General features: G+C 52.6%; 46 protein-coding genes (1 of these 46 running past the window's edge). 33 read left to right on the top strand and 13 right to left on the bottom strand.

Features of this window, described 5'->3' with window-relative positions:
* Positions 1–666, bottom strand: the 5' portion of a protein-coding gene (locus NQZ67_RS10295) for a helix-turn-helix domain-containing protein (protein ID WP_257445176.1). The gene continues 447 nt to the left of window position 1, outside the view; the window shows 666 of its 1,113 coding nt (coding positions 1–666); its start codon is at positions 664–666; its stop codon lies off the left edge, out of view.
* A 188-nt stretch (positions 667–854) separates the two neighbouring features.
* On the opposite strand from NQZ67_RS10295, the gene NQZ67_RS10290 reads away from it, so the two are divergent.
* The 7 genes from NQZ67_RS10290 (at position 855) to NQZ67_RS10260 (ending at position 5,004) form a co-directional block, all read left to right on the top strand.
* Positions 855–1,448, top strand: coding sequence for a hypothetical protein (locus tag NQZ67_RS10290; RefSeq protein WP_257445174.1), 594 nt, complete (start codon positions 855–857; stop codon positions 1,446–1,448).
* 228 nt (positions 1,449–1,676) lie between these two features.
* Positions 1,677–1,934, top strand: coding sequence for a hypothetical protein (locus NQZ67_RS10285; RefSeq protein ID WP_257445172.1), 258 nt, complete (start codon positions 1,677–1,679; stop codon positions 1,932–1,934).
* A 272-nt stretch (positions 1,935–2,206) separates the two neighbouring features.
* The gene (locus tag NQZ67_RS10280; RefSeq protein WP_371825288.1) at positions 2,207–2,491 is read left to right on the top strand and encodes a hypothetical protein; all 285 of its coding nucleotides are present in this window, start codon (positions 2,207–2,209) and stop codon (positions 2,489–2,491) included.
* Positions 2,492–2,586: 95 nt separating this feature from the next.
* Positions 2,587–2,928, top strand: a complete 342-nt coding sequence (locus NQZ67_RS10275) for a hypothetical protein (protein ID WP_257445463.1) — start codon at positions 2,587–2,589, stop codon at positions 2,926–2,928.
* Between the two features lie 96 nt (positions 2,929–3,024).
* Positions 3,025–3,384: a DUF7674 family protein gene (locus tag NQZ67_RS10270; protein ID WP_257445168.1), complete on the top strand. Its 360-nt coding sequence runs from the start codon at positions 3,025–3,027 to the stop codon at positions 3,382–3,384.
* Positions 3,385–3,632: 248 nt separating this feature from the next.
* A complete protein-coding gene (locus NQZ67_RS10265) occupies positions 3,633–4,106 on the top strand; it encodes a hypothetical protein (protein WP_257445166.1) in 474 nt (157 codons plus the stop codon).
* Positions 4,107–4,329: 223 nt separating this feature from the next.
* On the top strand, positions 4,330–5,004 hold the full coding sequence (locus tag NQZ67_RS10260) for a Type 1 glutamine amidotransferase-like domain-containing protein (RefSeq protein WP_257445164.1): 675 nt from the start codon (positions 4,330–4,332) through the stop codon (positions 5,002–5,004).
* Positions 5,005–5,202: 198 nt separating this feature from the next.
* On the opposite strand, the gene NQZ67_RS10255 is transcribed toward NQZ67_RS10260, so the two are convergent.
* Together NQZ67_RS10255 and NQZ67_RS10250 are read right to left on the bottom strand one after the other, a co-directional pair.
* Positions 5,203–5,517 (bottom strand): hypothetical protein, encoded by a 315-nt coding sequence (locus NQZ67_RS10255; protein ID WP_257445163.1) that lies wholly within the window; start codon positions 5,515–5,517, stop codon positions 5,203–5,205.
* Positions 5,510–5,878, bottom strand: coding sequence for a DUF6864 domain-containing function (locus NQZ67_RS10250; protein WP_257445162.1), 369 nt, complete (start codon positions 5,876–5,878; stop codon positions 5,510–5,512). Before NQZ67_RS10250 ends, NQZ67_RS10255 begins: the two co-directional genes overlap by 8 nt.
* Before the next feature lie 567 nt (positions 5,879–6,445).
* Here NQZ67_RS10250 and NQZ67_RS10245 point away from each other — a divergent pair.
* The 3 genes from NQZ67_RS10245 to NQZ67_RS10235 all read left to right on the top strand — a co-directional run bounded on the left by NQZ67_RS10245 (position 6,446) and on the right by NQZ67_RS10235 (position 9,956).
* Positions 6,446–8,083, top strand: coding sequence for an extracellular solute-binding protein (locus NQZ67_RS10245; protein ID WP_257445160.1), 1,638 nt, complete (start codon positions 6,446–6,448; stop codon positions 8,081–8,083).
* 78 nt (positions 8,084–8,161) lie between these two features.
* On the top strand, positions 8,162–9,052 hold the full coding sequence (locus NQZ67_RS10240; protein ID WP_257445158.1) for an ABC transporter permease: 891 nt from the start codon (positions 8,162–8,164) through the stop codon (positions 9,050–9,052).
* Between the two features lie 13 nt (positions 9,053–9,065).
* Entirely contained in the window at positions 9,066–9,956 is an 891-nt protein-coding gene (locus tag NQZ67_RS10235) for a carbohydrate ABC transporter permease (protein ID WP_257445156.1), read from the top strand.
* An 88-nt stretch (positions 9,957–10,044) separates the two neighbouring features.
* Here the strand turns inward: NQZ67_RS10235 and NQZ67_RS10230 are convergent, their stop codons facing one another.
* Positions 10,045–11,220, bottom strand: coding sequence for an MFS transporter (locus NQZ67_RS10230; RefSeq protein WP_257445461.1), 1,176 nt, complete (start codon positions 11,218–11,220; stop codon positions 10,045–10,047).
* Between the two features lie 216 nt (positions 11,221–11,436).
* Here NQZ67_RS10230 and NQZ67_RS10225 point away from each other — a divergent pair, with 216 nt between their 5' ends.
* Complete coding sequence (locus NQZ67_RS10225) at positions 11,437–12,015, top strand: TetR/AcrR family transcriptional regulator (protein ID WP_257445154.1); 579 nt, start codon at positions 11,437–11,439, stop codon at positions 12,013–12,015.
* Positions 12,016–12,532: 517 nt separating this feature from the next.
* On the opposite strand, the gene NQZ67_RS10220 is transcribed toward NQZ67_RS10225, so the two are convergent.
* Positions 12,533–13,411 (bottom strand): NAD(P)-dependent oxidoreductase, encoded by an 879-nt coding sequence (locus NQZ67_RS10220; RefSeq protein WP_257445152.1) that lies wholly within the window; start codon positions 13,409–13,411, stop codon positions 12,533–12,535.
* A gap of 89 nt (positions 13,412–13,500) precedes the next feature.
* On the opposite strand from NQZ67_RS10220, the gene NQZ67_RS10215 reads away from it, so the two are divergent.
* On the top strand, positions 13,501–13,878 hold the full coding sequence (locus tag NQZ67_RS10215) for a MerR family transcriptional regulator (RefSeq protein ID WP_257445150.1): 378 nt from the start codon (positions 13,501–13,503) through the stop codon (positions 13,876–13,878).
* Between the two features lie 23 nt (positions 13,879–13,901).
* Here the strand turns inward: NQZ67_RS10215 and NQZ67_RS10210 are convergent, their stop codons facing one another.
* Positions 13,902–14,660, bottom strand: a complete 759-nt coding sequence (locus tag NQZ67_RS10210) for an SDR family oxidoreductase (protein WP_257445149.1) — start codon at positions 14,658–14,660, stop codon at positions 13,902–13,904.
* A gap of 168 nt (positions 14,661–14,828) precedes the next feature.
* Here NQZ67_RS10210 and NQZ67_RS10205 point away from each other — a divergent pair, with 168 nt between their 5' ends.
* The 3 genes from NQZ67_RS10205 (at position 14,829) to NQZ67_RS10195 (ending at position 17,321) form a co-directional block, all read left to right on the top strand.
* Positions 14,829–15,764: a helix-turn-helix transcriptional regulator gene (locus NQZ67_RS10205; RefSeq protein WP_257445147.1), complete on the top strand. Its 936-nt coding sequence runs from the start codon at positions 14,829–14,831 to the stop codon at positions 15,762–15,764.
* A 107-nt stretch (positions 15,765–15,871) separates the two neighbouring features.
* The gene (locus NQZ67_RS10200; RefSeq protein ID WP_257445145.1) at positions 15,872–16,375 is read left to right on the top strand and encodes a DinB family protein; all 504 of its coding nucleotides are present in this window, start codon (positions 15,872–15,874) and stop codon (positions 16,373–16,375) included.
* A 58-nt stretch (positions 16,376–16,433) separates the two neighbouring features.
* Positions 16,434–17,321: an NAD(P)-dependent alcohol dehydrogenase gene (locus NQZ67_RS10195; RefSeq protein WP_257445459.1), complete on the top strand. Its 888-nt coding sequence runs from the start codon at positions 16,434–16,436 to the stop codon at positions 17,319–17,321.
* A gap of 98 nt (positions 17,322–17,419) precedes the next feature.
* Here NQZ67_RS10195 and NQZ67_RS10190 read toward each other — a convergent pair whose 3' ends face one another.
* Positions 17,420–19,678 carry a sensor histidine kinase gene (locus tag NQZ67_RS10190; protein ID WP_257445143.1) on the bottom strand — a complete coding sequence of 753 codons (2,259 nt, stop codon included), beginning with the start codon at positions 19,676–19,678 and terminating at the stop codon, positions 17,420–17,422.
* On the bottom strand, positions 19,656–20,348 hold the full coding sequence (locus tag NQZ67_RS10185) for a response regulator transcription factor (RefSeq protein ID WP_257445141.1): 693 nt from the start codon (positions 20,346–20,348) through the stop codon (positions 19,656–19,658). The genes NQZ67_RS10190 and NQZ67_RS10185 overlap by 23 nt, the downstream gene beginning before the upstream one ends.
* A 630-nt stretch (positions 20,349–20,978) precedes the next feature.
* Here NQZ67_RS10185 and NQZ67_RS10180 point away from each other — a divergent pair.
* Positions 20,979–24,686: an S-layer homology domain-containing protein gene (locus tag NQZ67_RS10180; RefSeq protein ID WP_257445139.1), complete on the top strand. Its 3,708-nt coding sequence runs from the start codon at positions 20,979–20,981 to the stop codon at positions 24,684–24,686.
* A gap of 65 nt (positions 24,687–24,751) precedes the next feature.
* On the opposite strand, the gene NQZ67_RS10175 is transcribed toward NQZ67_RS10180, so the two are convergent.
* Positions 24,752–27,196: a DsrE/DsrF/DrsH-like family protein gene (locus NQZ67_RS10175; protein ID WP_257445137.1), complete on the bottom strand. Its 2,445-nt coding sequence runs from the start codon at positions 27,194–27,196 to the stop codon at positions 24,752–24,754.
* Positions 27,193–27,483, bottom strand: coding sequence for an ArsR/SmtB family transcription factor (locus tag NQZ67_RS10170; protein ID WP_257445135.1), 291 nt, complete (start codon positions 27,481–27,483; stop codon positions 27,193–27,195). The genes NQZ67_RS10175 and NQZ67_RS10170 overlap by 4 nt, the downstream gene beginning before the upstream one ends.
* Positions 27,484–27,710: 227 nt before the next feature.
* Between NQZ67_RS10170 and NQZ67_RS10165 the strand changes: the two genes are divergently transcribed.
* Both NQZ67_RS10165 and NQZ67_RS10160 read left to right on the top strand, forming a co-directional pair.
* Positions 27,711–28,367 (top strand): NAD(P)/FAD-dependent oxidoreductase, encoded by a 657-nt coding sequence (locus NQZ67_RS10165; protein ID WP_257445133.1) that lies wholly within the window; start codon positions 27,711–27,713, stop codon positions 28,365–28,367.
* Positions 28,351–28,722 carry a thioredoxin family protein gene (locus tag NQZ67_RS10160; RefSeq protein ID WP_257445131.1) on the top strand — a complete coding sequence of 124 codons (372 nt, stop codon included), beginning with the start codon at positions 28,351–28,353 and terminating at the stop codon, positions 28,720–28,722. Before NQZ67_RS10165 ends, NQZ67_RS10160 begins: the two co-directional genes overlap by 17 nt.
* A gap of 65 nt (positions 28,723–28,787) precedes the next feature.
* On the opposite strand, the gene NQZ67_RS10155 is transcribed toward NQZ67_RS10160, so the two are convergent.
* From NQZ67_RS10155 to NQZ67_RS10145, 3 genes are all read right to left on the bottom strand, one after another.
* A complete protein-coding gene (locus NQZ67_RS10155) occupies positions 28,788–29,204 on the bottom strand; it encodes a hypothetical protein (RefSeq protein ID WP_257445129.1) in 417 nt (138 codons plus the stop codon).
* A gap of 587 nt (positions 29,205–29,791) precedes the next feature.
* Entirely contained in the window at positions 29,792–31,606 is a 1,815-nt protein-coding gene (locus tag NQZ67_RS10150) for a glycoside hydrolase family 43 protein (RefSeq protein WP_257445127.1), read from the bottom strand.
* A 101-nt stretch (positions 31,607–31,707) separates the two neighbouring features.
* Positions 31,708–32,592, bottom strand: coding sequence for an AraC family transcriptional regulator (locus tag NQZ67_RS10145; RefSeq protein ID WP_257445125.1), 885 nt, complete (start codon positions 32,590–32,592; stop codon positions 31,708–31,710).
* Between the two features lie 357 nt (positions 32,593–32,949).
* Here NQZ67_RS10145 and NQZ67_RS10140 point away from each other — a divergent pair, with 357 nt between their 5' ends.
* The 15 genes from NQZ67_RS10140 to NQZ67_RS10070 all read left to right on the top strand — a co-directional run bounded on the left by NQZ67_RS10140 (position 32,950) and on the right by NQZ67_RS10070 (position 57,516).
* Complete coding sequence (locus NQZ67_RS10140; protein WP_257445124.1) at positions 32,950–35,745, top strand: beta-galactosidase; 2,796 nt, start codon at positions 32,950–32,952, stop codon at positions 35,743–35,745.
* A 74-nt stretch (positions 35,746–35,819) separates the two neighbouring features.
* Positions 35,820–37,277: a glycoside hydrolase family 30 protein gene (locus NQZ67_RS10135; RefSeq protein ID WP_257445122.1), complete on the top strand. Its 1,458-nt coding sequence runs from the start codon at positions 35,820–35,822 to the stop codon at positions 37,275–37,277.
* A gap of 92 nt (positions 37,278–37,369) precedes the next feature.
* Positions 37,370–39,442: an immunoglobulin-like domain-containing protein gene (locus NQZ67_RS10130; protein WP_257445120.1), complete on the top strand. Its 2,073-nt coding sequence runs from the start codon at positions 37,370–37,372 to the stop codon at positions 39,440–39,442.
* An 84-nt stretch (positions 39,443–39,526) separates the two neighbouring features.
* Positions 39,527–42,430, top strand: a complete 2,904-nt coding sequence (locus tag NQZ67_RS10125; RefSeq protein ID WP_257445118.1) for an extracellular solute-binding protein — start codon at positions 39,527–39,529, stop codon at positions 42,428–42,430.
* 7 nt (positions 42,431–42,437) lie between these two features.
* The gene (locus NQZ67_RS10120) at positions 42,438–43,388 is read left to right on the top strand and encodes a carbohydrate ABC transporter permease (RefSeq protein WP_257445117.1); all 951 of its coding nucleotides are present in this window, start codon (positions 42,438–42,440) and stop codon (positions 43,386–43,388) included.
* A complete protein-coding gene (locus NQZ67_RS10115; RefSeq protein ID WP_257445115.1) occupies positions 43,381–44,280 on the top strand; it encodes a carbohydrate ABC transporter permease in 900 nt (299 codons plus the stop codon). The genes NQZ67_RS10120 and NQZ67_RS10115 overlap by 8 nt, the downstream gene beginning before the upstream one ends.
* A gap of 25 nt (positions 44,281–44,305) precedes the next feature.
* The gene (locus tag NQZ67_RS10110) at positions 44,306–45,760 is read left to right on the top strand and encodes an NHL repeat-containing protein (RefSeq protein WP_257445113.1); all 1,455 of its coding nucleotides are present in this window, start codon (positions 44,306–44,308) and stop codon (positions 45,758–45,760) included.
* Positions 45,761–45,841: 81 nt separating this feature from the next.
* Positions 45,842–46,438: a YIP1 family protein gene (locus NQZ67_RS10105; protein ID WP_257445111.1), complete on the top strand. Its 597-nt coding sequence runs from the start codon at positions 45,842–45,844 to the stop codon at positions 46,436–46,438.
* A gap of 4 nt (positions 46,439–46,442) precedes the next feature.
* Positions 46,443–49,067, top strand: a complete 2,625-nt coding sequence (locus tag NQZ67_RS10100) for a DUF5696 domain-containing protein (RefSeq protein WP_257445110.1) — start codon at positions 46,443–46,445, stop codon at positions 49,065–49,067.
* A 12-nt stretch (positions 49,068–49,079) separates the two neighbouring features.
* Positions 49,080–50,012, top strand: a complete 933-nt coding sequence (locus NQZ67_RS10095; RefSeq protein WP_257445108.1) for a carbohydrate ABC transporter permease — start codon at positions 49,080–49,082, stop codon at positions 50,010–50,012.
* Positions 49,999–50,994, top strand: coding sequence for a carbohydrate ABC transporter permease (locus tag NQZ67_RS10090; protein WP_257445106.1), 996 nt, complete (start codon positions 49,999–50,001; stop codon positions 50,992–50,994). Before NQZ67_RS10095 ends, NQZ67_RS10090 begins: the two co-directional genes overlap by 14 nt.
* A 43-nt stretch (positions 50,995–51,037) precedes the next feature.
* Positions 51,038–53,752 (top strand): beta-galactosidase, encoded by a 2,715-nt coding sequence (locus NQZ67_RS10085; protein ID WP_257445104.1) that lies wholly within the window; start codon positions 51,038–51,040, stop codon positions 53,750–53,752.
* Positions 53,739–54,734 carry a glycoside hydrolase family 43 protein gene (locus tag NQZ67_RS10080; RefSeq protein ID WP_257445102.1) on the top strand — a complete coding sequence of 332 codons (996 nt, stop codon included), beginning with the start codon at positions 53,739–53,741 and terminating at the stop codon, positions 54,732–54,734. The genes NQZ67_RS10085 and NQZ67_RS10080 overlap by 14 nt, the downstream gene beginning before the upstream one ends.
* A 259-nt stretch (positions 54,735–54,993) precedes the next feature.
* On the top strand, positions 54,994–56,028 hold the full coding sequence (locus tag NQZ67_RS10075; protein ID WP_257445100.1) for a LacI family DNA-binding transcriptional regulator: 1,035 nt from the start codon (positions 54,994–54,996) through the stop codon (positions 56,026–56,028).
* A 309-nt stretch (positions 56,029–56,337) separates the two neighbouring features.
* Positions 56,338–57,516 carry an MFS transporter gene (locus NQZ67_RS10070; RefSeq protein WP_257445099.1) on the top strand — a complete coding sequence of 393 codons (1,179 nt, stop codon included), beginning with the start codon at positions 56,338–56,340 and terminating at the stop codon, positions 57,514–57,516.
* Positions 57,517–57,671 lie beyond the last annotated feature (155 nt).

Below are 57,671 nucleotides of genomic sequence, written 5' to 3'. Positions count from 1 at the left end.
AACCATACCAAATCCAAAAGCTGTATGCCATAGATAATGTTGAAGTTTCGACTTTGCTTCGCGTATATCGCCTTTTTTCATCATAAAATTAGCGATTTCAGGGTCAAAGCAACCTTTTGTATTATTTTTTTCCAGGATTGCAATCGCCTTATCAAACTCTCTAATGGAATCATAAGCAAACGCTATGATTTGTTCAATATATTCTTTTTTTATAGTTGAATCTGATGTCTGTACGGACAAAGCCTTGTTAAAATAATCAATGGACTTTAAAACCGTTTCCCTATCTGGACTATCTGATGAAGTGCCTTGGGAAAAGGTTAGATGCCCCATTTGCAAGAGAATCTCAAAATCGTTGGGATACTTCTTTAAAGCTTCCTCAGCAAGAGGCAGTCCGGTATGAAAATCATGTACAATCGTGATTTCCTTCAGTCGATCTCTATAATCCTGGGCATTTTTAGGTTCAACTTTATAATCAAGCAATGCATCAACCGAGACAGTAAAGAAGCTTGCAATTTCAGGTAGCAAGGAAATATCAGGATAAGTGTTCCCGCATTCCCATTTTGAGACGGCGGCAATTGAAACTCCAACTGCATTAGCAAGCTGTTCTTGGGTAATGCTCTTCTCTTTTCTCAGATTTGTAATTTTGGAACCAATGTTTAATTTCATTGCCCATCTCCTCAACATCATATTATCAGCAGATGTAATTATCATATCATTGACCGTAGACGCTGATAATGGAGCATTTTTTTAACTCAGTTGATACAAATATTAACTATTGGTTAAAGTTCTCAGCACTCGGAGCAGGAAATCAAGAACAAAGGTGGGATTGGATGAGGTTAGGAGAAATTTTCTTAATGAACAGAGGTCTTTGTTTATATGATTTCGGTTATAAACCTGACCCAGGGCATGTCGAGTTAACGGATAGTGGCAACGTAGTTTTTTATCATTATACAAGGGAAGAGCATCTGGACAAGATTTTAGCCCCGAACAGCGGTCTGTTTGCCAGGAGGCAAGTTGATGTATGCCCGAATCCTCCACAGGAGTTTAAAGGTTATTTCCTATCAGAGGGGTTCCTTGAAACACTTCCATTATGGTTAACAGATAGTCCTTATTTCGGAGATTTAGGCATCGAAATGGTAAGAAAATACATTGGCAATATTTTATTGAGGGTCGAATTACCTTTCAGTTTCCAAGGGCTTTTTGTCGCTGATTATGCGCATGTCCTCGAAGAGAAATACTTTAGTTCAAGAGGGTCAACACCACTTAATTTAGGTTACAATTGTAGTTCGGGCAGGGAAATTACTCAAGCATATGTCAATTCGTATATTCCTGCAAAAAAATACAATAGTGCTCATATTGCACCCCTTATGCAGGTGATACGAAGGGGAGAGGGTATTGTTATTCCATCTGAATATATAGCTTTAGTGTCTGAACAGCCGTTGCGCTAACGGGAGACGATAGCTCAATAAAGACATGAAGACAACCGATCTGCGCGATCGGCTGTTTTTATTGAACTAACGGGCAGAATAGTTCCAATATGTGGTATTATCAGAATGTATTTCTTTCTCTTTTTGTTGGAGAACTGGACATGATAGGTTCAACACTTCGCGACAAGAAAATGATTAGTCGCAAACAGCTCTTATAGGAATCGCGTGAGAGGGCATGGTGGTTGTTCTATGGAGATAAATGAATTAAAAGAAAATTTAAAAAGCAGATATCCTACTTGGAATATTTATTATGAGCAATCAGGGGAATGCATATGGGTTAGTATGAATGATAGCGATTTAAATTATATTGAATTACAAGTTACAAGTAATGAAGGTGTTGGAATTACAAGAAGGACAGACAATCCTGGAATTGATTTTTCAGGACATGATGAAAAATTTAATAGTCTTAAAGAAGCATTGGAATACCTGGATAGAAATTTATTGTGAATACCTCAGAAGCATTAAGTTAACTGGGAACGTTAGTCAGACATCAATGAATTTTGGGTGGAGTTTCCGAACGTTGAATCTCTCAATAAAAAAGTCGTGATGCCTTCTGAAATTGCTTTAATTATTTCGGGGGCAATCAGACAAGGTTGGAATCCTAGAAAGAAAGATGCAGTATTAAGCTTTAAACTTTCTGATAACAAGCTGGTTCTCTTGAATTAACGGGAGACGATGGCCACAACCATTAGAGGTGTAAAATGGCGATATCTAAATGGATTCCAGTCCGAAATATAAGTGATGATGAGAAAATCTGGTCTGGGACAAAAGTAAGGATTTATCATGTTGGTTTAAAAGTTACGGATATGAATGACGATTATTACGAATACCTAGTATCTTTTATTTTTGATAACAATGAACATCTTCAACTAACCAACCTCACACAAGGCAAGGCGGGCAATATTCTTTGTGTTTTAAAGAAAGACACACCAAACCATTATGCACTCGGAAAAACGCTGAAAGATAGGATCGGACTTGAAAATACATTTGTGCTTGTAACTTAGGTTGATTGACGGGGAACATTAATTAAACAGCTTGTCACCTCGGCAGCTGCTTTTATTCATTCTCCTCAGGGCCAGGATAATGTGAGGTGAAATTAATGTATTACTATACCAGTATCCATTCTGATGATTATACAAAAAAAGTGAAATCAAAGGCCTTGGAGCAATACTTAATTAGTCATTTAGAATTCGAAAAGGTTAGTCACCTGACATTTAGCAAAGAAATCAATGGAGAACTTATCAAGATAAGGGGAATGCATGCTGATGAAGATGGTAACTATGGGTTCGATACACTCGATGGAATTGAAGAAGTTAATTTAATTGAAATTGATTTACCCCAACACATTGATGCCATTCTGGAAAGTATCATTGCTGATGTTGCTATCGCGATTGCAAATGAGTTTTCATTGAAAATTGACGAAGACAATGGATTAAACTAACGGGAGACTTCAGTTTAATGATCCAGGAGTAGGCTGCCTGTGCGGCAGTGCGCCTTAATCAACAGAATATTAGAATTTTAAGAAGGTTGGGTAAGCTTGAAATATAATGAACTTTCAAAAATATTTGTTAATGAATTTCCACAATTCAGGCTTAACCTTATTGAACATGAAGCATTATATGAGGAAGTTCTTAACCATGTGTTTTTTGGTGATTTAAATGATTATTTAATCAGATTGCTAAGAAAAAATATAGAAACTGAGTTACTAATACGACTGTTTGAATTTTATGAGAGGATGGAACTAAAGGGGGATACTTCAGTTAAAGAAGTTTTGTCTTGCACTATTCTAGAGAGGCTTGGGGACGAAAAGGAAATACTAGAAATCGCTTATAGATATATGGGTAAGACAACAAGAAAAGCGTCGGATAATATTGAAAGAGTATGGGGGAGGTTATGAGAATTTCTATGCATACTCCGAAGCCACCTACAACCTTTACTACCGCATTCACGCTTCGAACCATTCGGCAGGATTCATTACGCTAACGGAGAACGATAGTTTAATCAGAACAGGGAGCAGATCGCCGCGGCGCTGCTCCTTGTTCCGTTGAAGTAACGGGAGATTTGCTTAATAAAGCTGTGTTGTGTATGACGAGGTAGTTACCGTTAGTGTAAAGTACTATGTATACTCTAATTGGTGGTGTTATGGTGGAATATGGACTGCTTCTTAGTTGGGAGCAAGAAAATAACGCAATTCAAAGAACAATTGAAGGTTTCTGGAACGCTTTTCGAAAGTGGAAAAATGAGGATAAGAGCGAATATCATGATCTGTTCTTAGGCAAGTTGGATGAGGATTTCATTATTATCGATGTGGTATCGATTAGCCTTAAGCAATATTACGACCGTGAAGGTGCCGCCGTTTTCTGCTCGCTTCGATTACACTATGTTAATACACTGATTGGTACCTATGACATGGAATTTTTATTGGATGGCACAATAGCAGATGATTACTTATCATTCGAGGACAAATATAGTCTTCGTCAAACATTGACCGTAGACAAATACAGTTTGCGGTTTGCACGGAAAGCGTTGGTTGAAGGGATAGAAGAGAAAGTAATCAATAAAATAACGGGTTTAGAAATGGAGTATATCGAAATTTTGAAGAAAAAGTCATTGAGCTAACTGGGAACTTTAGTTTGCCGCCGCGGCTGCTACTCCTTTTTTATTGAAATAACGGGAGTTTAGATTGGCAATCTGTAAGAAACAATCCGAACTGAAATGTCCTAAAATCCATTATATAGATACTCAGTCAGTTTGGGTTTTATAGCAACTTAGACGTCCGCACCCTCGCGTGAGATGCTAAAGGAATAAACATCAGACGCACATAAAGAAAAGGAGTGAATTTATGAAATTTCTGCTTACATCTGGAGGCATCAATAACAAAAGCATACAAGACGCACTGGTTGGCATGCTAGGCAAGTCGATCGCTGACTCCAACGCCCTGTGCATCCCCACCGCGATGTACGGACACCCCTGGGTTGGCCCCGGCGTCAAAGCCTGGGAATTCATCAGCGGAAAAGAAGAAAATCCTATGGTCAACCTAGGCTGGAAGTCCATCGGCGTGCTGGAGCTCACAGCGCTGCCAAGCATCAGCGAAGATCGCTGGGTGCCGCTGGTTCTGGAAACGGATGTCCTGCTGGTGGCGGGCGGAGATGCCCTCTACCTGTGCCACTGGATGCGGCAATCCGGGCTGGCAGACCTATTGCCGTCGTTACAGGCAGTATATGTGGGAATGAGCGCCGGGAGTATGGTGTTGGCACCTAACATCGGGGGATTCTTCGTTGGCTGGACTCCACCGAGCGGTGGCGATGAAGCACTAGGACTGGTTGATTTTGCAATATTTCCGCATTTGGATCACGAGATGTTGCCGCATAACACAATGGCCTCTGCAGAGAGCTGGGCCGCCGGAATGCAGGTGCCGGGGTATGCGATTGATGATCAGACCGCCATCAAAGTGATCGACGGAGCAGCTGAAGTTGTTTCCGAAGGGCATTGGAAACTTTTTGGCCCTAGTCTTTAGGAATGTGGCGTTCAACTAACTGGGAACGTTAGTTTAACAAGAAGAGCGGCAGTTCTTTTCAGTCTGATCTGCCGCTGCTTTATTTCATGGATCAGTCTTAAGCTTATTATTCCATTGCTGACGATTCCATAATTTTAAGCGTCGTTAGATCAATGACCCCAGTCTACTACTTGATTTTCTTAGAACAGCCATCCTAAACTAACCGCCGTTCTCCTTCGATCGCGATCCGATCAAGTAGCCTATAATGGTTGATTCGACTGGAAGCACGACTAACGTCCACATCTCCTTTAAGCCGAAGCTGGGGGAACGGTATGTCTCCGGCGTCAATGTATAGATAAGCGCAATGAGAAGGACGGATAACGCGATCGTGCCTACGATATACAGGCGAACATTTTCGCCCGATCCGAAAAATTTACCGAGAAAACCGAGTTCTGCTCTTCGTTTCTCGCTTTCTGCATTTGCCGCTATAATTTTGCTAGCGACCTTCGGGTCCTGGATTTCGAGTTTATTCATGAGTCGGAACCCCCTCTCCCGCATAAAAGGTGAAGGTCAGCGCCCAGGAAGAGGCATCGGAATTAACGGTAATCTCGTAACGCAGCGAAAGTTTCCGGTTGTTCATAACCCCAAGATGAATCATGTCGGAGCTGCCGATCGGCTTGCCTCTCGGGAAGTTGATGCATGTAATGCGTACTTCATTATGTTTAACGAGCCTGATATCCGTCGTGAAATCATTCCGCTCCTGATCATATTCGATACAAAAAACAAACGAAAGAGGATCGTTTTCCTCCGACAACACGATTTCGATCGGGTTCATCTCATAGGCGAATACTCTGCCGTGATAGGCCACTTCGAAGCTTCCGGACGTAATTTTCATTGCAACCCCTCCAAAACAATTTGACCTGCTCGCGTTTTCCTTCTTCTATTCTACGAGAGCGATGGCTGGGACATGACATCCCCAACGCAAGGAGTTAGTGGAGTGCGCCGGCACCTTCCGAAGCGGCGCTGTTCATCTTCACTTTGGGTTTTTCTTGAAAACGATTACCTATCAAATTAAGTCCAATAGATTTGATGCCCGGATGCTCGAGGAAATGGCGGAGCATGCATTGGCATTAAATCAAGATTTAAAGGTTATCTACATTGACACATGTCTAATTGATAATCAGTCCTGTATGTCATGTCATCTGCAAACTGTTACAAATGGAACAGGGGAGCTCGAGCGGCGAATTGCCGCTCGAGATTTTTTGTTTTGGAGGCCGCGGCTATTCTCCTCTTGCACTTTTTTGACGGGATCGGATATTTTTTTGACTGCTTCCGAACCGCTGGTAGTTGCATGCTGACGGAAGGTCAAATAAAGGCAACCAACAGGTTAAACCCGATGATATACCCTGTCTGCCGAGTGAACTACAATGAAGAGGAATGATATCGACGAGGGGGGACTTATATGAGAAAAAAATGGATCGCGGCAGTCATGGCTTGCTGCCTGGTAGCGCTCTCGGCTTGCAGCAACGGAGGAAACAACGGGGAGGCGCCTGCGGCGGAGCCCAAACAAGCGGTGAAAGAGAACGGCGAAGTTGATTACGCGTTCGGCAAGTACGAAGAACCGGTAACGATCCATACGGTTCGGGCCGAATACGCGTCTGCTCAGTTTCCGGCAGGCGACGATATGTCTAACAACGTCTGGACACGCGCTTACAAGGAAAGGTTCAATATCGAGGTCGTGACGGACTGGGTCACCGACGAATACGATACGAAGCTGAACCTGGCCATCTCGTCCAACGAGCTCCCGGACGTCTTCCACGTCAACGCCACCCAGCTGCAGCAGCTGATCGAAGCGGACATGATCATGGATTTGACTGACGTGTTCGACAAGTACGCCTCCGATAGGGTTAAGGGCTATATGGAAGCGGACAGCTCCAGCTACGAGTCCGGCAAGAGGGACGGCAAGCTGTACGGCATCCCGCAATTGCATTGGGGCTTCATCGATCAGCCGGATTTCGTCTGGATCCGGAACGACTGGAAGGAAGAGCTGGGTCTGCCCGATCCACAATCGATCGATGACGTCAAAAATATCGCGCTCAAATTCATGGAAGCTTACGGCGGCTACGGCATGGCCGTCGACCAGACCCTGGATTACCTCAATGCCCTTGCGATCGCGTGGGACGCCCATCCGGATATGTGGCTGAAGGATCAAGACGGCAAGATCGTTTACGGCTCTGTCCAACCTGAAATGAAAGATGCGCTGGCAGCGTGGGCCGAGTGGTACAAGCTTGGCATTATCGATCCGGAGTTTCCGGTCAAGGATTTCAGCGCCATGAACTCGAACGTGGTCGCGGGAGAGGTAGGCGTTCAGCCTTATTGGCAATGGTGGGGCTATAACCCGGGTGTCGACGTCGTGACCAACTTAGGCAAAGACGCGGTGTTCTACCCGTACAAGATCAAGAAGGCGGATGGAAGCGACGCGACGCAGTCGATCTTCTTCGCGAACGGCGTCTATACGGTTGTCAGCAAAAAGTCGAAGCACCCGGAGGCGGCGATCAAGCTGCTTAACTTCTATGCTTATATTCTGGATGAAGGCGTAGGAAGCGAAACTCCGGAAGCGTTGTCCGCTTTCATCGACAAGGATATCGCCCATGTGACCGGCGCGTTCAAGATCATTAACCCGAATACGGACTACGAGCAGTTCTCGCGCGTCAGCGAAGCGCTGGCCTCGGGTGATACGAGCGCGTTCACGACGAGCGGCATGTGGCAGAAGTACAACAATAGCGTGGAATTCAAGAAGAACGGCACGCCGGCCGCGACCGGAGACTACTTGCAGCAAGGCTCGCCGAAGAATGCTTACGGTCTCTCCAAGGAAATCATCGACAACAAGCAGTATATAGAGACCGCGCTTTGGGGCGCGCCGCCGGAGGAGCTCGCGGATCACGGCTCTACTCTCGACGACATTCTGACGGAAGGTTTTACGAAAATCATTATGGGCGCCGAAAATATCGACTACTTCGACACGATCGTGGCGAACTGGCGATCGGCCGGAGGCGACGCCGCGACTCAAGCGGTCAACGAGATGTACGGCGGCAACTAACAATCGGATCAATCGCGCGCGGGAGAGGCGGGAAGCTGGCCTCCTCCCGCGTAAACCGGTATGGAACGGAGGAACGGCATGCTGGCCAAATTAAAAAGGCAGAAATCGTATCATTTGATGCTGGTCCCCGGCGTCATCCTCACCTTTATTTTCAGTTACTTGCCCTTCTATGGGCTGATCATCGCTTTTCAGGATTACAATCCGGGCATGGGCTTCCAGTCGCCTTGGGCGGGCATGGAAAACTTCCAGCACGTGTTCAATCAGCCGAATTTTCTCCGCACGATCTGGAACACGCTTTATATGTCGTTCTTCAAGATCGCACTAGGGATCGTGGTTCCCGTCTTCTTCGCCCTTCTTCTGAACGAAGTCGCGCGGTCCCTATTCAAACGAACGTTCCAGACGCTGGTCTATATCCCGAACTTCTTGTCCTGGGTCATTATGGCCGGCATTCTGATCGATATTCTCGGATCCGATGGCTTCGTCAACACGCTGCTGGGCGTATTCGGCATCGAACCGGTTTCGTTCCTGGGCAGTCCGTCCATCTTCCCGTGGACGATGATCGTCACCGACGTGTGGAAAGGCTTCGGCTTCGGCACGGTCGTCTACTTGGCGGCGCTGACAAGCATCGATCCCGGTCTCTACGAGGCGGCCTTGATCGACGGCGCGAATCGTTGGAAGCAGACGATCTACATTACGCTGCCGCTGCTGGCGCCGACGATCGTATTAATGTCCGTGCTGTCGCTCGGCAACGTCCTGAACGCCGGCTTCGATCAAATCTTCAACTTGTATTCCCCCGTCGTCTACGAGACGGGAGACATCATCGATACCTACGTCTACCGGTTAGGCATTCAGCAGGCGCAGTATTCCATCGCCACCGCGGTCGGCTTGTTCAAATCGGTCGTCTCGTGCATCATGGTCGCCTTGTCTTACGTGCTCGCGAACAAAGTTGCCGGTTATCGTATTTTCTAAGGAGGCGTTGAGCATGGCCTATGAAAACAGCACCGGGCGCAAGCTATTCCATGCGTTCAACTATACGTTCCTGCTCTTGACGTCGCTCTTGTGCGTCCTTCCGTTCGTGAATTTGCTGGCCGTGTCATTCAGCGGAAGCGCGGCCGTATCCGCCGGGGACGTCGCGTTCTGGCCGGTCGATTTCACGACATCTGCCTATGAATTCGCGCTGGAAGGCGGCGATTTCCTTCAATCTCTATGGATCTCGGTGCAGCGCGTCGCGATCGGCACGATCGTCAACCTCGTATTGATGGTGCTGACCGCTTACCCGCTGTCCAAGACAAAGGATAAGGTGTCGGGACGCAATATTTACATGTTGTTCTTCGTCATTACGATGCTGTTCAACGGCGGACTCATTCCCAGCTACCTGATTGTCGTCAAGACCGGGCTTATCGACTCGATCTGGTCGCTTATTCTGCCGGGAGCGCTGCCCGTCTTCAGCATGATTATACTGATGAACTTCCTCCGCGGCTTGCCGGAAGAGATCGAAGAGTCCGCAACGATCGACGGAGCGGGTGCCATGCAGATTCTGGTCCGAATCTTGCTTCCGCTGCTTAAGCCCGCGCTTGCGACGGTCGGCTTGTTCAGCATCGTCGGGCATTGGAACTCGTGGTTCGACGGCATTATCTACATGAACAATACGTCGAATTATCCGCTGCAGAGCTATCTGCAGACGCTGCTGCTGAGCTTCGAGCAGCTTATGATGAAAGCCGGGCGAGACTATACGCAGCTGCTTGCGATGATGAACGTGCGCACCGGCCGCGCCGCCCAGTTGTTCCTGGCGGCCATTCCGATTATGTTGATCTATCCGTTCTTGCAGAAGTACTTCACGAGCGGTCTCGTGCTGGGCAGCGTGAAGGGATAGGGCGTGAGTACCCATGCGAAAACCTCTTCCCCCGATTCGGGAGAAGAGGTTTTTTCGCATGTCTATTTATTGCAACCCCAGGGTCTCATTAATGACCATGACTTCTATGTTCAACATGTTCGATTGTTCTTTTTTCGGTTAGAAAGTACACCAGAGCCAAGAGCGGCAAGATCGTTCCGATAAGAGAGGTTAGGCCCCATCCTCCCTGGGTATAAGACCAGCCTCCCAAAGATGAACCGATGGCTCCGCCTACGAAGAATATGGCCATGAAGAGTCCATTCAGGCGTCCTCTCGCTTCACTTCCCAATGAATAAATCGTACGTTGACTAATTACAAGATTCCCCGATACAGCCATGTCAAGCGTAATAGCCGAAACAAAGAAAAGAATCAGAACGAAGGTTGAAGAGCCTTGGAACAGATGGATGAGCAAAAAAGACAATGCGGCTACAATTATGGCTATTCCCGTTAACGCATTACTCCAGCCTTTATCCGCCAATCTTCCGGCAATCGGTGCAGCTATCGCGCCGCCTACGCCAACTAGAGCAAACCAAGCAATACCTATTTGGGATAATCCGAAATGATCCGCTAAATGCAAGGGAACAACAGTCCAAAATAAACTGAAAGCGCCAAATAAACAAGCTTGATAGAGCGCGCGACGTCGTAACGAAGGAGTCTGATACAAGATGGCGCCTAAAGAAAGAATTAATTTCTCGTAGCGTACGACCGGAAATGGCTTGCGAACCGGAAGCGCAAAGGATAGCACGGCAGTTAATAAAGAAATAACGATGGCAGACAAAATAAAAATAGCTCTCCAATCCCAGAGACTGGTTACAAAGCTTGCTACCGGCCGGGCGAACATAATACCGAGCAGGAGGCCGCTCATCACATTGCCGACAACGCGGCCGCGCTGATCTTCGGACGCTAAATAGGCGGCGAATGGGACCAGGATCTGGGCTACTACCGATGCAATGCCAATGAAAAAAGATGCGATAAAAAACAATGGCGCATGAGGTGCGAGTCCGGCAGTTAACAATGCTCCAATTGCAACCATGAGCAATATTTTCGTGAGTCGCCGATTTTCAATCATGTCGCTTAGCGGTACGACGAACAGCAGTCCGGCTACATAACCGATTTGGGTCACTGTAACAATTAATCCCGCCGTTGAAGCAGTAAGGCCAGTTGCCAGGCTAATAGGCCCTACGAGAGGTTGCGCGTAATAAAGATTGGCAACGATGAGTCCGCACGCGGCTGCCAACAGAAACATCGTCCATCTTGAGATACGGTTGTCTTGTTTACCTTGTTCACTAGCCACACATATCCACCTCCAATTAAATACTAAACGTTTAGTTTTATAAATCATATTTGAAATAATATACTGTACGTATCGTTTTGTAAATAGGCTATTTATACATCGATTTATTTTGTATACTAAACGTATGGTTTATTTGGAAAAAGCGGATCTTGACGAAGGAGGATTCATGTGCAGGGAAAAAGAGGGCGTCCGCGCAATATAGAAACGCAAAGCTCCATACTTGCTGCTTCTTATGAATTATTGTTGGAGAGCGGCTTTGGAGCGGTTACCGTGGAGAAAATCGCCGATCGTGCTCAAGTAAGCAAAGCCACGATCTATAAATGGTGGCCCAATAAGGCTGCCGTGGTGATGGATGGTTTTCTATCTGCTGCGACTGCAAGATTGCCCGTGCCGGATTCCGGTTCGGTGTTTCAAGATATCCTTGAACATGCCGCGAATATGGCCGGGTTTATGATAAGCCGCGAGGGGTCCATTTTTCTGGAGATTATAGGAGAAGGGCAGGCTGATTCAGCATTGGCCGAGGCATTTCGGACCCGCTATATTCAGCCTCGCCGGCTGGAGGTTCAACATATATTGAATCGGGGGCTTCAACGTGGAGAGCTGGAGGAGAATCTCGATATCGCCTTATGCACAGATCTCATTTACGGTCCGATTTTCTACCGCTTACTGGTTACGGGGGATCCGATCGATAAAAACTATGTAGAGCAATTAGTCACCCAAGTTTTTAAAGGCATACGTTCGATCTGAAAGCGTTTGGAGGCTTCTCAAAACTTCCGATCCTGAAACGGGAAGACCGGCACCGTCCATTGGCCATGATGGTGATGCCTCCTCTAATATTTTCTACATTATATCAGCCGGAGGCATCACAGCTTATCATAGATTGCGATAATAAGTTAACTTTTATTGTTGACTCGACAACAACTCGATCATGCTGCGGTTTCTAATTTCCTGCTCTTCGCTTGAGATTAGGTCATATTTCTTCAGGAGATGAAATAATGCGTTGAGATCATCCTGGCCGGGATTGCTTTGCAAATATAAGCTTATTTGCTCAAAAAGGGATGAAGTGAGGAATTCTTGTTGACTCTGCAATTTATCAAAAACTTCTTGATTCGTATGGTCCACATTACATGTACTCATTAACATTCACCTCGACATTCTGTATAGAACCGATCATTAGGCTCCGAGTTCGTTATACACAAGTTTATGTTTCTGATAGTAGAGATAATTATATACGATAGCTTGAAATACTCAAGTTAGCTGGGCGTTAGTTGATCATCGATTCGAACACGCGCTCGAAGCCGTCATTTCCGTAACCTTTGGCTACCATCTGATCGGCGACGGCTTGTATGGGGAGCAGCCAATCGGCTGGGACGCCCAATTCCCGGCTGCTCTTGACGATGTTATCCAGCCCAAGCTTGTTGATCGTCATGTTGGACACGGCTGTGGTATAATCCCCTTCATCCAGAATGCGGGCGGCTTCCGGACTTGTCAGCGAGGGCACAATCAAGTGCTGAAGCCAGTTAGTCGTATAGGGCAAGAACATCTCCGCGGAAATATTAGCCGTTCGCAGCAGCGCATGAGCGTGAAAATAACTGTACCAAGCTCCGTACAACATCGTAAGCATGGCCAAATCATAGAGCAGCGCCACACCCGTATCTTCGCTCAGATAGGTCGTTCCTCCCCCCATGACTTGCAACACCGGCTGATATTCTTCGAAGAGTTCTTTCTTTCCGCCATAAAGGATAAGCGCTTCAGGACTTCCGATCATGGGGGGAACCGCCATGATCGCCCCATCCAAATAACCGATGCCTTTCTCTTTGGCCCACGTATCCAGTTGGCGCGCTTCATCCGGCGTCCCGGTGGTCAAGTTTATGATGACGCGGCCGGCGAGCTCTGTCTCCAAGGGCATAATCGTGCTTCTTACAGCTTCATATGTCGACAAGCAGACCACAATCATACCGCTTGCCGCAATGGCCTTGGCTGCTGTCTCGGCTCGAACCGCCCCGCTTCGGGCAAGCTGGTCGGCTTTGTCCGCAGATCGATTCCAGACGGTCACGGGATGCCCGGCCGCCAGATAGGCAGCCGCCAGAGAGCGTCCCATATTTCCAAGCCCCAAAACGGTTATCGGTAGTAGATCGTTCATGTTTTCTCCTCCATAAATAACGAATGATTTCTTTCCGTGGCACAAATACATATAATTGGAATAAACGCGTACGAGGAGGCTCCTCAAAAATGAAAATAAGCGAATTGTCCCGTATGACAAATGTCAGCGCGCGCGCCATACGACATTATGAAGAAAAAGGTCTGCTCACGGCAGATAGACTCGACAACGACTATCGGGAGTTCCATGAATCATCCGTCGATCGGGTCCGATCGATACAGCTCTATTTGAAGCTGGGATTCACGACGGATGAAATACGGAGCTTGTTCCAGTGCGAGGTCGCCTCGCCGGACGATTACGAATACTGCGAAGAAATGCAGGAAATCTATGAAGAAAAACTGCGGAAGGTACAGAGTCAGATCGACTCCATGCTGCAATTAAGGCGACTGCTGGAGCGGCAGGTTGCACTGACGGCTGCCAGCAAAAAGCTGCAGCAAATCTCCGTCTAGCTTAAGTTCGGCCCCGCCGTTCATTATTCAACGGAAAGGCCCTGACCCAGACCGCCGTCTACGGACAACTTTGCCCCTGTAGTGAAGGTGGCATCAAAGGCGAGAAACAGTACGGCCTTGGCCACCTCCTCCGGCGAGCCGTGACGCTTCATTGGCGTAGCTTGGTCGCCAAGCTCCTCAAAGGCGATTCGTTCTGATTCCGAGAACCCTGCCACTCCCATCGTCGGCGTTTTGATGAAACCGGGGCTGACCACATTGACGCGTATGCCTCGAGGCAGCAGTTCTGCCGCGAAACCTGAAGCAAACGAACGGAGCGCAGCTTTCGAAGCGCTATAAACGCTCATTCCCGGTGTGCCGCCTTCATCTGCCACGGATGACGTAAATACGATTGATCCGCCTTCCCGAATCAACGGAGCCAGACGCTGAACCGTAAAGAATGCCCCCTTCGTATTTACGCCAAAGGTTTTGTCGTAAGAGTTTTCAGTCACTACCGTGAATGGTTCGAGCATTGCGATGCCTGCATTGATATGGACGAAGTCGATCTCACCGAACCGTTCGGCGGCGTATGCTCCTAATGCGTCAATATCCGCGATAAGCGACGCATCAGATAGAATGACGTGCGCCCGTTCTCCCAGTTCGATTTTCGCTTTTTCCACATTTTTCGGATTGCTTCCTGTCACTATGACTTCCGCGCCTCCCGCCAGCAAGGATTGGGCTACAGCCAATCCCATACCGTGCGTACCGCCGGTTATAACAGCCTTCTTACCTTTATAATTTCTCATGTCCTTGTTCCTCCTTGGTTCAAATGTTTGTTGACGACTTTCTAATGCTAGTGTAAAGGTTCACGCTAATGTGAAGGTCAACAGTTAATTTTTCAGAAAGCATGAAAAACCTTTATGCTGCACAATGCCTTTGGTAAAATAATGAAAAAGCCTGGGAGGTCCCTTTCATTGAAGCTCCAACGATTGCTGGGTATCACCATGCTTCTGCTCAGCCGCAAGAGAGTGGGAGCCCAAGAGCTAGCCGACCGGTTTGAGGTCTCGCTTCGCACGATTTATAGGGATATCGAGGCAGTCAACGCCGCGGGAATCCCCATTGCATCTTATGCGGGGGCGGACGGCGGCTACGAGATAATGGACGAGTTTCGCATCGAAAGACAGATCGTAACCTTCGATGACTTAACCTCAATAGTGACGGCCCTCAAAGGCATGAAGTCGACCCTGCAGGATGGGCAAACGGATCAGCTGCTGACCAAGATCAACGCGTTGATGGCCAAAAACGAGCAGCATCGAATAGAAGAAGCGGGGGAGCAGCTTCTTATAGGCCTAAGCCCGTGGTGTAGGGTGGAGGCGGACAAGGACAAGCTGGCCGAGCTTCGCCTGGCGGCCAAGAACAGGAACGTCGTTTGGCTGACCTATTCCAATTCCGAAGGAGGCACGGGGGAGAGAGTCGTTGAGCCGATAGGGCTCGCCTGGAAAGGAAGCGCATGGTACTTATACGCCTACTGCCGGCTAAGACAGGATTGCCGGACATTCAAGCTGTCCCGCATCCGGGAGCTTCGTAGAGATATGGAAGTATTCCCGCGCCGGAAGGAGCGTCTGGAGGATCTGGATGATAGATGGAAATGGCGACACCCCGAAACCTATATTACAATGGTGCTTCGTTTTCATCCGAGAGTTAGAGTACGTGTCGAAGAGTGCTTCGGCTCGGAGCAAATGACGGAGGCGGAGGACGGAGCGCTGCTGGTCAGGGCGGAGCTTCCGGCAGATAACTGGCTCTATGGAATGCTGCTTAGTTACGGGCCGGATCTGTGCGTTCTGGAGCCGAAGTCTCTCGCCGATGAAATCAGCGGCCAAGCCAGACGGGTTTTTGAATTATATCAGTAATTTGATAGTGCACATTTCTGCTGACAATACGTTGTCAGTGGACCTCCTTCATACTATAGTTGCCGGGCAGTGCCCAGGACTAAAGAAACTACAAGGAGGCTGTCATGATGTACACATCGTTACAAAGCTTTATAGCCGATTACACTTACGAAGCGGAGGGCACGCAGAAGCTGCTGAACCTCTTGACCGACGCATCTCTACATCAGGAGGTGTTGCCCGGTTACCGGACGCTTGGAAGACTGGCCTGGCATATCGTGACTACGATTCCCGATATGCTTCACCGCACAGGGCTGCAGTTCAATGCGCCGAATGTGTATTCCGAGCCGCCTGCTTCGGCCGCCGAAATTGCCGCAGCCTACCGGACAACCGTCCAATCGATGTTGGACGCGATCCGTACCCAATGGACGGACGAATCGTTGCAGCAGGAGGTTAACATGTTTGGCGAGAACTGGAAAAACGGATATACATTAAGCGCTCTCCTGATGCATGAGGTTCATCATCGCGGTCAAATGACCGTCTTGATGCGGCAAGCAGGTCTAACGGTGCCCGGAGTTTATGGTCCTGCCAAAGAGGAATGGGCCGCAATGGGTATGGAAGCTCCCGTTGTTTGACCATCGATAGCAATGGAAAACACCTCCATCACTGTTGGGCAACCCAACAGCGTTGGAGGTGTTTGGTTTTCGATGGAGGCAACATCTGATCCAAGTATTTGCGGCTTCCGTGAACGCGTATGACTGGAGGCATCTGCGTGCTAATCCAGCGTTCATACGCTTGGGAGGGGGGATGTTGAAGCCCAAGCACCCGATTCTTGGAGCGGACGTATCCGGCAGAGTCGAAGCGGTAGGGAGACTCGTGAAGCAATTTCGCCCCGGAGACGAGGTGTTCGGTGAAGTAGGCTTTGGTTGTTTCGCGGAATATGTGTGCGGGGCAGAGCGGAATTTGGCGCTGAAGCCGGCAGGGTCGACCTTCTTGGAAGCGGCGTCTATACCTATGGCGGCGTTAACTGCTTTGCAAGGTCTTTGCGATAAGGGGCACTTGCGAGCGGGGCAGAAGGTGATGATAAAGGGCGCTGCGGGCGGTGTCGGATCCTATGCGGTTCAGATCGCGAAGTTCTACGGCGCCGAAGTTACGGGAATCTGCAGCTCATCAAAGATAGATGCGGTTCGGTCAATGGGTGCCGATCAAGTTGTGGATTACGCGAATGTGGATATTGCCGAACTGCAGGAGCGGTTTGACCTGATCTTTGACACGGCGGCTTTCCGCCCAATCAGGGACCACAAACGCCTATTGAGACCAAACGGAAAATATGTGATCGCGGGCGGGGAGGTGTCGCGAATCTTTCAGGCTATGTTTTTCTCCATGTTCGATAAGCAAATTGATTTTATTGCCGCAAGCGTGAAACAAGAGGATCTCATCCGATTGAAAGAGCTCGTTGAAGCTGGAGGAATCAAACCGTTTATTGATCGCATTTACTCGTTCCAGGATACAGCGGAAGCCATTCGGCATGTGGAAGAAAGCCGAGCGAAGGGAAAAGTGGTCGTGCGGATAAGAGATTAAATGGTAAGAGAGAGTGAACATACCCAGTTCGACGGGCGGATTGCAAAAATGCGTTCCGCCCGCCGTATGGCTGCCACTTTATTGTCCTTAGAGAGGGATTAACCTTTAGTATCCTGTTCCTGAAGCTTTAAAATAACAGAAACCTTAAATAAATCCCCGTCGGTTTCCAGCGCGAGGCGGCCCTCATGAAGGTCGATGATCGACTTCGCGATCGCGAGTCCGAGGCCGGACCCCTCCGTATGCCGCGATGTATCCCCGCGTTTGAAGCGCTCGAACAGCTCCTCGGCATTATCGCCGAGCTCGTATTTCGATACGTTCTTGAACGTAATGATAGCTTCATGTCGATCCGATAGCTGCATCGAGATATAGGCGCGCGTGTGACTAAGCGAATACTTGATCATGTTCCCGATCAGGTTGTCGAAAACTCTCCAAAGCTTTTGTCCATCCACGAGCGCGTAGAGGGGCTCCTCCGGCATGGAAATACGGAATTGAATGTCGGAGCTGTCCATCGTTTCTTTATACTCCGCCAGCGCTTGCTGCATGAGCTGGACGAGGTCTGCTTTCTCCAGAAGCATCCTGGCATTGCCGCTTGCCATGGTCGACACTTCGAACAAATCGTCAATCATCGTCTTAAGCCGCTTCGATTTCTGATTAATGATTTCGATATAGGCGGCCCGTTCTTCCATGGTCGCGTCCTCCGTCTTCAGCAGGCCCGCGTAAGTAATAATGGAAGTGAGAGGAGTCCGCAAATCATGACTGACGTTCGTCACAAGCTCCGTCTTCAGCCTCTCGCTTTTGGCTTGTTCATTCTGAAGCATGGTGACGCCGAGCCTTAACGTGTTTATATTGGAAGCCAGAGATGCAATGACGCCGCTTCCGGATGGGGGAAGCTCATTTGGCATTCGCCCCGCCGCCAGTTCATTCGCAGCCATGGCCACCTTATTCAGATAACCGAATTGCCGGGTCGAGAGAAGAACGACGGCGATTCCGATGATCGCCATTACTGCCGTGAAGAGCAGGAAGAAGGGGTCGTCGTATTCAAAATAAGAAAAGGTTGACCATCCCCCGGCAAGGCCCAATCCGATTAATACAATCGAGTGTGCGAACAGCCGGATTCCCGTGCTTTTATATAGATAAGAGTCCTTCACATAGTTTGCGATTCGTGCGAAGCTAGACTTCATCTGCAAGGCGCCCCGTACAATCAAGGATCGCGCCCATTCTCTCCTAATATCGCTCCAGCTAGACAGCTCGTTCACAAGGTACTGCCATTGAAGAAGGGTTAACGCCATGCCAACCGCCGCCAGGAAAAGCGTGGCCAGCATCTTCCCGCCATAAAGCAACAGAGCGTCGAATAGGCCGGAGTATTGACCCGCCAAGCTTAGCAGCAAGCCGAGTGTCAGCGCCGACGTTCCGGCGAATAGCAATAGTTTAACATCGAGCGGCAGCTTCCGATGATAGGCTGCCCATCGGCTCGTCTCGGCACGAAGGGACAAGACGCTCCTCCATCGAATGAGGCAAAACACAAGCAGGACGACGCTTGCCAAGCCATAGGCGAACAGGCTCCACTGCGCCCGCTTATATCTTTTGGCTGATTCCTGCATAGCGCTGTCCTTCGGAACCGCGATCCAGCCCTGATAAGGAGCGAGGGGAGCGTCCGTTCCATAGAATTCTAACGAGTAGTGCAGCGAATGGCCGATGTCAATCGTATAGCTCGCAGCATAAGCATGACTGCTGCCATATAATTCGTTGCGAGCGGATGAATCATCCGGCACGTTCAAGCTTGTATGTACGATGTTCGTGGAAGGACTTCGGAAGTAATAGTCGAACTGATTGTCCAAGTGATTGTATTCGGATCGATAAGTCTCCCGTTGCCTGTAGTAGAAGTCTATCTCTTGTTCTTTCTCGTCTCGGATAAGGGCCGAGACATAATCGTTATCCTCGAATAGCTTCATCAGTTCTTCTAATTTACCGTCTCTCTCCGCCGCGTAATAATCGGCCACCTTGTCGTTGCCGCTGTCAGAGGCTTCCTGAATGAGAGGATCGTATTCATTGCGGATCAAATAGATCTGGTCCTTTAGAGGAACCTCCTGGTTTCGCATCCAGCGATATTGTTCAATATCGTCTTCCTCCACCGTAATGGAGGCTTTCGCATCCTGCTCCGAGAGAGAATTGAGCACGAATAGATTCAAGTAGGAGGCGTATTGATCCAGTTGTTGCCGGAATTCCTGCGTCTGGTAGTAATCGCGATGAAGGTAATGGTCTCCCTGCTCCATCAACGTTAACGGCCCGTTCAGACCGATGACCAACAAGAGAGCATAGAGGAAAAAAAGAGCGTTACTTCTCCATTTTGTATCCAATTCCCCACACCACTTTCAGATATCTTGGATTTTTTGGATCGATTTCGATCTTTTCGCGGATTTTGCGTATGTGAACGGCAACCGTATTTTCGGCATTGAAGCCCGGCTCTCTCCAGACGCGTTCGTAGATTTCCTGAATCGAGAAGACTCGTCCCGCATTCGTCATCAGCAGCTCCACGATTTTGTACTCAATCGGCGTCAGCTTGACGGATTCCCCGTTCACGGATACTTCCTTGCCCTCCAGATTTAAAGCGAGGCCATGCAGATCGATCGTATTTTTTGCGCCTTCGTAGGATCCGAAGGTGACATATCTCCTCAGCAAGGATTTCACCCGTGCAACAAGCTCCATCGGATTAAACGGCTTGGTTACATAATCGTCCGCTCCCACATGAAGCCCTAGTATTTTGTCGCTGTCCTCGCTTTTGGCGCTTAGCATTAGGATAGGAATGTTTCTATGCTCCCGGATTTTGAAGGTTGCGGCAATGCCGTCGAGCCTGGGCATCATAATATCCAGAATAATGAGATGCACCTCGTTCGATTCGAGAGTCTCCAGCGCTTCCAAGCCGTCTTTTGCTTTCAATACTAATAGGCCCTCATTCTTCAAATAAATTTCAATGGCGTCGCGTATTTCCTTATCGTCGTCGACGACCAGCGCCACTCTATGCTGCATCCCTTTCTCCCCTTTCTTGCGTGCTATCTTTTCTTTTTCTCATTATAATTGGAAAATCTTAATAACCAAGAATCAAATTTATGAAGAACTTCTTAATTTATTGGGCAAAGCTTTCGATACGAATCTCGAAATGAGTTGTAGAAATTTGGCGAATTATATGTTTATATTAAATCACATAAATTAACAGTTTTTCATTGAAAGACAAGAGGGGGCTGTCGGGCTTTGTTCAGACGCAAATGGTTGGTATTGTTGCTCGTTGTGGTTGTCCTCACGACATCGGCAACATGGAATGCCGGAGAAAACAAGGTGTATGCGGCTTTCTCGGGCGAAGGGGGCGGAATTGAAGGAGACCCTTTTATTATTACTAGCATTGATCAACTAAAGGAAGTGAGTAATGCCCTAGGCGCGCACTATCGCTTGGGCGCGGATCTTGATCTTTCCGACCTGCCAGGCGGGAATTGGGTGCCAATCGGAAGTTGGAGTCCGAGTGCGCCATTCACAGGGGTGTTCGACGGAGCCGGACACACGATTTCGAATTTAACGATAAATACGGGCGGGGCCGGTACGAGTAACCTCGGGTTGTTCGGTTTCGCTTCTAATGCTAAATTTCGAAATCTCGGATTGATCAATGTGAATATCGATGCACACAACGGCGACTATATCGGCGGTTTGGTTGGATATATCCAACTCTCTACTATCGTCGAGAATGTATATGTAACCGGAACAGTCACCGGCGATGATCCGGTGGGCGGCTTGATTGGTTATGGGACGAATAGCGCGATTCGGAATTCCTATTCGTCTGTAATGGTAACTGGTTCTACTATCGGAGGATTAATCGGTGAGAGAGACGGAAATTGGACCATTGAAAATAGTTACTATAATCGCGACTTGACGAGTGTTTCGGCAGGCGGACAACCCCTCTCTGAAGAGAATATGACGGAAAGCGCTAGCTTTGCAGGCTGGAATTTCGCCGACGACGGCCCATGGGGAATCATCGAAGGGTTGACTTATCCCATGCATCGTAAAACGTTCGATCGAATTGCTTTGGACGCGTTAGAGGTTACGGTTGGATCCGATTCGGATAACGGAGCTCCAATTATGCTGGATCCGTCCTTCGTCGGGAATCATCTAACGTATTCCGGCACTGTACCGAATGAGGTCGATCAAGTGACCGTATACGCGAATGCCGAGGGCAGCTTAACTTCCATTGATCGTGGAAGCAATTCCGACAAGGAAACGATTGATCTTAACGAAGGAGCGAACATCATCCACATAACGGTGTCGAGCTCCGGCGCGGCGGTTCCAGCTGCATGCGAGGAACCTTGCACGTTAAACGATCCTTATGAGCTAACATACACGCTTCAAATCAACCGGGAGGACGGGAGCAACTATCCCCATAGTATCTCGACCGTCGAACAACTGGCGGCGATCGGCACGGGCGCTGGTGACGGTTATCAATTGAACGATGATTATATTCTTCATAATGATATGGACTTGTCCGAGTATTTGAGTGACAAAGGTGCGATGGGTTGGGTTCCGATCGGGGACGCCGACAATCCTTTCACGGGATCTTTTGACGGCAACGGTCATGTGATTCACAACCTGTTTATTGATCGCGGAGAAGAAGAGAATATCGGCTTTTTCGGTGTAGCGTCGGGCACGATCAAGAATATCGGCATGACGAATGTGGAGATCACCGGAGAGCTTCATACCGGTGCTATCGTCGGAACGCTCCTCGATGGCGGCACCGTTAGTCAAGCCTATTCTACAGGTACGGTGACGGTTACCGGCCAAGGTGCGGGGGGAGTTGTCGGGAAATCGCAAGGAGAATTGATTGAGACGTATTCCACGGCGAACGTCATTGGATCAGGCGGAGCCGATCATATTGGCGGACTCATCGGCGAAGCGGATGGTGGGACCGTGACCGACTCCTATGCAGCCGGGCAAGTAACATCCGATGCAAGTTCCGGAGTTGGCGGGTTGATCGGCTCCAGCACCGGTACGGTCGTAACCAATTCCTTCTGGGATGTCGAGGCGAGCGTTCAACCAGGATCGGCCGGAGGAAGCGGCGCCGCTGGAAAAGGCACAGCGGAGATGAAAGCTAAGTCGACCTATGCCAATGCCGCCTGGAATTTTGCAGGCACCTGGGCCATGATGGAGGGAACGACATACCCGATCTTCGATCACGAGTTCGAAGCCGCTAAGCTTACCAGCTTGAGCGTAACGGCACCGGGAGCCTTATTGACGAGGAGTCCTCCTGTCTTCGACTCCGAGCAAGGCCTATACACGATTACATCGGACCGTTATATCGATTTCGTGGATATCGGCGTCGTCCAGGCCGATTCAGACACCACGGTATCCATTGCAGGAACAGCAGGCGCATCCGAAAAGGTCACCGTTACGCCTGGCGTTAACGAAATCATGATCGAAACGGCGGACGAGAACGGAAACGCTTATGGAAGGTACAAACTCCGTATCCAGATTCCCGCGCCTGAAATCAACGATGTTGAGATTCCCGGCGCCGGATATTACGGAATTGGCGATGCCTTGACCTTCGTCATCAGCTACGAAGGACCTGTCGATGCTCCGGCCGGCACGCCGCGTCTGCCGATCGTGATAGGCGAAGGGGCGGATACGGCAACGGTTTACTCCGCCTATACCGAACAGCCTGCAGGCGAACGGAACAAGCTCGTATTCGCGTACGAAGTGCAAGAAGGATTCCTCGACACGGATGGCATCGAAATCGGAATGGAAATCGACCTGCCGGTTGGCGCAGCCCTTACGGCGTCGGGTGTCGATCTTCCTCTGGACGTTCCGGCGACGGGGACGAACGGCATTATTGTGGATTCGATTAAGCCAACTATAGCTTTGACCCCGACGCCTGCAACGTCGACCATGGGAACGGTGACCGTGACAGCGGCAACCGACGGAACGGGCAGCGATATTGTGACCACCAAATGGGCGAAGGGGTCGCTGACCGTAGACTATTTCGCAAGCGGAGGCACGCTGATGACGGGCGACCGCTTCGATGTAACTTCAAACGGGACGTATACGGTCTATACGGAAGATGAGGCCGGCAACGGAGTGGTCGAGCGAATCAACGTCAACCATATCTTTACGCCGATCATCGTTACGCCGAACGATTCACCTCCTATCGACTTGAATGGCCAGCCGCTTGATCCGACTAGCCTGGACGCGTCGAAGCCAACCGTTACGTTGGAGGTTACTCCTAAGGGAAAAGAAGCATATGTCAGTATCCCGGCAGCAGCATTAACGCGATTGGGAAGTAAAAACGAGAGCTTCGTTATTGAGATCAAAACGCCATACGGGAGTTATCAGGTACCCGTCAATCTGGCATCGCTTATACCGGGATTGACGGAGTTGCTGGCGGAGAACAACCTCAAAGCGGATGAGATCAGCTTCAAAATTACGCTGACTGACCAATCCGACAACAAAGAAATGCTGTCGGCTTTTGCAAGCGGATTGCCGCAAGGCAGCCCAATGGGCGCGATTGTCGACTTCCGCATCGATATCGTGAACGTGAAGACGAAGGAAACGGTCGGAACGGCGGACAAGTTCAGTCAAGCGTTGACTAGAATCATCCCGATGCCGAAGAACGTAACAAGCATGCCATTGCTATGGGGAGCGTTCCGGTACAACGAAGCCGACCGGAAATTCGAATTCGTCCCGGCCAAGAAGGTTCGGATCGACGGTGTTTGGTATATCGCGATCGACTCGTATTCCAACAGCGTTTACGTTGTGGCCGAGAATTCGGTGAGCTTTACCGATGCGCTCAAGCACTGGGGTGCATCGTATATTGAACAAGCAGCGGCGAAAGGGCTTGTTGAAGGGATTGGAGGCGGAAAGTTCGCTCCGGACAAAGCCATCACTAGAGCAGAGTTCGCCGCCATGCTGGTCCGGGCGCTCGGCCGAGGAGCATCGACGGTAAGCGCGGCGCCATTCGACGACGTGAAGTCCGGTGCGTGGTACTACGCCGAAGTATCGGAAGCGAAGCAACTTGGCTTGCTGGAATTCGAGCCTGGCAGCAGCTTCAAGCCTAATCAGCAGCTGACGCGCGAGGAAATGGCCAGCATGCTGGCCGCGGTCATTGCCCTCGAGAAGCTGCCGACAACAACGGAATTGTCGAGTTTGGACGGTTATCATGACATCGGTAGCGTAACCGAGTCTTATTTGGAAGATGTGCGATTGATGGTGAAGCTGGGGATCATGACCGGCACAAGCGAGCATACGTTCAGCCCGAAACATACTACGACGCGCGCGCAGGCGGCAGCCGTTCTCTTAAGAACGCTGCATGCGCTTGGAAGGATAGACGAATAAATCAAAAGACGTCACCACATCCCGTGGTGACGTTTTTTTGTATGGATTAAGGCGGATTGTGTCCATTATATAAACAAATTAATGCCCGATTGATCGGCCTTACCCAGGTAATAGCCAACGCCGCCGATTTTGACGCCGTCGATCAGCTCTTCTTTCTGGATGCCCATGACATCCATCGACATTTGGCAAGCGACCACCTCGACCCCTTGGTCTATCGCGGTTGCTATCAATTCTTCCAGCGATGATATGTTTTTCCCTTTCATCACGCCCCGGATCATTTTGGTGCCTAAGCCCATCATGTTCATTCTGGACAGGGAAAGCTTCTTGCTGCCGCGAGGCATCATGAGCCCGAACATGCGGCCGATAAAGCTTTTCGCAACCGAAACCTTCTCCGGCTTTCGAATCACGTTAAGTCCCCAGAAGGTGAAGAACATCGTGACCTTCTTCCCGCTGGCTGCCGCTCCGTTCGCGATAATGAAGGAAGCGATCGCTTTGTCGAGATCGCCGCTGAACACAACCATCGAGCTGCCGTCCGGACGCGCTGAAGCATCGGCGGAAGCGGAAGGGAAGACGGGAGCGCCTTTTCTTACATACGCTTCAATCATACCGTTTTCGGTCCTGCCGACTTGGAAGGCTTCGTTGCCCGACATTTGCGCCCATGCCCGAATATCCTCGTAAAATCCGGGATCGGATGCCGTTGCGCGCAGCACTTGCCCCGGCTTCAGCTGATCCATCTTTTGTTTCACTTCGATTAGCGGACCTGGGCAGGATAAGCCGCAAGCATCCAATTCCATATCGGCGCGTGTCTCGTAATGCTCCTGCTCGACTGCCGCCGCTGTCAGTTGATGATTATCCAAGCCTTGCGGTTGATAGGTCGCCATTTTATACGTTTTGTAGCCTCCGGTTAAATTTCGTACGCGAAATCCCTTCTGCTGCAAAATGCGAGACGCGGTGTAGCCTCGTAACCCAACCTGGCAGTACACCCAGATTTCCTTGTTCGGATCTAGCTCGCCCAAGCGGTCGCGCAGCTCGTCAACGGGAAGCAGGAGCGATCTCGGAATATGGCCGTTGTTGTGCTCTATTTCAGTACGAACGTCAACGAGTGTCATTTTGCTCGGATCGAAGTTCTTCAAATCCTGCGGCAAGAAAACTTGAGTTCGGCCTTCTAAGATATTCTCCGCGGTATAGCCAGCCATGTTCACAGGATCTTTGGCCGAAGAATAAGGAGGCGCGTAGGTAAGCTCAAGCTCTGTCAAGTCTTTCACCGTGCCCCGAAGCCGAATGACGGTTGCGATATCGTCGATTCGCTTGTCCACGCCCGCAGATCCGACGGCTTGAGCGCCAAGAATCGTGCCCTCCTGATTAAAGATCAGCTTGATCGTGATAGGAGTGGCTCCAGGATAATAAGAGGCATGCGAGCTGGGATGCACATACGTCACTTGGTACGGGATGCCTAGCTGCTGCAGCGTTTTTTCATTATTGCCGGTAGCCGCGCCTGTCAGGCCGAACACTTTAATGATGGAGGTTCCTTGCGATCCTTTGTAGGTCGTGCCTAACCCGCAAACATTATCGGCTGCGATCCGGCCTTGCTTGTTAGCCGGACCGGCGAGCGGGATAGCCGTCTTCCGCCCATTAACGAAATCAACCACTTCGATCGCGTCGCCGACGGCATATACGCCATCCAGATTCGTTTCCAGCTTTTCGTTGACGACGATGTGGCCTTTCGGCGTGAACGCAAGTCCGCTGTCCTTCAAAAAGCCGGTATCGGGCGCAACTCCGATCGCGAGCAGAACGATGTCGCTTGTCAAGACCGCACCGCTAGCAAGCACGATTTGGATTTGCTCTCCCGTTTCCTTGAAGGACTGCGCGCTGTCCGAGAAGATCAGATTGACGCCATGCTGTTCGAGCTCCTTCGCAAGCATGTGAGACATCTCAATATCGAATGGGGCAAGCAGCTGCGATCCCGACTGGACTAAGGTGACTTCGAGTCCAATCTCCTTCAAATTTTCGGCCATTTCCACGCCGATGAAACCGCCGCCTATCACGACTGCCGATTTCGTGTTCGAATCGACAACGCGGTTTTTGATGCGGTCCGTGTCGGCAACGTTGCGTAAAGTCAATATTTTGGAGCTTTCCACACCTGGAAGAGATGGACGAATAGGCTTCGCTCCCGGAGATAAAATAAGGTAGTCGTAGCTTTCGTCGTACGCGCCGCGTTCTTTGCTGCTTACGCGTACGGTTTTGCGAGCGGGATCAATGGCTGTTACCTCGCTCTCGGTCCGAATGTCGAGATTAAAGCGCTTATGCATTCCTTCCGGCGTCTGCACAAGCAATTTGGACCGGTCCTTGATGGCATCTCCGATATAGTAAGGCAAGCCGCAATTGGCAAAAGAAATATGTTCGTCTCTCTCGAACATGACAATGTGCGCTTCTTCATCTAAGCGGCGAAGCCGCGCTGCGGCCGATGCGCCTCCGGCGACACCGCCGACAATCAATACTTTTTTGCTCATGATGATTCCTCCCCGAAGAAAACTCTTATGATGTCTTTGACTCTCTCGTCGGCAATCGTGTAGTTGACCTCGAGACCGTTGCGTTCCGTGGCGACAATTCCAAAGTGGCGAAGCTTCTGCAAATGCTGGGATACGGTAGACTGCGGCAGGTCCAGACATTCCTGCATATAGCCGACGTTGCAATGGCCTTTCTGAAGCAGACCCTTCACAATGCAGAGGCGGACAGGATGAGCCAGTGCCTTCAATATATCCGAAGCTTCGTTGAACCGATTAAAATTGTTATCCATTTCGGAAGCACCTCGTATTTTTAAAATCAATATATCGTAATATTACGATATTGTGATAAAAAAATCAACCCGCTGCCTGAACCAGCAAATTGATTTATTGTTATTATAGGGTAGGGGGGTAATTTTTTGATTGACAATTATACGGTGTGGGGGTATTCTGGAGTCGGCAAGGTGACGTTCGCGAATGAATAGGTGCAGCGTTACCAACCTATAGGAGGGAAACCATTATGGGAGAGGTTGTCAAGATTGCAGTCAATCCGACGATACAAGTAGGAGGAACCCTCTTCACCCCGGCGCAGCTGGCGGCAATCGGCGCTTTGGCAGGTGAAGAAGCGAAGATCGAGATGACGCCGTTTAAGCAGCTTTATATAGAAGTGCCGTTCGATCGTCGTGAACATATCGTCAATGAGTTAAGAAATGCCGGCCTTGAAATAACCCCGCCGGGCTTCGTCGTAAAGAGCTTAATCGCTTGCAACTTTTGCAAAGGCGCGGAAGAGGCAGGTTTAGAAACGGCGCTCTTCCTGAACGAAGCCATTGCGGGAATCGAAACGCCGGTACCCTTGAAGGTCGGGTTTGCGGGCTGCGGACTCGGCACGAGTGAGCCTCTGCTGAAGGACATCGGGATCGTCAAGATGAGGGACACCTTCGATATATACGTAGGCGGAGAACCGAAAGGACTTAAAGCTTCAGTCGCCAAACGGCTTGCATCCGGGATATCGGGAGATGATCTTGTCTCAGCGATTACGGCTATTATCGATTACTACAAGGCAAATGCCAAAGGCAAAGAAAAGTTCAGCAGGTTCGTCGACCGTGTCTCGCTTGAGGCTCTGCGGCGGATTATCGGAACGTACACGGGAGAAACAATTAATGAAAAAGCTGATTGAATTAACATCGATGGAGATGATTGAAAAATTTCTTGAAAATCATGAAATGGCTTTTATATATATATCCAGACCGGAGTGCAGCGTATGTCATGCTCTGCTTCCTAAGCTAAGAGAGCTGTTGGAGGATTACCCGCGAATTCATCTAGGTCATATTCATGCCAATCAAGTGGAAGAGGTAGCGGAAAAGTTTTTGATATTTACCGTTCCGATTATGCTCCTGATTATCGATCGGAAGGAGTATATACGAGAGGATCGGTTTGTTCGATTGGATCGATTACAGGAAAGGCTGGATCAGATTTACGAGATTTACGATCCCCACGATTCCAGACAAACGGAACGCCATCACGAAATGTGATGGCGTTATTCGTATGGGCGGCATGGAGGAGAAAGCCATCTTCGTTAGCAGCTGTTCCTCTTGTCTCACGGCTTCTTCCTTCTCATCCAAACGAATAGGCCAAGCAACCCCAGCGCTATTCCTAATCCAATCATCCATGTCAGATTCGGCAAGCTATCGTTTGGATTCTGCTCGGGAGCTGACGACGGTTGTTTTTTTGCTTCCACCCCGAGGCTCAGCTTCACTTGCTTGGTCGGTAATTTCTCTTCGCTAAGAGCTCCAAGAAGGTTGATATCCTCCCCCGATAGGTTCAGCGCCGAGGTCCGATCGCAAATAATGGAGGTAAGCTGCATTTCACCATACATATCCGATAAGCTGGCATAGACCAGATATTCATTGCCCGCTTGAAATTTAAATCCGCAATCTCCGCCGCCGCTTCCCGTGTGAATGACGACTTGTGAATCCGGTCCGCCTTTCCATATCCGATCTACTTCGAATAGCACAGCCGTATTCGACCGATTCCGTTGCTGCTCGACTTCCAGTACGCGTCCGGCAAAGACGGCTTCAGAACGGTTGAATTCATCCTCTACCGAATTAGGCTGTGCACAGGAGCAAGCATACGCAGTCGAAGGGAGCGATGAGGCTAGAACCACAAATAGGATACAAACAACAATGGATAAAAGGAATCCTCTTCGAATTTCAATGACCTCCCCTGGGATGCAATCTTATGGGAATAAACGAAAAGGTACAACACTTTGTTGCACGTTGATCTCATATATCTCTCACACGTGAGAAGTCGAGCAAAGATACGGAACATGTCTGATGCTAACGGAACTAGGGGCCTTTATTCATCTGAAAATGAAGTCATTGGAGTGGCTAGCGGAACTGAGCGCCTTTATTACGCAACTTTTGATTAGAATCGCCATGAAAACAGGGGAATAACGTCGCTCATTTCCGTTAACCGTTGAAATAAAGCCGATTTATTCGAAATAGGGTCGCTCATTTCCGTTAGCCATCAGCATCCATGGTAGCGGCATAGAAAAGGGCTCCGCCACTTAGCGGAGCCCTAATTTCCGTTTTACCTTATCTTCTAGAGCCGTACCGGCTGCATCAGCCCGTCTTCGCCGAAGAGGAGGGGGGCGATGCACGTCTCGCGATGGAAGCCTTTCCCTTCCGTGAAGCGGGAAAGCGGCGTGACGAAACGATGATAGGCGATCCAATATTGATCGCTATCCGGATCACGAAGGATCGAATGATGGCCGGTGCCGAGCATCTCCTTCTCTTCGTTCTTCGCCAGGATCGTGCCGCGGTACTCGACGGGTCCGTACAGCTTATCCGACGTGCCATAGTTGACATGGTAATCCTCGCTTCCGGTGTCGTCGCAGGACCACGTGAAGTGGTACAGTCCGCCGCGCTTCAGTACGGTCACCGCCTCCCGGAAGTCGTGCAGGCCGTCGATATTGGCCATCGTATCCTCGAGCACGCTCACCATATCTTCCCCGAGCTGCACGATGGCGCCGTGACTGTTGCCGAACAGCAGGTACGGCGTGCCGTCTTCCTCGAAATAAACGGACGGATCGATCGCTTGACCCATGGCGATTCCGAGCCGCTTCATTTGATCCATTGTAAGGAGAGGCTCCGGCATCGCGCGGAACGGCCCCACAGGCGTTTCGGCAACCGCCGCGCCGATGGCGCTTTGCCCGCTTGGCAGCTTGCCGCAGAAATAATAATAGTAGCTCCCGTTCTTGGTGGCGATGGCCGGAGCCCATGCGCTTCCGACAGCCCAAGGCACGTCGTCGGTGGCGAGATCCAGGATCATGCCCTCGTCCTTCCAGAGGCGCAGATCATCCGATGAGAACACGCGAAACGCGGTACCCGACCAGCCCGTGAAGCCATCCGTCGTCGGATAGATATAGTAGCGGCCGTCGAACTTCGCGATGTCGGGATCGGCGAATTGGCCGGGCAGAACCTGATGGCCGTCGCCGAAGGCCGCCAGCAGGCGGGCGCATTCCTCGCCCGTAATCGGCAGGACGCCGCCGTGGCGTTTTTTCGTCTTCCCGAGGTCGAACGCCTCATCCGGAAGCACCCGGAATTCGCCGCCGTCCAGGTCGGAGGTTAAGAGCGGCAGGTAGCCTTTTCCTTCGGCGAATCGGTCTACGATCAGGCACCATTCCTCGCGGCCGTTCAGCTTGTAAATTTGCGGGCCTTCCACCCCGAACAAGCTCTCGAGCGCCGGAACGCGCAGGGGGACGAACGAAGACTTGTCCAGCGAGGCGCCTTTCTCGACGACGATGTTCTTCGTCGTTTCGTCCTTGGAGAAACGGTAATAAGCGCCGTTATGGGCGATGATGGTCGTATCGATGATATGGCTATCACGCTCGATGTAAATGTCGGCCGGCGTGAAGCTGCGGAAATCCTTGGTGCGGGAGCTGTAAATTTTATGCTTCCGTTCCTGCTCGTCCGGTCCCTGCGTCGCGGAGGCCCAGAACACGAGAAACTCGTCGGCGGCCTCGTCGTATACGGCTTCCGGCGCCCATACGCAGCCAGCGCCTGGAACGCCGATCGTGACGGCCCGCGGCTCAGACCAGCGGACCAAATCCGCCGATTCCCACACGATAATGTCCCGGCTTCCCGCCTCGACGGCGGCTCCCCAGCCTTTGCCGCTCGCGATTCGAAGGTCCGTGGCGATCAGGTAGAACTTGTCCTCCTTGGGCGAGCGGATAAGGAACGGGTCCCGCGCTCCCTTCTCGCCGAGCTCGGAACGGAGTACCGGCAAGCCGCCGTTCAAGTCCTTCCAGTGAAGGCCGTTCTCGCTGTAGGAGAAGTACACTTGCTCTCCGTCCGGCTGCTCGCCGATAAAGTGAACCATGAGATAGCCTGTATATTCAGGATGATGTACGGACAAATGGAGCCCTCCTTATAGCCATATATGAAATTATCATAGTTGAAAACGCCTTCTATTTTCCACAACAAAAATGGTCGCCCATAGCACAAAATTGCTCTCTATTAATCAAAAAAAAGCTTGTTGAACTGCAGGTGATTCCCCGCCGCGCGGTAATCTCCCGGCGTACCGCCGGTCAGCTTCTTAAACACTTTGATATAATAGCTGCCCGTAGAATAACCGACCGTCTCCGCGATCAGATCAATGCTCCAGTCGGTCGTCCGGAGCAGCTCGATCGACCGTTCGATTCGTTTCCGGTTCACGTATTCGTTGGGGGTCATGCCGACATGCCTCGCGAACGTTCGCAGGAAGTGAAATTTGGAAACGCCCAGCTGAGCGGCAAGCTGCTCTTGGCCCAGACTTTGACCATAATTCGCGTCAAGGTACTGAACCGCCTTCCGGACAAGCTCGGGCCGCTGCTCGGGAGACTGGCCGACGGCCGCGCAGGCTCTACGCAATTCGATGACGAATTGATAGACGAACGCGGAGGCTTTATAGGCGTCTGTTATTTTGCCGTAATGCGCCGCATAGAACATGTCTTTGAGCGCCTGAATCGGCAAGCTGCCCGCATCGAACGAAGGGGAGTGACCGATCGCGGAGACGATCTCCTCCCACAGCGGCGTTATCAGGACGGGGCGAAACAAAACGAAATAAAACTCCCACGGCTCGGAGCCTCCGGGATGATAATAACGGTGATTTCCGGGAATTTCCGTAAGGAACGCCCGGCCTGAGTGAATCCGCTCGGGCGTTCCCTCGTATTCGAATATCCCCTCGCCCTGCACGGTGTACTGAAACAGATATAAGGGGCCGTCCGACCGCGTCAGGCCGTCCCAGTCGTAGGAAGAATCGCGGATCGTTTCGTGTCCCACGGCGTACAGGCTGCATAACGGCTGGTTTGGAAGGTCGTTGAACCGAAAGCCGTAAATGCCCAGCGGAGCTTCGAGTCTCATGCTCTCCCTCTTTTTCTTCGAGTTATTTTTATATCAAAATAGTCATAAACATAGTACCATACAAAAAGGCTGCGAGGGGAGGGAACGCGTCCGGTTGCGCCCGACTCGAAAATTTTTCCAAAGCAATGATTGACAGACGATAAATCCAGAATATAGAATAGCATTATCAAAAATGAAACCCCTTTCACAGATGACGACGAGCAAAGCGCGACTTCCTCGTTCTTTTTTTTACCCGTTATGAAACCCGTTACATGTAACAGGTTTCATAATGCGGCAAATTGGAGGAAGAATCGGCAGAAATCGCCCAGGAAGTCATGAAACCCCTTACAAAAACTTCGCGAACACGGAGGATGACCAATGGAATCGAACGCTTCGGCCATGTCGCCGGTACACCTCTCTTCGAACGTATTCCGTATTCAAGGAAAGTCAGAAATCGTTCTTTGCGCGTCGCTGTTCTACTTCCGAATCCCGAGGGCGCTCTGGCGCGAGAGAATGCTTCAGCTGAAGTCATTCGGGTATAACTGCATCGACGTCTATTTTCCCTGGAATTATCACGAGCAGCGGGAAGGCGAATGGGATTTCTCCGGCGAGAAGGATATCCGCGCATTTTTGGAGACGGCATCGGAGGTCGGGCTGCGGGTGCTGGCGCGTCCGGGGCCTTACATTTGCTCCGAGTGGGACGGAGGGGCGCTGCCGGCTTACCTCTACGGGGAGGAGGGCATGGCGATAAGAGACAATAACCCGGCGTTTCTTCGCGCGGCAGCGAAGTGGTTCGACCGCATTATCCCCATTCTGAGCAGCTTCCAGATCGGCGGAGGCGGGACGATCGTCGCCGTACAGCTCGACAACGAGCTGGATTTCTTCGGATGCGCGGACCCTCTAGGATACATATCGGCGCTTAGGGATATGGCGGTCGAGCGGGGCATAACGGTGCCGTTGATCGCCTGCGCCGGACAGGGCGGCCTGCTCGAAGCCTCGGGGCTTGCGGACGGAGTGGTGCCTACCTGCAATTTCTATCCGAATGACCGCGATCCCGCCTTCGAGGAGAAGGTCGGCAGCTATCAATCGCTTCTTGAAGGCATGGGACATCCGCTGCTCGTGACGGAAACGAATCGTTCCCACTTTCTGCTTAGAAGGCTGCTGTCCCGCGGAGCCAAGCTGCTGGGGCCGTACCTGCAAGTGTCCGGAACGGATTTCGGCTTCACGAACGCCACGAATAATTGGGGAAAGCCGCTCGCGTTTCTAACCTCCGATTACGATTTCGGAGGCATGATCTCGCCGGAAGGGCACGTGCGCCCGGAAGCTTACGAGGGAAGACTGATGGCCCGAATGATTGCGGCGTACGGCGCCTCGTTGGCGGAAGCCGAACCTGCGGCGGCGGACGCCGTCCAGACGATCGCATCGCCGAGGGAAGCCGTGGCGGGATGTCACGCGCTGAAGCTTCGCGACGGCGGATATCTTGGCTTCGTCTCAAGCGTAGCGGACGCTCCGGCGGAAGCGTCCTTCGAATTCGGCGGCATGCGGCTTCCTCAGCGCTCAAAGCTTGTTCTGAACCGTTGGCGCTCGGTCGCGCTGCCGCTTGGCGTTCCACTCCGCACGTGGGGAATCGAAGGAACGCTCTTGTACGCCACGGCCGAACTTTGCGATTGCCGATCAAGCGCCTCGGGAACGACTCTCGTCTTCCATACCGATAGCGAAGGGGAGATCGCCCTCCGGATCGAAGGATCAACGATTCTGGAAGCAGTCCCTTTGAGCACGGACGAGACGGAGGGCACGATGGTATGGACGTTCGATGCGAGCAAGCCCGCCTACTGCAAGATCGCTCTCCCGGACGGGAAGCTGCTGCAGCTTATCGCGGTCGAGCGCTCGAAAGCGTTGATGATCGAAGAGGTCAGGGAGGACGGCGAAATTCTATTCGGGCAGAAGCTCGAATATGCCAAAGAGGCCGCTCCGCTTCCGATTCCATGGTCATTCTCTTCGATACCGGCGAATAAGCCGATAGCCGGCAGCAGCAGCCACGGCGCTATCGCAGGCGAAGCCGACTTCCTGGAAGTCTACGGTATATATCGAGGCTATGCCTGGTACGAGACGAAGACGGAGCCGAACCTGGCCGAGAGGCGCCAAGGCATTCTCGTTCGCCAAGCAAGCGACGTCATCTCGCTATATGCAGGGAATACCTACATATCCACCATCGTCCCTGGCGGGTCCAGCCGGTATGTTCCGCTTGATTCAAAAACCGAAGGCGATGTCCTAACGGTCAGGGCGGAGATTTGGGGGCATAGCAATTTCGACGACATACGGCTTCCCTCGCTGCGTCTGCACGCGATGAAAGGCTTGAAGGGTCTCGTATCGGTTACGAACGTAACCCCGCTGAGAGGCAATTGGCGGGTAAAAGCCGTAAACGATCGGACGCTCCAAGAGGAGCTTGTCGGCAGAGAGGCGGACGATTCCTTGTGGCCGATCGTAGGCTTCGGAGGCTGGTTATCGGCGGCGCGGCCCGCCCTTGAATATTATCGCAACAGCTTCGCCGCCGCGAGCGACTTGGATTCGTGGACGGTTCACTTCGATGGGATAGAGGTGCCGGCTAAGGTTTACGTGGACGGGAATGACGCGGGGCCGGTTACGCCGTCGGAGCCATTCGTGGACATCACATCCTTCGTTAAGCCTGGAGAGCAAGTGCAGCTGACGGTGTTCGTCGAGAGACTGCCCGGCTTATCCTCCGGGAGGGTGATCCTCTACGAAGGCGTATCCGCCAAGGAGTGGCGAATCTCCTCCTGTCAGGAAGAGCAGCTTCTGGCCGACGCCGGAGCGATTCGGGACGCGGCGCAGATCGATCTTCCCCTCGCCATGAAGGCCGGCGAGATGGCCTGGCTGCTGGGAGAGGTTGGCGAGTCGAATGAAGGGAAGGGGTGGAGAGTTAAGGCGAGAGGCTCGAATTTGAAAATGTCGGTGCTCTTCGGCGGGCAGCTCGTAGGCCGCCTATGGCTGCAAGGCAGCCGCTCGCGTCCGGCCTTCACGGGAGGCTCTCAGGACTCCTTCTACTTGCCGGGGCCTTGGTTCCAGGAACAATCGAACCGGCTCGCCATTCTGCTGGAAGCGTTGGATGGAGAGGAGCCAGCCTTGCTTCAGGACTTGTCATTCATTCCCGTGTAACAAATAACTGGAATTGTAAGCGCTTAATGTAACCCGTTTCATTAACGATCGCAGTCAGAGGAAGGGGCGGCAAAGTGGGATTATCGAAAAGACAGCTCGCTGTCGGATTCATCTGGTTCGCAATTTGCGGCGCCGTGGTCCTCTTGCTTGCGCTGCCCCCGGCGCCGAAACCCGGCGCGGAACCAAACGAACCAACCGATGAAGGGAGCAGCAGCATGGGACCAAAAATCACGCTTGATTACAACGCCGTCCATCAAAGCATCGACGGCTTCGGAGCCTCGGGCGCCTGGTGGTCGCAGGAGGTCGGCGGCTGGGATAACCTCGAGCCAATCATGGATCTGTTGTACGACGAAGAGAAAGGAATCGGCCTCAACATTTACCGGTACAACATCGGTGCCGGCAAGCCGGCGGTCGCGAGCGATCCTTGGCGCACGACCGAGACGGTGGAGGTATCGCCGGGCGTATACGACCTGGACCGGGACAAAAACGCGATTCTGGCGATGAAGGAGGCGGCGAAGCGCGGAGCGGATATCGTATTGTTCGCCAACAGTCCGCCGGCGAGGCTGACGGTATCGGGCTACTCCTCGGGCGAACCGACCGGGAAATCGAATCTGCCTCCGGAGAACGAGGACGAATTCGCGAAGTACCTTGTCGATATTACGGAGCTGTTCGTCAAGGAAGGCGTGCCGGTCAAATATTTAAGCCCGATCAACGAACCGCAATGGGAATGGAAGAGCGGCCAGGAGGGCTGCCATTATGAGCCGGAGCAGGTTATCAGCCTATCCCGGAAGGTGGCGCTGGAGCTGGAGGCGAGGAACCTGCCCGTCAAGCTGCTGATCGCCGAATCCGGCGCTTGGAACGATCCCGAGTATACGCTCACGATGTATAAGCGAATTATGAGCGACGACGTGCTCTCGCGGCACATCGACGCGTATGCGGTGCATTCGTATTGGTCGAGCGCGAAGGATAAGGAGATCGCCGCGGAATATTTCTCGCAATTCGAGAACATGCTTCCGCTGCATCAGACCGAATGGTGCGAGATGCTGAACGGCAACGCGGCGAGCATGGAAGCGGCTCTCGTGCTGGCGAGAACGATTCACGAGGATATGACGATCCTGTCGGTGTCGACATGGGAGCAGTGGCTGGCGGTGGCCAAAGGCGATTACCGGGATGCCCTAGTGTACGTGGACCCGGCAACCAAGCAATTCGGCACCGCCAAGAGAATGTGGAGCTTCGGCAATTATTCCAAATTCATTAAAGCAGGTTATCACCGGATCGGAGCCTCGAGCGAAGACGGCGAGGTGCTCGCCACCGCCTACGCGAGTCCCGAAGGAGACCGGACCGTTATCGTAGCGGTCAATCCCGCCAAGGAAGAGAAAACGGTCGCGTTCGAGGAAATTCGAGGGAAGAAGACGGAGATTTACGAGACGTCCGAAGCGCATGATCTGGACCTCGTGAAGGAGGTGAGCGGGCTCGAAGGTTACGTTCTGCCGCCTGAGTCTGTAACGACGTTCGTTGTTCAGGCCGAGTAGTCTCGTTTTTTGTTAGATCGGGTTCGGAAGGTTCGGTTTAAGCGGACTTATTGAACAACCTCTGTAAGCTGAAATCATAGGGAGGATCGAAAATGGCAAACAAACAAAAAAAGATTTCCACGCTGTTCCTGGTACTCGCATTATTCTTCACCGTTCTAACCGGCTGTAAGGATTCGAATGGCAACGCCCCTGCGGCATCGCCCGAACAAAGCAAAGCGGCGGAAGCGACGGCGACGCCGACGGACGACGGGGGAGGCGGGGAGCCAACCGTCATCGTGTTCGGTACTCACTGGCAGGCTGGAGACGATCCGAATTGGAAGGATCCCGTAACCGGCGAGCCGGGTATGGCGCCGGAGCAGCTGCTCGCCAGACAGAAGGCGCAGGAAGCCGTCTTAAGCGAGCTGAACGTCGAGATTCAATGGCTGCAGTACCCGAGCGACCTGAGGGAATCGCTGCTCAAGTCGGTGCTCGCGAACGCGCCGCTCGTCGACGTCGCCCTGCTATGGGGCGGGTCGCAAGGAACCCTGATCGGCCAGAACATCTTCCAGCCGCTGGACGAATACGAGAGCATCTTCAGCGATCCGGACGACGCCTGGATGCTTGGCGACCAGATGTTCGGCGGCAAGTACTTCCTGAACTATATTCTGGATTTCGTGAACGCGTGGCCGCTCGTCTACAACATCTCTTACTTGGATAAGGTCGACGCCCTCAAAGAAAACGGCCAGACGGTATATCCTCATGATCTGTGGAAGCAAGGGAAGTGGACTTGGTCCGCGTTCGAGGATTACTTGACGAAGGTCAATGAATATTACGCGAACAAGATGTCGCCGGTCCGCACGGACGTGCCGATCAAGGCGTTCCAAACGGACTACCGTTACACCGCGTTCCAAGCGATTCACGCGAACGGCGGAGCCGTATACGGCGCCGACGGCCTGACGGCCGATTCGCCGGAAGCGAAGGAAGCCGTCGTATATCTCGACGGGCTCATGTCCAAAAACCTGATGATGTCGTCAAGATACGGCGAAGATACCTCCGTCCCCGGATGGACGTGGAACGGAAGCGACTTCGGCAACGGCGAAACCGTGTTCACGAACATGGTGCCGTGGCTGTCGAACGGAGCGGGCCAGACGCTGGCTTCCCGCGGGGAGTCGATGGGTATCGTGCCGTTCCCGAGACCGGACGACATTCCGGCAGACGATCCGAAATACGGCCAGGTAATCTTCCCGAACAACCAGTTTGCCGTCTTGAAAGGCTTGTCCAAGGAGAAGACGGAGCTTGCCCTGAAGGCGTACAAGATTTATTGGTCGACCGTCTACAAGACGCTGGCCAGCAGCGACAAGGCGCTGGACTTCTTCGAGAAGCAGGCGAAGAACACGGCGATCAATTACGGCTTCGACGTGACGAACGAGCAATACGGCGAAGCGGTTATGGAAGCGTTCGTCGGCATCTCCGGCAGCAGCCCGAACGAATACGCGACGATCATGCCATGGGGCGGCATGTGGACGGATACGATCCTGGGCAATTCGTTGTACGGATTGAACGGCTCGCCGAAGTACGCGGGCGCGATCGACGCGCAGAAGAACGTCATTCTCGACTCGATGGCCGCCGTGGAACAAACGATAGGCTCCGGCCAGTCCAAGGATAATATGCCTCCGACCTTCGCGACGACCGGCGTGCCGATCGCCGTGCCGGCAGGCACGGATCCTTCGACGCTGAAATGGGAGACGTACGTGAAAGCGACGGACGGCATCGACGGAGAGCTTCCGATTGCCAATGTAACGGTAGATGTCTCCACGGTCAAATTCGATACCGTCGGCAAGTACGACGGAGGCCTCGCGTTGTCCGTCAAGGACGCGGCCGGCAACGAAGGAAAAACCTCGTACGCCGTCATCGTCTACGATCCGAACAACACGACGCCGCCGACCATTACCGCGAAGGCGGATTATCGCAAGGTGAAGGTCGATGAAGATGCTTCCGTCATCAACTGGGGCAATGATTTCGTCGAGCAGGCCGTCGACAAGGACGGCTTCGACCTGAAGAGCAATATTACGGCGGATATCGGAAGTCTCGACGTGACGACGCCAGGCACCTACGACGTGGCGCTCACCGTTACGGACTTCGCCGGCAATACCGCGAATCTGACGATTGCGGTAACCGTCGAATAATTGTCAATCGCACAATAGCTACAAGCTGCGGGTGCTATGATGCGAATCATAGCACCGCGCAGTCATAAATGGAGGGTCCTGGGTATGTCCATGATGAAGAGGATGTTTGTGTACGGGGTTCTGACATTGTTGGTATTTGTCATGTTCATATCCGCGATGGGAGCGGGAGGCGCGAATGTCGTATCGGCGGCCGCATCCGCAGATCGGCAAGCCTATACCGAAGAATCCTATGGCGCGTACCTCGAGAGCAACGGGTATGACGGCAAGATGGCATCGTCCGAGATCAAGGTGGACACCGCGTCCTACGAGGCCTCGGCCGACATGGAAGCGAGCCTGGAGAACGGCGCCGTCGTAACCGGAGAGAGCGGCGCGATTACATGGAAGGTGCAAGTGCGAGAGGCCGGGTTTTACAATGTGGCGGTCACTTACGTGCCTGCCGAGGGAACGAATTCGAAGATCGAAAGAAAGCTGTATATCGATAATGAAAGCTTGTTTAACGGCATGAATCAATTGATATTCCATCGAGTGTGGGACAACAGCGGCGGCATCGCGGAGAAGGACGGGAACGAAATCCGTCCGGTCGCGGTGGAGAAACCAGAGCCGATGACGGTATATATGAATGACTCGCGGAAGAGAAGCCTGGAGCCCTACAAATTTTATTTGAGCGCGGGAACGCATACGCTGACCTTCGAATCGGTGAAGGAGCCGATGAAGATTCTCGATATTACGCTGAGAGCGGCGCCGGTAACGAAGCCGTACGCGGACGTCGTCCAGGAATGGAAGCAGACCTACAAGGTTTACGAAGGCGCGAATCTGGTCTATCAAGCGGAACGAACGGACGGTCATACGATCGGAATCGAGAAATCGTCGGTCGATATTATGCTGACCACCGATTACAGCAATCCGCAGACCGTTCCCTATCATCCTTATAAAATCAAGCTGAACACGATCGGCGGCACGAGCTGGAGAACGCCGGGCGACTTCCTGACCTGGCGCGTCGACGTGCCGGAGGAGGGGCTGTACCGCATTTCCTTCCGCGGCGCGCAGAGCTCGAATCGCGGCGTCATGTCGTACCGGCAGCTGAAGGTGAACGGGGAGGTTCCATTCAGCGAAGCGGCGGCCATACCGTTCGCCTTTCAATCCGGCTTCGTTCATTATGTGCCCGGCAACGGCGATGAGGATTTCCTCATCCCTCTGAAGCAAGGAGAGAATACGATTTCGCTGGAGGTCGTCTTAGGCGATTTCGCGATGCCGCTCTCGGAGGTGGAGAAGAGCGTATTCATCCTGAACGATCTCTATCGCAAGACGGTGCAAATAACCGGAGTCGTGCCGGATCGCTACATCGATTACGAGATTACGAAGAAAATACCGAATTACGCGGAAACGCTTCGCGCGGAGAGCGAGCGGCTGAAGAAGGTCGTTGACGAGCTCGTGAGAATCACCGGCGAGAAGGGCGAGAAAACGGCTATGATCGAAAAGATGCAGGTGCAGGCCGAACGGTTAAGCCTGAAGCCGGAGGATGTGATTACGGAGCTGGCCACGATGGAGAACAATATTTCTTCGCTTGGCACATGGATCACGTCGATCTCGGAAATGCCGTTACAGCTGGACAGCTTTACGTTGTCCGCGCCGGAAGCCAAGCTGCCGGACGCGGAGCCGAACGGGTTTGTTCGCGGCTATTACGGCACGGTCAGGTTCCTATCGACGTTCTTCGTGGACGAAACGATGATTTCCGAAGAATCGCAGGATAACGCCATCAAGGTATGGATCGCGGCCGGACGCGATCAGGCGCAGGTCATCAAAGATCTGATCGATCAAGGCTTCACGCCGAATTCGAATATTCCGGTCGAGCTGCAGCTGATTCCGGAGGATGTCATTCTTCCGGCGACGCTTGCGGGCAACGGGCCCGATGTCGCCCTTGCCGTGCCGCAGGCGACGGTCGTCAACTTCGCCATGCGGAGCGCCCTGGCGGACTTGTCGAAGCTGGAAGGCTTCGAAGAGATCCGCGGCCAATTCGACGACAGCACGTGGAACACGGTTTCCTACGAGGACGGAATATATGGTCTTCCCGAGCAATCCTCCTTCTTGATGATGTTCTACCGCAAGGATATTTTGGATCAGCTCGGGCTGGAGCCGCCGGAGACGTGGGATGAGGTCGAGCATGTCATCTCCGTTCTCCACGCGAACAACTATGACTTCTACATTCCCGGCCAAGAGCTTTATCCGTCGCTCGTCTATCAGCACGGCGGAGATTTGTACCAGGGAAGCGACGCCGATTACGGCATCAAGAGCGGTCTGATCGAGGACGAAGCGATGAGCGCGTTTAACCTCGTCACGAGGTTCTTCACGAGCTATCGGCTGCCCGTATCCGCCGATTTCCCGAACCGGTTCCGAACCGGAGCCATGCCCGTCGGGATCGCGCCGTATACGACCTACAATCAGCTCGAGGTGTTCGCGCCCGAGATTAGAGGGCTGTGGTCCTTCGCTCCGATACCGGGAGTCGAAGGGGAGGACGGCGAGGTGAACCATACGGCGCTCGCGACGACGATCGACAGCATCATGTTGGAAGCCTCGGACAAGAAAGAGGAAGCATGGGCGTTCATGAAGTGGTGGATCGAGGCGGACACGCAAGCGGCTTACGCTAACGCGCTCGAATCCGTAATGGGCTCCGCCGCGAGATATCCGACGGCGAACGTCGAGGTTCTGGAACGGCTGCCTTGGGCAACCAAGGACTCGGAGCAATTGATACGGCAGTTCGGGGACGCGGTGGGCTTCCCCGAGGTGCCGGGGGGCTATATGACGCCGAGAGCCATTGATTACGCGTTCCGTTCCGTCGTGACGAGCGGAAGGAATCCGCGGGAAGCGCTGTACATGAATATTAAGCAGATCGATCAGGAGCTTACGAAGAAGCGCAAAGAGTTCCATCTATCCTACAGCGAGGACCCCGCGAGCCGTATGACGGGTCGGAATCCACAGATAGAGGAGTAAGGTGAGTATGCAGAGTAAGGTGAATATGCGGACGAGTCGCAAGCCTGTCGCAAGAACCCGAGGAGAGACGTCGATCGCGAACGTCTGGAGGAAGCATAAGGAAAAATATTTGCTTCTGCTGCCGTTCTCCGTCATCTTCGTCGTGTTTACCGTGATCCCGGTCATCACTTCGATCGTAATCAGCTTCACGTCGTTCAATATGCTAGAGCTGCCGACGTTCGTCGGGTTCGGCAATTATATCAATCTGATCGTGAACGACGACGTGTTCCTGATCGCCGTCAAGAACACGCTGTTCTTCGCGCTTATTACCGGTCCGATCAGCTACATTATGTGCTTCGTTTTCTCTTGGCTGATCAACGAATTGACGCCGAAGGTGCGCGCGGTCATGACGCTGGTATTCTACGCGCCTTCGATTTCGGGGAACGCCTATCTGATCTGGAAGCTCATCTTCTCGTCGGATATGTACGGTTATTCCAATGCTTGGCTGATGAAGCTCGGCTTCATCAGCGAGCCGATTCTATGGTTCGACAAGAAGGAATACGTGTTCCCGATTCTTATCCTGGTGCAGCTATGGCTCAGTCTCGGCGTCAGCTTCCTGGCGTTCATCGCGGGGCTGCAGAACGTGGACCGGACGTTGTACGAAGCCGGCCAGATCGACGGCATCCGTAACCGCTGGCAGGAGCTTTGGTTCATCACTCTCCCGTCCATGAAGCCGCAGCTGCTGTTCGGTGCCGTCATGCAAATAACGAGCTCGCTGTCCGTCTCGCAAATTTCGATCGAGCTTGCGGGCTTCCCGTCGGTCGAATACGCGGGACACACGATTCTGACGCATCTGCACGACTACGGCTTCATCCGGTACGAGATGGGCTACGCGTCGGCGATCGCGACCATTCTGTTCTTCATTATGGTATTCACCAACATCATCGTGCAGAAAGCACTCAGAAGGGTAGGTGTTTAGGGTGCAAGTCGTTCCCGCAGTCATAAGAAAAGCGTATCTATCCCGGAAATTCAAGCGCAGGAACCGAAGCATCTTCGGCGACTTCACCCTGACCTTCTTCCTGGGCATTTTCGGCTTGTTCAGCGTTTGGCCGCTCATCTTCATCATTAATAACGCGTTCAAGCCGCTGAACGAAATTTTTATCTTCCCGCCGAACTTGTTCGTGCAGAACCCGACGATGACGAACTTCCAGGATCTGCTCATCATTATCGGGAACTCCTGGATTCCGATGTCCCGGTATTTGTTCAACACGTTGTTCCTCACGGCGGCAGGCACGGCCGGAACGGTCATTATCGGCTCCATGGCGGCCTTCCCGCTGGCGAAATACGTGTTCCCGGGCTCGAAGACGATGTCGAAGCTGATCGTGTATTCCTTGATGTTCAACGGTACCGTAACCGCCCTTCCGAACTACGTAATCATGTCGAAGCTGAATATGATCGACAGCTACTGGGCCGTCATCCTTCCGTCGATCGGCGGCACGCTCGGGCTGTTCCTCATGCTGAACTTTATGGTTCAGGTGCCCGACGCCCTGATCGAAGCGGCCAAGATCGACGGAGCGAGCGAATTTACGATCTTCTGGCGGGTCATGATGCCGCTGTCCAAAGCGGCCTGGATTACGCTGATCATTCTATCCTTCCAGAACTTCTGGGGGACGACCGGCGGCGGATTTATATTGAGCGAGAAGCTGAAGCCGATCAGCTACGCGCTGTCGCAGATCGTTAATGCGGGCGTAGCCCGGACGGGGGTCGCGTCGGCCGTCACGCTCATCATGCTGGTCGTGCCGGTGGCGGTCTTCATCTTCTCCCAGAGCAACGTCATTCAGACCATGGCCACGACGGGCATCAAAGAATAATGCAATCGGAAAGGAGAGACCCGCGGTGATGAATTATATGAGGGCTGCCGTTATCGCCTGCGCGATCTGCCTGCTCTTCCCGACAGCCGGCGCGTACGCCGCGAATACGTTCGAGAGCGATTACACCTATGATGCATGGGGAAGAGCCAAGCGGAGTCCTCCGGCATTCGAGTGGGCGGATACGCTGGACGGCAGCCGCATGGAGAAGATCAAGGTCGGAAGCTTCGACGACGTGTACGTCGCCGATGACCGGATCTTCGTCGCGGACGCGACGGAAAGCCGCATCAATGTGTTCGACACGGATCTTACGTTCCTCGCTTCCATTAAGTTGATTCGGGACGAAGCCGGAAAAATCATGGTGAGCGAAGCGACAGGCAAGCAGCTCATGCTGGCTAATCCCGAAGGCGTGTTCTACAGCGAGGCGCTTGGCGAGCTGTACATCGCGGACACGGGAGCGGAGCGGATCGTGGTGCTGGACGGGGAGTCTTACTCTTACAAGCGGACGATCGAGAAGCCCGCGGACATGGTGGGGGTAACCCCGTTCAAGCCGTCCAAGCTTGTCGTCGACAAGAACGGCAAAATCAGCGTCGTCGTGCAGGGAAGCTATGAAGGCATAATCGACATCCATCCGGACGGCACCTTCTCCCGCTATTTTGGCTTGAATAAGCCTAGAGTCAATCTAATCGATTTCTTCTGGAAGTCGATCGCCTCCAATCAGCAGAAGGAGAAGATGAAGAAGCTGTTCGCGCCTTCCTTCAATAATATAAGCATCGATTCGGAAGGGCTGATCTACGCGACGACGTTCGACCCTTCGGCGCAGGATAAAGTATTCCGCTTTAACTCGAAAGGCGAAAACGTGCTGATCCAAGACGGGTATTTCCGCGTCATCGGCGATCTGCCGCGAGTCACGGCGACGGAAAGCCAGTTCGTCGATATCGCGGTTTCCGATTACGGCGTATATGCCCTCCTGGACAAAACGATGGGAAGGGTGTTCCTCTACAATTTCGAAGGGGATATCATGAACGTCTTTAATTCCATCGGCAACCTGAAAGGAAACGTCAAGGAGCCGACCGCGATTACCTGGTTCGGAGATAAGCTGATCTTGACGGATAAGCAGTTCGGCAGCGCGTATGTATTTCAGCCGACGGAGTTCGGGCAGGCCGCCCTGGAGGCCGAGAAGCAATATTTCCACGGCAACTGGGAAGCGGCGGGAGCGGCGTTCGAGGAGACGCTGGAGCGCAACGCCAATTACGACATCGCGTATACGGGCGTCGGCCGAAACTACCTGATGCAGGACGTATTCGACAAGGCGATGTACTACCTGAAGCTCGGCAACAGCCGCGGGTACTATTCGCAAGCCTTCGCGGAATATAGGAATCTGTTCATCCAGCACCATTTCATGTGGTTCGTCCTCCTGTTCGTCGCCCTTGCCGGCGCCTTGTTCTATTCGGAATTCAGATACAACAAGAAAAACGGTTAGCGATTGCGGCAGGACCACTCAAGCTCTACAGGAAAGGTATGATCCTAACTTATGGCCGGAATTGTTGAAGATGGGAAATATATGTTCCGCGTGCTCCTCCATCCGTTCGACGGATTTTACGATGTGAAGTTTCTGGGCAAAAGAAATTTCGCGCTGGCGACGGTCATCATGCTCCTCTGCGGCGTCACGGGCATCATGAGCTACCAATACACCGGCTTCATTCTGAACTATAATCCGCTATTCGCCATGAACAGCATCACGATTTTCATTACGACGCTGTTCCCGTTCCTGCTGTTCATGATCAGCAACTGGAGCATTACGACGCTGTTCGACGGCAACGGCACCATCGGCGATATCTACATCGTAATCAGCTACGCGCTGATTCCGAAGCTGATCTTCGATGTGCTCGGCATTATGCTGAGCAACGTCGTCACGCAAGAGGAATCGGCGCTGCTAACCGCGTTTACGGCGATCGGAACGGTGTGGTTCGCGTTCCTGCTGTTCTGCGGCTTGACCGTGACGCATGAATATTCGGCTATGATCAACATCGTGACGCTGGCGGCCTCCTTCGTCTCGGCGATTCTCATCGTCTTCCTCTCGATGTTGTATTTTACGCTTATAGGGAAAGTGATCGGATTCGTCTATGCGGTCTTCCTGGAATTGACGAAGAGGTGGTGACAACATGCTCAAGAACATAAATCTGGCATCGGTCGTTCGGATCAAGGCTATAGGCAGGCGGGAGCTGGCGCTGGCGGTTCTGGCCGTGCTCATTGTCGCCGCCCTCAGCTTCCTTCCATCCGTCATCAAGCACTACGGGATCGCCCGGCAGCCGCTGCCGGAATATAACCGGGAGGGCGTGTCGGCGCAGACGGGCAAGCTCGATCCGAAAGCCGGTACGGTGCTGCTCTCCAGCAGCGAAGGAAAGGAGCTTTATCTCGACACCGGCACGCTGAATTTGAAGGTGGTAGACACCTCGAGCGGAGCGGTGTGGAACAGTTTATTCGACGACGGGAAAAGCGGGGATGTCGAGAAATCCCCGATCGTCATCCGGTTTCTCGGCGAAGACAGCGCGATGCACGAGTGGGATGCGTACCGGTACGCGATTCAGAACGGCCGGTATACGTTGAACCGGATCGAGAACGGCGTCCAAATCGTGTTCGATTTCTTCGAGACCGAATCCTACCGTCTGGAAGAATACATGCCAGCGAAGATATCGATCGAAAGCTACGAGACGCTCTTCCTGAAGAAGCTTGAAGAGCTGGCCGCGCAAGGAAATCTCACGGCAGCGCAAGTCAAAAAATATGAGGAGGCGCTCTCCATCGCTTATCAGCGGGACGAGGATAACGGCCTCTACTTTTTCAAATTTTCCGGCTTGCCGCCGCTCTCGCTGGTCAAGGATTTGATTCAATTCTCGAAGGATGTCGGGTACACGACCGACATGCTGATCGCGGACAGCCAGCAGTTCGGAGTGACGGTGACGATTACGCAGCCCGCGCGGTTCGTCGTCACGATGGAGGCGACGCTGGATAAGGGCGATCTCGTCGTGAAGGTGCCGACCTACGAAATCGTAGGCGACAACGACTTCTACACGATCCAGAACATCGCCGTTCTTCCTTCATTCGGCCTCGCTTCGGCGGAGAAGGTGGATGACGGGCAGATCGTCGTGCCGGACGGGGCGGGCGCCTTGTTCCAAGTCAATACGTTCAATGGGAAATTCCCGGAGTATGAACGGCCGGTGTACGACAATACGTACTACAACACGTTGTACGAGATGCCGGAATTTCCCGAAAATCTGACGATGCCCGTATTCGGCATGTACGCGACGGATCTTGCCGGAAGATCGCAAGGCCACCTGGGCATTATCGAGAAAGGCGCCGAGCTTGGCTATGTGAAGGTGCAGCTGGGCACGAAGGATACGTCGGCCGGCGGCGCGCCGTACAACAAAGTATACAGCACCTTCGATTCCATGCAGTATTCGCGCGTGAAGGTTTTCGGCCCTTACAGCGACAACGAAGCGCGCTTCCTGGCTACGACCGGCCTGATTCACGTCGATTATACGGTCCGATACAAGCTGTTCGGCGAGAAGGTCGACTATTACGATTTGGCCAAGGCGTACCGGGATTATCTGATCGAAGCGCACGGGCTTGAGCCTGCCTACTCGGCGGAGCCGAAGCTGTTCCTCGACGTCATCGGAACCGTCACGCTGGAGAGGAGACTGCTCGGCATTCCTTACAGCAAACCGTATTCGATGACGAAATACAGCCAGCTGCTCGAGATTATGCGGGATCTGAAGGACGTGAGCGCCGTGGTCAGCTACAAAGGCGTCTTGAACGGAGGCCTGAACAATACGATCGGCAACAAAGCGGAGCTGGTAGGGGAAAACGGCAGCAAAAAAGAGCTTGAAGCGCTGATGAGCGGCTTCCGAGAGGGGAACGACGAGCTGTTCCTTCATGCCGACCTCCTGCGGCTGTCGGATACAAGCGGAGGCTTCTGGCCGAAATCGAATGCCCTGTACGGCTACGACGGCAAGCCGATCGAATTCCAGAAGTATAATTACGCGAACGGCTGGTTCGATCTCGGCAGCACCAAACGTTTCTTATTGAATCCGTTATATTTGAGCGATACGGTAGACGGCTTCCTGGGCGGCTCGGCGGCGTATCCGAATATCGCGCTCGGCGACTTGGGCTCCACGTATTACGCGAGCTACAATCCGCGCGAGATTATCGACCCGGTGGCGACGCGCTCGATCGTGGAGGAGAATCTGCGGAAGCTGTCCGAGCAGAAGATGCTTGCGCTGGACAATCCCAATATGGACCGGATTCCGCACATCGCCTACGCGTCCGATATTTCCAGGGAGAGCAGCAACTACGCGACGATGTTCAGCTCGATTCCGTTCCGGCAGCTCGTCATGAACGGGCTTGCGGAATACACAACGCTGAACGTGAATCTGTCGCCCGACCGGAGCGATTACTTCCTGCTTCAGGCGCTTGAGCTTGGAAGCATTCCGAAGTTCACGATCAGCGCGGAGAACGTCGACATCCTGAAAAACTCGGAATACAGCGACTACTATTCGATTCAATATTCCATGCTGGCGGATAAGATCAAAGCCATGTACAGCGAGTATAGCGAAGGGCTCGCCGCGATCGGCTCGAAGGAAATTACCGGCCACCGGATGCTGGCGGCTGGCGTGTTCGAGACGACCTACGCATCGGGAGCGTCCGTCATCGTCAATTACAACAAATACCCTGTTGCGATATCCGGAACGAATCTAGAAGCCCTCGGTTATCTCATCAAGCCAAAGACGTAAGGAGGTTGTGACATGCAGGGTGCAGCAGAGAAGGTTCGGAAGACGCGTATACCCTACAGAACGATGAAAAAAATTCACGGCCTCGTCTTCGTGCTGCCGTGGCTCATCGGGTTCGTGCTGTTTTTCCTCACGCCGCTGGCGAATACGATCAAGTACTCCTTCCATAAAGTCGGCGTCGCGGACGCCGGAGGAATGGTGCTCGATTTCGTCGGCCTGCAAAATTACAAGGATCTATTTAACGTTGAAGTGTCGAGCCAGAGCCAGACGTTCCTGCGGGTGTTCTCGGACGAAAACATGAATATCTTCATCAACACGCCCGTCATCGTCATCTTCAGCTTGTTCTGCGCGATTCTGATCAACGTGAAGTTCAAGGGACAGGGGTTGGCCAGGGTCGTCTTCTTCCTGCCGATCGTCCTCGGTCTGAAGGTCGTCGTCGACTTGATCATGGTGACGACGGGCGGGGACGTCGCCGACGCGTCCGTGAGCAGCAATTTCGACAACGAGTTTCTAATCGACTTTCTAAGGGAGTACACCTTCCTTCCGAGAGACGTCACGTTTTTTATCTCGGATCTGGCGGCGAACATCTTTATGCTTCTGTCGCAGACCGGGGTTCAGACGCTTATTTTCTTAGCCGGCCTGCAATCGATCAACCCCTCGCTTTACGAAGTGGCGAAGATCGAAGGCGCGAACAGCTACGAAATTTTTTGGAAGATCACGCTGCCGCTCGTCGGCAATATATCGTTGTTCGCGCTCATCTACACGTTCGTCGATATGTTCCTGAAATCTTCCATTTCGACCGAGATCTATTATTTCGCCTTCAATAAGAACAATATCGGTGTAGGCTCCGCCTTATCGGTGGTGTACCTCGTCAACGTGTTAATCGATTTGCTCTTGCTGCTGTTTATTATGAACCGGGTGGTGAAGCTCAGCCATGCTGCAAAGTGAACCGCGGACCAGAAAAGAAATCACCGCTTACCGCGTCAAGGAGACGTTCCGAAAAATCGTATTCGGCTATCTTTTTTATTCGCTCGTAATCGGGCTAGGGTTCGCCATCTTGTATCCGTTGATCAAGCTGATCCCGTTTGTGTTCAACAACCTCGAGGATCTCGGCAATCCCGATGTCATCTGGGTGCCGATCGAGCTATCCGTGGACAGCTTCAGGGCGGCCTTCCGGCTCGTGTTCGGCAACGGCGTTCCGATGCTGCAATCCGTCGCTTATGCGGCCATTATCGCCTTGATTCAAATTTTCATGTGCGCCATCGCGGGGTATTCTCTCGGCAGAATCAATTTCTGGGGACGCAACCTGGTCATGTTTCTCGTCATCGTGACCTTCGTCGTTCCGCCGCAGTCCTTGTTGATTTCGCAATACTTAAGCTTCAAGCGCTTCGACATTCTGGGGCTCGTCTCGGCCATTAACGGCAGCACGATCGACTTGATCAATCAGCCTTATACGCTGTATGCGATCGCGTTACTCGGCTTTGGCGTGAAGCAAAGCATGTTCGTGTTTATTTTCCGGCAGTTTTTCAAAGGGCTCCCGAAGGAGCTGGAGGAAGCGGCTTATATCGACGGCTGCGGCTTCTACAGGACGTTCTTCAAGATCGGTCTGCCCAACGCGCTGCCGGCGATCATGACGGTCGGCATTCTCGCGTTCGTATGGAATTACGGAGATACGTATTATACCGGGTACTTCCATCCGGACGGCCCGTACTTAAGCATCAAGCTCGCGACGACGTTCGCGCCGGCGAACGTGAATAACATTCTGTACGCGGTGCGCACCTGGTACGACGCGCCGGGCGCCACGACATTCGCGTTCGACGCGGTCAAACAGGCGGCGGCCTTGATCTTCCTTCTGCCGCTCCTGATCATTTACTTCTTCGCTCAGAAGCGGATCGTCGAGAACCTGGAGCAGTCCGGTATCGTCGGATAATCGCGGTTCTATCATCAACCTTGAAGTGAGAGGCGGAAATGCTATGAATACGATAACCTCAGTCCAGAATCCATCCGTCATCGGATACGATAACAAGAGCTTTATTCTAAACGGGAAACGCGTGTTCCTGAGCAGCGCTGCCATTCATTACTTCCGGATGGCGAAGGAGGAGTGGAGAGAGGTTCTCGTCAAAGCGAAGCTGGCGGGGATGAATTGCATCGATACGTATTTCGCTTGGAACGTGCACGAACCGAACGAGGGCGAGTGGCGCTTCGAAGGCGACGCGGATTGCGGAGCGTTCTTGGACCTGTGCGCCGAGCTCGGGCTATGGGTTATCGCAAGGCCGGGACCGTTCATCTGCGCGGAATGGGATTTCGGAGGCTTCCCGTGGTGGCTGGGCCGGAAGGAGGGCGTCAAGTTCCGGGAATACAACGATGTGTTCTTGAAATACGTCGATTTGTATTTCGACCGGATCGCAGCCGTCATTCGGACGCGTCAAATAACGGCGGGCGGCTCGGTGATTCTCGTCCAAGTGGAGAACGAGTACGGGTACTTAGGGAGCGACGAGACCGGCCGGCCTTACTTAACCCATCTGCGTGACGGTCTGCTGACGAGGGGAATCGACGTTCCGCTCCTGACGTGCGTCGGGGGCGTCGAAGGGGCGGTCGAAGGCGCAAACTTCTGGAGCGGCGCGGATCACCACTACGGGCAGCTAATCCGGAAGCAGCCGGATACCCCGAAGCTGGTGGCCGAGTTCTGGAGCGGCTGGTTCGAGCATTGGGGAGCGCCGGCCGCGACCCAGAAGACGCCGCAGCTGTACGAGAAACGAATGCTCGAGGTCGTGCAAGCCGGGTTCTCGGGGCTGAGTCATTATATGTTTTTCGGCGGAACGAACTTCGCGGGGTACGGCGGAAGAACGGTCGGCGCGAGCGACATCTTCATGGTCACCTCTTACGACTATGACGCCCCGCTTAACGAATATGGTAGAACCACGCCGAAATATTTTGCCGCGAAACGGTTCTCGTATTTCGTCCGCGCGATCGAGCCGTTCCTGCTCGCGTCGGAGCCGCTGGATGCGGCCGAAGCGGGCGTTCGGGCGACGGCCGGCCTCAAGGTGCGCGGCAGAAGGCTTGGGGAGCAAAGCTTGTGGTTTGTCGAGAGCGGGAAGGACGAGAGGGAGACGTTCCATATAACGCTTGCGAACGGCAGGACTTTGCCGGTTATCGTCAACCCCGGCGAAATTGTCCCCGTGCTCGACGCGATCGAGATAGGCGAAGGGGTGCGCCTCACCAGCACTACGGCTATCGGCTGCAACGAAATCGTGAACGGGGTCCGGACGCTGATCGTCTACGCCAAGAATGGGCAGCGCTCGACGGTGGAGCTGGATGCCGACGCGGAAATTCGCATAACGGGCGATCGTCCGCTGCTTGCCGCGGCAAGCTCGGACGGGAGAACCGTCACGTTCGACCTCTATCATTTCAGGGAGCCGCAGCGCGTGGAGCTGGAGATCGGCGGCGAGCCGCTGCGCTTAATCGTGCTTAACCAGGACGAGATGGACCGCGCTTGGCGAATCGGCGACGGGCAGTGGCTGTTCGGCTGCGACGACGTGGATTTGACGGCCGGAAGCGGCGGGGGCCATCGCGTACATGTCAGCCAAACAACCGGCAGCCAGCCGCAGCCTCCTGCGCTCGAAGCTTGGTCGAGCGCGGCTTTGGAGCTTGGCCAGGCTCAAGGCGTCTCCGTGGTTCAGCCGCTGGACTTCTCCAGCTTCTCCCAACCGTTCGGCTACTTGCTGTACAGCTGCCGGATTGAACGGGAAGCCGATGGGGAGACCGCGTTCATTCTGCCGAAGCTTCAGGATACCGCGCGGGTTTACGTGAATGGGGTCGAGGCTTCGTTAATCCGCGAGGTCGGTTCCGCCTCCGTCCGGCTTCCTCTCCGCAAAGGCGATAATCAGGTGCAGCTGCTCGTGCAGAATATGGGCCGTTTAAACTTCTCTCCTTATTTGGGCGAGCCCAAGGGCTTGTTCGAAACGGGGTATGTGGACGGCTCGGTGCAGGATTTGCGCAAGAGCTGGGAAACGTCGGACAAGGAGGTCGTGCACTTGGATCAAGCGGGACAGCTCGAAGAAAACCCGGTTCTGTCACGCTCGTTCCGCATCGAGGGGCAGGACCGCGCGGTTCTCGTCGGCGCCGTGGCCGCGCCGCTGCGCATTAACGGAGCGGAGGTTCCGATGGAGGGCTACCAGAATTGGTTCGCGAACCAGTCCGTCGATATTTCCGACTTCGTAAGGGAAGGGAACAATGTGATCGAAATGCCGTACGTCAAATCGCCGGTTGCGCGGCTGGAGCTGCTCGCTTACCGCTCCGCCGACGGGGTACAGGAGTGGAGCATGGCCGGCGTGGAGGACGGCGGGCCAGGTGCAGAGTCTGCCAATTATTCCGGACTCGGAGTCCCTGCCTGGCATACTTGCGAATTCGCGAGGCCGAAGATTCCGGAGACAATTCATGCGAAGCTGAAGCTTAGGCTCACGGGCATGAGCAAAGGAACGATTTGGCTGAACGGCATCAACCTCGGACGCTACTGGCAGATCGGACCGCAGGAGGATTACAAAATTCCGATGGCTTGGCTGAAGGAGAGCAATGTTCTTGTCCTGTTCGACGAGGAAGGGCGCTCGCCGGAACGGGTGAGGCTGCTGTTCGACGAGCAAACCTCCCGGGAATGGGTGGAAAGGAGCGAGGGATATGACGGTATATAACGCCGCTTCGGATACGTCGAACCCCCGCAAGGGCCATCGCCTTGCGGACATCGCCGCGCATGATCCGTTCGTTCTGCCCTATCGGCAGGAGGGAGCCTACTACCTGTATACGACCGGCATTCCGAGATTTACGGATTTAGATCGAAGCGGGGTTCTCTTCTACAAAAGCAAGGATTTGCTCGATTGGGAGGGACCGTACGTCGCCTTTACCGTGCCGGACGGCGTATGGGCCCATCCGCAGCACGGCACTTGGGCGCCGGAGGTGCACGAGTATCAAGGCAAGTATTATATGTTCGTCACGCTTCATAACCGGGACCGGATATTCTCGGAGCCTCCCGAGACGTGGCACACGAATCACCTGCGGGGAACGAGCATCGCGGCAGCCGATACGCCGGAGGGGCCGTTCGAGCTGATCAAGACGGACGGCCCCGTCCCGCCGGAACGATTCATGACGCTCGACGGAACCCTGTATCGCGACGAGGGCGGCAAGCCATGGATGGTCTACTGCCATGAATGGCTTCAGGTCATTGACGGCACGTTCGAAGCGATTCCGCTGAGGGAGGATCTGTCCGAGGCGGACGGCGAGCCGATCCATCTGTTCAAAGCCTCCGACGCGCCTTGGATTAACGGCGAACGGATCCCCGGCGTCAAGCCGTCCGTCTACGTTTCCGACGGCTGTCAGCTGTACCGCACCAAGGGCGGCCGCTTGATCATGTTATGGTCCAGCTATAATAAGGACGGGTACGTGCAGACGCTGGCGCGATCCGTCTCGGGCCGGCTGGAGGGGCCATGGGAGCAGCTGGAGCCTCTCGTGTACGATGACAGCGGGCACGGCATGCTGTTCCGAACGTTCGAAGGAACGTGGATGCTCATTCTCCACCAGCCGTTCAAGACGCCGGATTCGAGAGCGAAGCTTTACGAGATGGAGGAGACCGAAGACCAGTTCAAGGTCGTGCGGCCGAGAGCCGATCTTCACGGCTAAGCGAAAGTGAAACCCATTACAATTGCCGATATGTTTGATATACTAAAAATATTGTTGAATTTTAGATAATAAGTTCAAAAAGTTCGCTTTTCAGCACCGAGAAGTTTGAATGAAGCTAGAAACTGAGAAGCGGAGCGTAGTGGAGCTACGTGAGCATCGGAAGTTTCGGCTGAATTCAAAATTCGATGTCGAATACGCATCTTGAATTGACTTCGTGATCAAAAGTGGACTTTTTGAACTACCATTAGGAGTGTGCCGCGTGAAGCAAGTAACGATCTACGACATTGCGAAAGAGGCCAATGTCTCCGTAGCGACCGTTTCCCGGGTGCTTAACAATACGGCCCCCGTGAAGGATAGTACGCGATCGAAGATCATGCGGCTGATCGATGAATATCAATTTCAACCGAATGCGCTCGCGCGCGGCTTATCGAAGAAAGAGACGGGAACGATTGGCGTTATCCTTCCCGACGTGACGAACCCTTTCTTCCCGGAGGTGTTCAGCGGAATCGAGCGCATGGCCCGAGACATGGGCTACACCTTCTTCTTGTGCGATACGATTGGCGACTACGAACGGGAATCGCAATATTTGAACATCCTGAGGGAGAAGCAGGTAGACGGCATCATCTTCCTTGGCGGGCGCATTAACCTATCGAAGTGCAAACCCGAGCTTGTCGATGAAGTCGTCGAGACGGCTAACCGGATACCGCTCGTGCTCGTTAACGGCGATTTGCCCGGAACCTCTCTCTACCGCGTCATTACGAATGAGAGCAAAGGCGCGGAGATCGCGACGCAATATCTGATCGATTCCGGGCATCGGGACATCGCCTTCATCGCGGGGAACGATAATATGACGACAACGGCGCAGAAGGTCAGAGCGTTCAAGCGCATTATGAAGCGCAATGGGCTTCATGTTTCCGGCGAGAGGGTGTTGTACGGGGATTTCTCGATGGCGTCAGGCGAACGTCTCATGAACCGCATCTTGTCCAACGAGGATCGTCCGACGGCCGTTTTTTGCGTGAACGATTTCACCGCGGTCGGCGCGCTCAAGGCGGCCATGAAAGCCGGGATCGGCGTGCCGGACGATATTTCCATCATCGGCTTCGACGATATTCCGCTAGCGTCCGCGATATACCCGGAATTGACGACGGTGAAGCAGCAGATGGACATACTAGGAGCCACCGCGGTGCAAGTGCTGCATAAGCTGATCATGAAGGAGAACGTCAAGAAGCTGACCGTCATCGAGCCGGAGCTGGTCGTTCGGGAAAGCACGTTGTCGAGGGATGCCATTCAATAAATTCAATTATTCACTTAAACCACTTCAATTCGAAGTGGTTTTTTTGTTGTGGCGATTTGCCGGGTTATTATTGACGATTCATGAGAGTCGATATAATATGTATATGATTGGTTGTTAGGTTTTCTTACATACTTGCAAGGACGCTGGTTGTTATTGGCGCTAATAACTATCGAATTGACTTTGCGTGGAATATATTCCGCGTGAAATTAGAGTATGGAGTTTAATTTTTTGGATTTTCGGTGATTTATGACAGATTAAATGACGCAAAACAAGCGAATGTAGATCTACACATGGATTGGAGCCAAAACAATGAACCAAACGAAAGCACTTATCCTTTCAACGGTCGCCATGACCGTTTCTTTTGTGATCTGGTCGGTATTTCCGCCGATCGCCGGGCAGATTCAAGAGCTGCTGGGCTTAAGCAATCTCGAGAAAAGCATTCTGGTCGCGACTCCGGTGCTGCTGGGGTCGATCATGCGGATTCCGATGGGAATTCTAACCGACCGTTTTGGCGGCAAAAGGGTGTTCACGCTCACCATGCTGTTCTTAATCCTGCCTGTGGTTACGGCCGGGCTTGTCGATTCGTATGCTTGGCTGCTAGTATGCGCCTTGTTTATCGGGATGGCCGGCACCGCCTTTGCAATCTCTATCGCCTTCGTATCCAGATGGTATCCGCCTGAGCGCCAGGGCTTCATATTAGGCATAGCCGGACTTGGCAATCTGGGGAGCGCATTCGCCAACTTTCTGATTCCGTCCGTGTCATCCGCTTACGGCATTCCTTGGGTGTTTTTTGGCCTGGCCATCGTCATTGGGGTCATGGCCGTCGTGTTCCAAGCTTTCACGAAGGATCCACCGAAGCCGGCCGCTCCCAAGACCTTGAAGCAATCGTTGTCCGTTATGAAGGAGAAAGCGACCTGGCACTTGTCTATTTATTATTTTCTGACGTTCGGCGGATTCGTCGCATTCAGCGTGTACTTGCCTACCTTGCTGAAGGATTTGTTCCAGCTGAGCGCATTCGACGCGGGGCTGAGAACGGCTGGTTTTGTATTGGCCGCCACGTTGATTCGGCCGGCGGGCGGATATTTGGCGGACCGGTTCGGAAGCCGGAAGGTACTAACGGTCGTATTCATCGGCATATTGGCCGGCGCGCTGGTCTTGTCCGTATCGCTTGAGCCCTTCTTTATGTTCAGCCTGGTATGCTTGTTATTGTCTCTACTGCTGGGTCTAGGCAACGGGGCGGTGTTCAAAATGGTGCCGGAGGTATCCTCCGGCAATACGGGAGCAGTCACGGGATTCGTTGGAGCGGCAGGAGGCATCGGCGGTTTTTTTCCTCCGATCGTGCTGGGGGCTGTCTTTGATTCGACGGGACATTATCATCTAGGCTTCGCCTTAATGGCCGCGTTCGCATTGGCATGTCTGGTTCTGAATTATTCGGGGCGGAAGCCGAATCGATTGAGCGCTCGGAAAGGCATGAGTTATTCGGCATAAAAAACAAGCACGTCCGGAGGACGTGCTCCAGGCTGTCGAGAAAGTCTCGACAGCCTATCTTTTGTCTAATTGGTTCAACACGACACAGCGTTAATGTGATATAATAATGGTATCAATTATTAGATCGGTAGGTGTTGTTCGTGCTTCGTTCGAAT

Source organism: Paenibacillus soyae (assembly GCF_024623455.1).
Classification (GTDB): domain Bacteria; phylum Bacillota; class Bacilli; order Paenibacillales; family Paenibacillaceae; genus Pristimantibacillus; species Pristimantibacillus soyae.
The sequence above is the reverse complement of the archived record's forward strand: the minus strand, read 5'-3'. Positions and strand labels throughout refer to the sequence as shown.

Coding starts and splice junctions, on each gene's coding strand:
- NQZ67_RS10080 (WP_257445102.1), top strand. CDS start 53,739: ATGACGGTATATAACGCCGCTTCGGATACGTCGAACCCCCGCAAGGGC.
- NQZ67_RS10210 (WP_257445149.1), bottom strand. CDS start 14,660: ATGAGAAATTATAAAGGTAAGAAGGCTGTTATAACCGGCGGTACGCAC.
- NQZ67_RS10285 (WP_257445172.1), top strand. CDS start 1,677: ATGGAGATAAATGAATTAAAAGAAAATTTAAAAAGCAGATATCCTACT.
- NQZ67_RS10070 (WP_257445099.1), top strand. CDS start 56,338: ATGAACCAAACGAAAGCACTTATCCTTTCAACGGTCGCCATGACCGTT.
- NQZ67_RS10290 (WP_257445174.1), top strand. CDS start 855: ATGAACAGAGGTCTTTGTTTATATGATTTCGGTTATAAACCTGACCCA.
- NQZ67_RS10105 (WP_257445111.1), top strand. CDS start 45,842: ATGTTCCGCGTGCTCCTCCATCCGTTCGACGGATTTTACGATGTGAAG.
- NQZ67_RS10245 (WP_257445160.1), top strand. CDS start 6,446: ATGAGAAAAAAATGGATCGCGGCAGTCATGGCTTGCTGCCTGGTAGCG.
- NQZ67_RS10125 (WP_257445118.1), top strand. CDS start 39,527: ATGTCCATGATGAAGAGGATGTTTGTGTACGGGGTTCTGACATTGTTG.
- NQZ67_RS10095 (WP_257445108.1), top strand. CDS start 49,080: ATGCAGGGTGCAGCAGAGAAGGTTCGGAAGACGCGTATACCCTACAGA.
- NQZ67_RS10240 (WP_257445158.1), top strand. CDS start 8,162: ATGCTGGCCAAATTAAAAAGGCAGAAATCGTATCATTTGATGCTGGTC.
- NQZ67_RS10130 (WP_257445120.1), top strand. CDS start 37,370: ATGGCAAACAAACAAAAAAAGATTTCCACGCTGTTCCTGGTACTCGCA.
- NQZ67_RS10255 (WP_257445163.1), bottom strand. CDS start 5,517: ATGAATAAACTCGAAATCCAGGACCCGAAGGTCGCTAGCAAAATTATA.
- NQZ67_RS10185 (WP_257445141.1), bottom strand. CDS start 20,348: ATGCAGCATAGAGTGGCGCTGGTCGTCGACGACGATAAGGAAATACGC.
- NQZ67_RS10235 (WP_257445156.1), top strand. CDS start 9,066: ATGGCCTATGAAAACAGCACCGGGCGCAAGCTATTCCATGCGTTCAAC.
- NQZ67_RS10085 (WP_257445104.1), top strand. CDS start 51,038: ATGAATACGATAACCTCAGTCCAGAATCCATCCGTCATCGGATACGAT.
- NQZ67_RS10120 (WP_257445117.1), top strand. CDS start 42,438: ATGCAGAGTAAGGTGAATATGCGGACGAGTCGCAAGCCTGTCGCAAGA.
- NQZ67_RS10165 (WP_257445133.1), top strand. CDS start 27,711: ATGGGAGAGGTTGTCAAGATTGCAGTCAATCCGACGATACAAGTAGGA.
- NQZ67_RS10200 (WP_257445145.1), top strand. CDS start 15,872: ATGTACACATCGTTACAAAGCTTTATAGCCGATTACACTTACGAAGCG.
- NQZ67_RS10175 (WP_257445137.1), bottom strand. CDS start 27,196: ATGAGCAAAAAAGTATTGATTGTCGGCGGTGTCGCCGGAGGCGCATCG.
- NQZ67_RS10170 (WP_257445135.1), bottom strand. CDS start 27,483: ATGGATAACAATTTTAATCGGTTCAACGAAGCTTCGGATATATTGAAG.
- NQZ67_RS10140 (WP_257445124.1), top strand. CDS start 32,950: ATGGAATCGAACGCTTCGGCCATGTCGCCGGTACACCTCTCTTCGAAC.
- NQZ67_RS10250 (WP_257445162.1), bottom strand. CDS start 5,878: ATGAAAATTACGTCCGGAAGCTTCGAAGTGGCCTATCACGGCAGAGTA.
- NQZ67_RS10145 (WP_257445125.1), bottom strand. CDS start 32,592: ATGAGACTCGAAGCTCCGCTGGGCATTTACGGCTTTCGGTTCAACGAC.
- NQZ67_RS10220 (WP_257445152.1), bottom strand. CDS start 13,411: ATGAACGATCTACTACCGATAACCGTTTTGGGGCTTGGAAATATGGGA.
- NQZ67_RS10230 (WP_257445461.1), bottom strand. CDS start 11,220: ATGTTTCTGTTGGCAGCCGCGTGCGGACTCATCGTTGCCAATCTTTAT.
- NQZ67_RS10260 (WP_257445164.1), top strand. CDS start 4,330: ATGAAATTTCTGCTTACATCTGGAGGCATCAATAACAAAAGCATACAA.
- NQZ67_RS10160 (WP_257445131.1), top strand. CDS start 28,351: ATGAAAAAGCTGATTGAATTAACATCGATGGAGATGATTGAAAAATTT.
- NQZ67_RS10215 (WP_257445150.1), top strand. CDS start 13,501: ATGAAAATAAGCGAATTGTCCCGTATGACAAATGTCAGCGCGCGCGCC.
- NQZ67_RS10100 (WP_257445110.1), top strand. CDS start 46,443: ATGCTCAAGAACATAAATCTGGCATCGGTCGTTCGGATCAAGGCTATA.
- NQZ67_RS10090 (WP_257445106.1), top strand. CDS start 49,999: ATGCTGCAAAGTGAACCGCGGACCAGAAAAGAAATCACCGCTTACCGC.
- NQZ67_RS10275 (WP_257445463.1), top strand. CDS start 2,587: ATGTATTACTATACCAGTATCCATTCTGATGATTATACAAAAAAAGTG.